The 55,627-nt window shown below is 70.9% G+C and carries 53 protein-coding genes and 2 pseudogenes (2 of these 55 only partly in view); 25 read left to right on the top strand and 30 right to left on the bottom strand.

Annotation, left to right across the window (positions count from 1 at the left end; genetic code table 11):
• Nucleotides 1-42, top strand: the end of a protein-coding gene (locus tag ACIQMV_RS32055; protein ID WP_225078456.1) for a roadblock/LC7 domain-containing protein. It extends 372 nt beyond the left edge of the window; only the last 42 of its 414 coding nucleotides appear in the window; its start codon lies beyond the left edge, outside the window; the stop codon is at nt 40-42.
• 127 nt (nt 43-169) lie between these two features.
• A complete protein-coding gene (locus ACIQMV_RS32060) occupies nt 170-1,180 on the top strand; it encodes a DUF6397 family protein (RefSeq protein ID WP_402596720.1) in 1,011 nt (336 codons plus the stop codon).
• Nucleotides 1,181-1,311: 131 nt separating this feature from the next.
• On the opposite strand, the gene ACIQMV_RS32065 is transcribed toward ACIQMV_RS32060, so the two are convergent.
• Nucleotides 1,312-2,178: an acyl-CoA thioesterase gene (locus ACIQMV_RS32065; protein ID WP_402596721.1), complete on the bottom strand. Its 867-nt coding sequence runs from the start codon at nt 2,176-2,178 to the stop codon at nt 1,312-1,314.
• A 40-nt stretch (nt 2,179-2,218) separates the two neighbouring features.
• Entirely contained in the window at nt 2,219-4,732 is a 2,514-nt protein-coding gene (locus ACIQMV_RS32070) for a DEAD/DEAH box helicase (protein WP_402596723.1), read from the bottom strand.
• Between the two features lie 145 nt (nt 4,733-4,877).
• On the opposite strand from ACIQMV_RS32070, the gene ACIQMV_RS32075 reads away from it, so the two are divergent.
• Nucleotides 4,878-5,672, top strand: coding sequence for a metal-dependent hydrolase (locus ACIQMV_RS32075; RefSeq protein ID WP_402596725.1), 795 nt, complete (start codon nt 4,878-4,880; stop codon nt 5,670-5,672).
• A 125-nt stretch (nt 5,673-5,797) separates the two neighbouring features.
• On the opposite strand, the gene ACIQMV_RS32080 is transcribed toward ACIQMV_RS32075, so the two are convergent.
• The 4 genes from ACIQMV_RS32080 to ACIQMV_RS32095 all read right to left on the bottom strand — a co-directional run bounded on the left by ACIQMV_RS32080 (nt 5,798) and on the right by ACIQMV_RS32095 (nt 11,055).
• Nucleotides 5,798-6,070, bottom strand: coding sequence for a type B 50S ribosomal protein L31 (locus tag ACIQMV_RS32080; RefSeq protein WP_361419147.1), 273 nt, complete (start codon nt 6,068-6,070; stop codon nt 5,798-5,800).
• Between the two features lie 66 nt (nt 6,071-6,136).
• Nucleotides 6,137-6,601, bottom strand: coding sequence for a DUF5709 domain-containing protein (locus tag ACIQMV_RS32085; protein ID WP_141363563.1), 465 nt, complete (start codon nt 6,599-6,601; stop codon nt 6,137-6,139).
• Nucleotides 6,602-7,375: 774 nt separating this feature from the next.
• Nucleotides 7,376-9,157, bottom strand: coding sequence for an ABC transporter ATP-binding protein (locus ACIQMV_RS32090; RefSeq protein ID WP_402596726.1), 1,782 nt, complete (start codon nt 9,155-9,157; stop codon nt 7,376-7,378).
• Nucleotides 9,154-11,055: an ABC transporter ATP-binding protein gene (locus tag ACIQMV_RS32095; protein ID WP_402596727.1), complete on the bottom strand. Its 1,902-nt coding sequence runs from the start codon at nt 11,053-11,055 to the stop codon at nt 9,154-9,156. The genes ACIQMV_RS32090 and ACIQMV_RS32095 overlap by 4 nt, the downstream gene beginning before the upstream one ends.
• A 490-nt stretch (nt 11,056-11,545) precedes the next feature.
• On the opposite strand from ACIQMV_RS32095, the gene ACIQMV_RS32100 reads away from it, so the two are divergent.
• On the top strand, nt 11,546-12,100 hold the full coding sequence (locus tag ACIQMV_RS32100; protein ID WP_402596728.1) for a L,D-transpeptidase family protein: 555 nt from the start codon (nt 11,546-11,548) through the stop codon (nt 12,098-12,100).
• 105 nt (nt 12,101-12,205) lie between these two features.
• On the opposite strand, the gene ACIQMV_RS32105 is transcribed toward ACIQMV_RS32100, so the two are convergent.
• Nucleotides 12,206-12,661 carry a MarR family winged helix-turn-helix transcriptional regulator gene (locus ACIQMV_RS32105; RefSeq protein ID WP_401781969.1) on the bottom strand — a complete coding sequence of 152 codons (456 nt, stop codon included), beginning with the start codon at nt 12,659-12,661 and terminating at the stop codon, nt 12,206-12,208.
• Between the two features lie 117 nt (nt 12,662-12,778).
• Between ACIQMV_RS32105 and ACIQMV_RS32110 the strand changes: the two genes are divergently transcribed.
• The gene (locus ACIQMV_RS32110) at nt 12,779-14,581 is read left to right on the top strand and encodes an ABC transporter ATP-binding protein (RefSeq protein WP_402596729.1); all 1,803 of its coding nucleotides are present in this window, start codon (nt 12,779-12,781) and stop codon (nt 14,579-14,581) included.
• 43 nt (nt 14,582-14,624) lie between these two features.
• Nucleotides 14,625-15,470, top strand: coding sequence for an endolytic transglycosylase MltG (gene mltG / locus ACIQMV_RS32115; protein WP_402596730.1), 846 nt, complete (start codon nt 14,625-14,627; stop codon nt 15,468-15,470).
• 111 nt (nt 15,471-15,581) lie between these two features.
• Here the strand turns inward: mltG and ACIQMV_RS32120 are convergent, their stop codons facing one another.
• The gene (locus tag ACIQMV_RS32120; protein WP_402596731.1) at nt 15,582-16,661 is read right to left on the bottom strand and encodes an NAD(P)-binding domain-containing protein; all 1,080 of its coding nucleotides are present in this window, start codon (nt 16,659-16,661) and stop codon (nt 15,582-15,584) included.
• A 60-nt stretch (nt 16,662-16,721) separates the two neighbouring features.
• On the opposite strand from ACIQMV_RS32120, the gene ACIQMV_RS32125 reads away from it, so the two are divergent.
• Together ACIQMV_RS32125 and ACIQMV_RS32130 are read left to right on the top strand one after the other, a co-directional pair.
• Entirely contained in the window at nt 16,722-17,144 is a 423-nt protein-coding gene (locus ACIQMV_RS32125) for a secondary thiamine-phosphate synthase enzyme YjbQ (RefSeq protein ID WP_376408251.1), read from the top strand.
• Nucleotides 17,145-17,284: 140 nt separating this feature from the next.
• Nucleotides 17,285-18,874 carry an SMI1/KNR4 family protein gene (locus ACIQMV_RS32130; RefSeq protein WP_402596732.1) on the top strand — a complete coding sequence of 530 codons (1,590 nt, stop codon included), beginning with the start codon at nt 17,285-17,287 and terminating at the stop codon, nt 18,872-18,874.
• Between the two features lie 43 nt (nt 18,875-18,917).
• Here the strand turns inward: ACIQMV_RS32130 and ACIQMV_RS32135 are convergent, their stop codons facing one another.
• On the bottom strand, nt 18,918-19,658 hold the full coding sequence (locus ACIQMV_RS32135) for a class I SAM-dependent DNA methyltransferase (protein WP_402596733.1): 741 nt from the start codon (nt 19,656-19,658) through the stop codon (nt 18,918-18,920).
• A gap of 69 nt (nt 19,659-19,727) precedes the next feature.
• Nucleotides 19,728-20,138, bottom strand: a complete 411-nt coding sequence (locus ACIQMV_RS32140; RefSeq protein WP_402596734.1) for a DUF5997 family protein — start codon at nt 20,136-20,138, stop codon at nt 19,728-19,730.
• Between the two features lie 58 nt (nt 20,139-20,196).
• Here ACIQMV_RS32140 and ACIQMV_RS32145 point away from each other — a divergent pair, with 58 nt between their 5' ends.
• On the top strand, nt 20,197-21,069 hold the full coding sequence (locus tag ACIQMV_RS32145; protein WP_402596735.1) for a LysR family substrate-binding domain-containing protein: 873 nt from the start codon (nt 20,197-20,199) through the stop codon (nt 21,067-21,069).
• Between the two features lie 10 nt (nt 21,070-21,079).
• Here the strand turns inward: ACIQMV_RS32145 and ACIQMV_RS32150 are convergent, their stop codons facing one another.
• Nucleotides 21,080-21,556, bottom strand: a complete 477-nt coding sequence (locus ACIQMV_RS32150) for an Lrp/AsnC family transcriptional regulator (protein WP_402596736.1) — start codon at nt 21,554-21,556, stop codon at nt 21,080-21,082.
• Between the two features lie 284 nt (nt 21,557-21,840).
• On the opposite strand from ACIQMV_RS32150, the gene ACIQMV_RS32155 reads away from it, so the two are divergent.
• A complete protein-coding gene (locus tag ACIQMV_RS32155) occupies nt 21,841-23,382 on the top strand; it encodes an FUSC family protein (RefSeq protein WP_402596737.1) in 1,542 nt (513 codons plus the stop codon).
• A gap of 100 nt (nt 23,383-23,482) precedes the next feature.
• Nucleotides 23,483-24,517 carry a lactonase family protein gene (locus tag ACIQMV_RS32160; protein ID WP_402596774.1) on the top strand — a complete coding sequence of 345 codons (1,035 nt, stop codon included), beginning with the start codon at nt 23,483-23,485 and terminating at the stop codon, nt 24,515-24,517.
• 150 nt (nt 24,518-24,667) lie between these two features.
• Here ACIQMV_RS32160 and ACIQMV_RS32165 read toward each other — a convergent pair whose 3' ends face one another.
• The gene (locus tag ACIQMV_RS32165) at nt 24,668-25,591 is read right to left on the bottom strand and encodes a sirohydrochlorin chelatase (protein WP_402596739.1); all 924 of its coding nucleotides are present in this window, start codon (nt 25,589-25,591) and stop codon (nt 24,668-24,670) included.
• A 186-nt stretch (nt 25,592-25,777) separates the two neighbouring features.
• On the bottom strand, nt 25,778-26,770 hold the full coding sequence (locus tag ACIQMV_RS32170) for an N-acetylglucosamine kinase (RefSeq protein WP_402596740.1): 993 nt from the start codon (nt 26,768-26,770) through the stop codon (nt 25,778-25,780).
• 246 nt (nt 26,771-27,016) lie between these two features.
• On the opposite strand from ACIQMV_RS32170, the gene ACIQMV_RS32175 reads away from it, so the two are divergent.
• Both ACIQMV_RS32175 and ACIQMV_RS32180 read left to right on the top strand, forming a co-directional pair.
• The gene (locus tag ACIQMV_RS32175) at nt 27,017-27,694 is read left to right on the top strand and encodes a uracil-DNA glycosylase (protein WP_402596741.1); all 678 of its coding nucleotides are present in this window, start codon (nt 27,017-27,019) and stop codon (nt 27,692-27,694) included.
• 350 nt (nt 27,695-28,044) lie between these two features.
• A complete protein-coding gene (locus tag ACIQMV_RS32180; protein WP_401778885.1) occupies nt 28,045-28,848 on the top strand; it encodes an SAM-dependent methyltransferase in 804 nt (267 codons plus the stop codon).
• 9 nt (nt 28,849-28,857) lie between these two features.
• On the opposite strand, the gene ACIQMV_RS32185 is transcribed toward ACIQMV_RS32180, so the two are convergent.
• Nucleotides 28,858-29,943, bottom strand: a complete 1,086-nt coding sequence (locus tag ACIQMV_RS32185) for a WD40/YVTN/BNR-like repeat-containing protein (protein WP_402596742.1) — start codon at nt 29,941-29,943, stop codon at nt 28,858-28,860.
• 284 nt (nt 29,944-30,227) lie between these two features.
• Between ACIQMV_RS32185 and ACIQMV_RS32190 the strand changes: the two genes are divergently transcribed.
• Nucleotides 30,228-30,815: a hypothetical protein gene (locus ACIQMV_RS32190; protein WP_402596743.1), complete on the top strand. Its 588-nt coding sequence runs from the start codon at nt 30,228-30,230 to the stop codon at nt 30,813-30,815.
• A 49-nt stretch (nt 30,816-30,864) separates the two neighbouring features.
• Here ACIQMV_RS32190 and ACIQMV_RS32195 read toward each other — a convergent pair whose 3' ends face one another.
• Nucleotides 30,865-32,622 carry an acyl-CoA dehydrogenase family protein gene (locus ACIQMV_RS32195; protein ID WP_402596744.1) on the bottom strand — a complete coding sequence of 586 codons (1,758 nt, stop codon included), beginning with the start codon at nt 32,620-32,622 and terminating at the stop codon, nt 30,865-30,867.
• Between the two features lie 74 nt (nt 32,623-32,696).
• Between ACIQMV_RS32195 and ACIQMV_RS32200 the strand changes: the two genes are divergently transcribed.
• Nucleotides 32,697-33,446, top strand: coding sequence for a PaaX family transcriptional regulator C-terminal domain-containing protein (locus ACIQMV_RS32200; protein ID WP_402596745.1), 750 nt, complete (start codon nt 32,697-32,699; stop codon nt 33,444-33,446).
• 864 nt (nt 33,447-34,310) lie between these two features.
• On the opposite strand, the gene ACIQMV_RS32205 is transcribed toward ACIQMV_RS32200, so the two are convergent.
• From ACIQMV_RS32205 to ACIQMV_RS32220, 4 genes are all read right to left on the bottom strand, one after another.
• The gene (locus tag ACIQMV_RS32205) at nt 34,311-35,636 is read right to left on the bottom strand and encodes an MFS transporter (RefSeq protein ID WP_402596746.1); all 1,326 of its coding nucleotides are present in this window, start codon (nt 35,634-35,636) and stop codon (nt 34,311-34,313) included.
• A 197-nt stretch (nt 35,637-35,833) separates the two neighbouring features.
• Complete coding sequence (locus ACIQMV_RS32210) at nt 35,834-37,078, bottom strand: NAD(P)/FAD-dependent oxidoreductase (RefSeq protein ID WP_402596747.1); 1,245 nt, start codon at nt 37,076-37,078, stop codon at nt 35,834-35,836.
• Between the two features lie 7 nt (nt 37,079-37,085).
• Nucleotides 37,086-37,409 (bottom strand): 2Fe-2S iron-sulfur cluster-binding protein, encoded by a 324-nt coding sequence (locus ACIQMV_RS32215; RefSeq protein WP_402596749.1) that lies wholly within the window; start codon nt 37,407-37,409, stop codon nt 37,086-37,088.
• A gap of 36 nt (nt 37,410-37,445) precedes the next feature.
• Nucleotides 37,446-38,225, bottom strand: a complete 780-nt coding sequence (locus ACIQMV_RS32220; RefSeq protein ID WP_402596775.1) for a cytochrome P450 — start codon at nt 38,223-38,225, stop codon at nt 37,446-37,448.
• Here ACIQMV_RS32220 and ACIQMV_RS32225 point away from each other — a divergent pair.
• Nucleotides 38,113-38,439 (top strand): hypothetical protein, encoded by a 327-nt coding sequence (locus tag ACIQMV_RS32225; protein ID WP_402596776.1) that lies wholly within the window; start codon nt 38,113-38,115, stop codon nt 38,437-38,439. The two genes, ACIQMV_RS32220 and ACIQMV_RS32225, sit on opposite strands and share 113 nt — an antisense overlap.
• 292 nt (nt 38,440-38,731) lie before the next feature.
• On the opposite strand, the gene ACIQMV_RS32230 is transcribed toward ACIQMV_RS32225, so the two are convergent.
• Nucleotides 38,732-39,646, bottom strand: coding sequence for an SDR family oxidoreductase (locus tag ACIQMV_RS32230; RefSeq protein ID WP_402596750.1), 915 nt, complete (start codon nt 39,644-39,646; stop codon nt 38,732-38,734).
• Nucleotides 39,647-39,725: 79 nt separating this feature from the next.
• On the opposite strand from ACIQMV_RS32230, the gene ACIQMV_RS32235 reads away from it, so the two are divergent.
• The 4 genes from ACIQMV_RS32235 (at nt 39,726) to ACIQMV_RS32250 (ending at nt 43,765) form a co-directional block, all read left to right on the top strand.
• The gene (locus ACIQMV_RS32235; protein ID WP_402596751.1) at nt 39,726-40,154 is read left to right on the top strand and encodes an HtaA domain-containing protein; all 429 of its coding nucleotides are present in this window, start codon (nt 39,726-39,728) and stop codon (nt 40,152-40,154) included.
• A complete protein-coding gene (locus ACIQMV_RS32240) occupies nt 40,147-41,076 on the top strand; it encodes a LysR family transcriptional regulator (RefSeq protein ID WP_402596752.1) in 930 nt (309 codons plus the stop codon). The genes ACIQMV_RS32235 and ACIQMV_RS32240 overlap by 8 nt, the downstream gene beginning before the upstream one ends.
• A 341-nt stretch (nt 41,077-41,417) precedes the next feature.
• Nucleotides 41,418-42,374, top strand: coding sequence for an oxaloacetate decarboxylase (locus tag ACIQMV_RS32245; RefSeq protein ID WP_402596753.1), 957 nt, complete (start codon nt 41,418-41,420; stop codon nt 42,372-42,374).
• A gap of 5 nt (nt 42,375-42,379) precedes the next feature.
• Nucleotides 42,380-43,765: an MFS transporter gene (locus tag ACIQMV_RS32250; RefSeq protein WP_402596754.1), complete on the top strand. Its 1,386-nt coding sequence runs from the start codon at nt 42,380-42,382 to the stop codon at nt 43,763-43,765.
• 420 nt (nt 43,766-44,185) lie between these two features.
• Here ACIQMV_RS32250 and ACIQMV_RS32255 read toward each other — a convergent pair.
• The 4 genes and pseudogenes from ACIQMV_RS32255 to ACIQMV_RS32270 all read right to left on the bottom strand — a co-directional run.
• A pseudogene (locus tag ACIQMV_RS32255) lies at nt 44,186-44,407 on the bottom strand (GIY-YIG nuclease family protein); the annotation flags it as partial.
• A gap of 142 nt (nt 44,408-44,549) precedes the next feature.
• Nucleotides 44,550-45,215, bottom strand: a complete 666-nt coding sequence (locus ACIQMV_RS32260) for a DUF4352 domain-containing protein (RefSeq protein ID WP_402596756.1) — start codon at nt 45,213-45,215, stop codon at nt 44,550-44,552.
• 742 nt (nt 45,216-45,957) lie between these two features.
• A complete protein-coding gene (locus ACIQMV_RS32265) occupies nt 45,958-46,293 on the bottom strand; it encodes a hypothetical protein (protein ID WP_402596757.1) in 336 nt (111 codons plus the stop codon).
• 232 nt (nt 46,294-46,525) lie between these two features.
• Nucleotides 46,526-46,831, bottom strand: coding sequence for an SH3 domain-containing protein (locus ACIQMV_RS32270; protein ID WP_402596758.1), 306 nt, complete (start codon nt 46,829-46,831; stop codon nt 46,526-46,528).
• A 937-nt stretch (nt 46,832-47,768) separates the two neighbouring features.
• Between ACIQMV_RS32270 and ACIQMV_RS32275 the strand changes: the two genes are divergently transcribed.
• Nucleotides 47,769-48,560, top strand: coding sequence for a peptidoglycan DD-metalloendopeptidase family protein (locus ACIQMV_RS32275; RefSeq protein ID WP_402596759.1), 792 nt, complete (start codon nt 47,769-47,771; stop codon nt 48,558-48,560).
• 52 nt (nt 48,561-48,612) lie between these two features.
• Here ACIQMV_RS32275 and ACIQMV_RS32280 read toward each other — a convergent pair whose 3' ends face one another.
• From ACIQMV_RS32280 to ACIQMV_RS32290, 3 genes are all read right to left on the bottom strand, one after another.
• On the bottom strand, nt 48,613-49,413 hold the full coding sequence (locus ACIQMV_RS32280; protein ID WP_402596761.1) for a serine/threonine protein kinase: 801 nt from the start codon (nt 49,411-49,413) through the stop codon (nt 48,613-48,615).
• 140 nt (nt 49,414-49,553) lie between these two features.
• A complete protein-coding gene (locus ACIQMV_RS32285) occupies nt 49,554-50,330 on the bottom strand; it encodes a hypothetical protein (protein ID WP_402596762.1) in 777 nt (258 codons plus the stop codon).
• Between the two features lie 39 nt (nt 50,331-50,369).
• Entirely contained in the window at nt 50,370-50,582 is a 213-nt protein-coding gene (locus ACIQMV_RS32290; RefSeq protein WP_402596763.1) for a hypothetical protein, read from the bottom strand.
• Between the two features lie 571 nt (nt 50,583-51,153).
• Between ACIQMV_RS32290 and ACIQMV_RS32295 the strand changes: the two genes are divergently transcribed.
• Together ACIQMV_RS32295 and ACIQMV_RS32300 are read left to right on the top strand one after the other, a co-directional pair.
• A complete protein-coding gene (locus ACIQMV_RS32295; protein WP_402596764.1) occupies nt 51,154-52,071 on the top strand; it encodes a hypothetical protein in 918 nt (305 codons plus the stop codon).
• A gap of 100 nt (nt 52,072-52,171) precedes the next feature.
• Nucleotides 52,172-52,594 carry a peptidase inhibitor family I36 protein gene (locus tag ACIQMV_RS32300; protein WP_402596765.1) on the top strand — a complete coding sequence of 141 codons (423 nt, stop codon included), beginning with the start codon at nt 52,172-52,174 and terminating at the stop codon, nt 52,592-52,594.
• 172 nt (nt 52,595-52,766) lie between these two features.
• Here the strand turns inward: ACIQMV_RS32300 and ACIQMV_RS32305 are convergent.
• Nucleotides 52,767-53,141: pseudogene (locus tag ACIQMV_RS32305) on the bottom strand (transposase); the annotation flags it as partial.
• 20 nt (nt 53,142-53,161) lie between these two features.
• On the opposite strand from ACIQMV_RS32305, the gene ACIQMV_RS32310 reads away from it, so the two are divergent.
• On the top strand, nt 53,162-53,338 hold the full coding sequence (locus tag ACIQMV_RS32310) for a hypothetical protein (RefSeq protein WP_402596766.1): 177 nt from the start codon (nt 53,162-53,164) through the stop codon (nt 53,336-53,338).
• Between the two features lie 26 nt (nt 53,339-53,364).
• Here ACIQMV_RS32310 and ACIQMV_RS32315 read toward each other — a convergent pair whose 3' ends face one another.
• Nucleotides 53,365-54,807 carry a serine/threonine-protein kinase gene (locus ACIQMV_RS32315; protein WP_402596767.1) on the bottom strand — a complete coding sequence of 481 codons (1,443 nt, stop codon included), beginning with the start codon at nt 54,805-54,807 and terminating at the stop codon, nt 53,365-53,367.
• Nucleotides 54,804-55,100 carry a hypothetical protein gene (locus ACIQMV_RS32320; RefSeq protein ID WP_402596769.1) on the bottom strand — a complete coding sequence of 99 codons (297 nt, stop codon included), beginning with the start codon at nt 55,098-55,100 and terminating at the stop codon, nt 54,804-54,806. The genes ACIQMV_RS32315 and ACIQMV_RS32320 overlap by 4 nt, the downstream gene beginning before the upstream one ends.
• A 185-nt stretch (nt 55,101-55,285) precedes the next feature.
• On the opposite strand from ACIQMV_RS32320, the gene ACIQMV_RS32325 reads away from it, so the two are divergent.
• Nucleotides 55,286-55,627, top strand: partial view of a hypothetical protein gene (locus ACIQMV_RS32325; RefSeq protein WP_402596770.1) — the 5' portion only. 15 nt of this gene lie beyond the right edge of the window; 342 of the gene's 357 nt are visible here — the first part of the coding sequence; its start codon is at nt 55,286-55,288; its stop codon lies off the right edge, out of view.

Genomic DNA, 55,627 nt, shown 5'->3' on the forward strand with positions numbered 1-55,627 from the left:
GATGCCCGCAGGCCTGAAGGGACGTCGTCGACAGACCTCTGACCTGCATCTTTCGTCATCCTTTGCGGAGTTGTCCACAGGCTCGCGCCGCCGATTCCCATCACCGGCTACCGTTTTTCGCAGGTGAGCGCAAACGGCGCAATCCCGACACTCCACGGGGGAGACGAGTATGTCCGGCAACACCGCCACACACGAGGTCACGCCCACCGCCCGGACGGCCGCCACCAGGGGCCGGGCGCCCTTCTCACAGAGCCGGGCGGCTCGCGAACTGGGACTCAAACGCGGCGAGTTCGACCTGGCCGTGCACCTCGGTCACATCCGCACCCGTCCCGCTGAGGCCGGAGGCGGCCGGTATGTCGACCGCGCCGAGGTCGAGCGGCTGCGCGGGCAGGAGGGCTTCCCGGGGGCACTGCGGCAGCGGGTGGCGACCGTGGGCACGAGGGAGGGCTCGGCGATCATGGAGGTGACCGCCGCCCGGTTCACCCGTCTGGCCAGACTGGGCCTCCTGGTTCCGGTCACGTTTCACCTCAACCGCTACCGGGCCGTGGTCTGGCGGTATCTGGCCGATGAACTAGTGGAGTTCGCCGCCGACGCGAAGAACGCCCCGCTGCTGAACCGGCCTCTGCCGGAGACACTGCGGTCCCAACTGGACACCGGCCTGGACCTGCGCCCCCGCAACTGGCGCGGACGGCACCTCGGCTTCCTGCTGCGTCAGGCCGCGGACCCATGGGAGGGAGCGGGCGTCGTGGCCTCGCTGCTCGACCCGGTCCAGATCTCCGAGATCGTCACGGATCCTTACGAGCGCTCCCATCTGAGCCGCTTCCGGCCGCCGCCACCCGTTCATGGCGCACCCGGCTCGCCGGCCGCCCACCTCACCGAGCGGATCACGACGGCGCAGGAACCCGACGAGATCGACCTGCTCCGTACGGACCTGGCACGGGCGGTGCGGGAGGCGCGAGCCCACCGGCCCGCGCCCCGCCCGGCCTCGCGGCACCCTGACCCGCACCCGGGCCAGGACCCACACCGGCAGCCGGACGCACACCCGCACCCGGTACGGCAGCGGCGTCCGCCCGCGCCCAGGCACTGCGACCGACCCCGGCCGTCCGAGAGCCCCCGGCCGTCCGAGAACCCGCGGCGGTCACACGGTCTGCTGAGCAGGCTCTTGCGCAGAGCCACCTGAGCCACGCACGCCGGCCCCGGACTGGTCGGACCCGCCGGACGGACCACCGCGGAGAACCCGGCGGACTACCGCGGAGAACCCGGCGGACCACCGCGGAGAACCCGACGGACCACGGCGGAGAGAGCGTCCGCCTACACCGCGCGGAACAGTCCTTCCTGGACGACCGACACGAGCAGGCGCCCCTGAAGGTCGTAGATGCGCCCGCGAGCCAGGCCGCGGCCGCCCGTCGCGATCGGCGACTCCTGGTCGTACAGGAACCACTCGTCCGCACGGAACGGCCGGTGGAACCACATGGCGTGGTCCAGCGACGCCATGTCGAAGCCCCGAGGCCCCCACAGCGGCTCGACCGGGATGCGCACCGCGTCGAGCAAGGTCATGTCACTGGCGTAGGTCAGCGCGCAGGTGTGCACGAGCGGGTCGTCACCGAGCGGCCCCACCGCACGCATCCACACGGCGCTGCGCGGTTCGGCCTCCTTGACGTCCTCGACGCTCCAGCGCAGCCGGTCCACATACCGGATGTCGAACGGCTGGCGCCGTGCCATGCGCTCCAACTGCTCCGGCAGTGTGCCCAGATGCTCCCGGATCTCGTCCGCGACCCTCGGCAGGGACTCCGGCTCCGGGATCTCGCGAGCCGACGGCAGCTGGTGCTCGAAGCTCCCTTGTTCAGGCTTGTGGAAGGAGGCGGTCAGATTGAAGATCGTCCGGCCCTGCTGCACCGCGGTGACCCGGCGGGTGGTGAAGGACCGCCCGTCGCGTACCCGCTCCACCTGGTACACGATCGGAACCCCCGGCCGGCCCGGCCGGAGGAAGTACGCGTGCAGCGAATGGACCGGGCGCTCGCCGTCCGTGGTGCGTCCGGCGGCGACCAGCGCCTGGCCGGCCACCTGGCCGCCGAAGACCCTCTGCAGGGATTCCTGCGGACTGCGGCCGCGGAAGATGTTGACTTCTATCTGCTCCAGGTCGAGCAGGTCGACGAGCCTTTCGGCCGGGTTCGTCATGGGTGGGAGACTCCTGGGTTCAGAACGGGTCGACGTCGGCTCACAACTGACCGACGTCGGTCACACGGACGACCGCGCGGCCCTCGGCGTCGGATGCGGCGAGATCGACTTCGGCGCTGATGCCCCAGTCGTGGTCGTCGGCGGGGTCGTCGAAGATCTGCCGCACGCGCCACAGCCCGTTCTGCGGCTCTTCCTTGATCACCAGCAGCTTGGGGCCGCGGGCGTCGGGACCGGTACCGAGGTCGTCGTACTCGTCCCAGTACTTGTCCATCGCCTCGCCCCAGGCCTCGGCGTCCCAGCCGGAATCGGCGTCCATCTCGCCCAGCTCCCCGACCTGGTCGAGGGCGGCGAGTTCGACGCGGCGGAACATGGCGTTGCGGACCAGGACACGGAACGCGCGCGCGTTGGCGGTGACCGGCTTGACCTGGTCGGCCTTCTCCTGGGCCTCCTCGGCGGTCATCTCCTCCGGGTTGGCCAGTTGCTCCCACTCGTCCAGCAGACTGGAGTCGACCTGGCGCACCATCTCGCCGAGCCAGGCGATCAGGTCCTGAAGGTCCTCGGACTTCAGGTCGTCCGGGACGGTGTGCTCCAGGGCCTTGTACGCGCTGGCCAGATAGCGCAGCACAATGCCCTCGGTGCGGGCCAGTTCGTAGTAGGACACCAACTCCGTGAACGACAGGGCCCGTTCGTACATGTCGCGGATCACGGACTTCGGCGACAGCGGGTGGTCGCCCACCCAGGGGTGGCTCTTGCGGTAGGTGTTGTACGCGTGGAAGAGCAGCTCTTCCAGCGGCTTGGGGTACGTGACCTCCTGGAGACGCTCCATGCGCTCCTCGTACTCGACACCGTCCGCCTTCATCGCGGCCACGGCCTCGCCACGCGCCTTGTTCTGCTGGGCGGCGAGGATCTGCCGCGGGTCGTCCAGCGTGGACTCCACGACGGACACCATGTCCAGCGCGTAGGACGGCGACTCGGGGTCCAGCAGCTCGAACGCGGCGAGCGCGAAGGTGGACAGCGGCTGGTTGAGCGCGAAGTCCTGCTGGAGATCGACCGTGAGCCGGACGATACGGCCCTCGGCGTCCGGCCGGTCGAGCTTCTCCACGATGCCGCCGTCCAGCAGCGAGCGGTAGATGGCGATCGCCCGCCGGATGTGCCTCAGCTGCTGCTTGCGCGGCTCGTGGTTGTCCTCCAACAGGCGCCGCATCGCCTCGAAGGCGTTGCCGGGCCGTGCGATCACCGACAGCAGCATCGTGTGCGTTACGCGGAAACGGGAGGTCAGTGGCTCCGGCTCGGAGTCGATGAGCTTGTCGAAGGTGTTGTCCGTCCAGCCGACGAAGCCCTCGGGTGCCTTCTTGCGGACGACCTTGCGGCGCTTCTTCGGGTCGTCGCCCGCTTTGGCGAGGGCCTTGTCGTTCTCGATGACGTGCTCGGGGGCCTGCGCGGCGACGAAGCCCTCGGTGTCGAAGCCCGCGCGGCCGGCCCGGCCGGCGATCTGGTGGAACTCACGGGCGCGCAGGGTGCGTACGCGGCTGCCGTCGTACTTGGTCAACGCGGTGAACAGCACCGTACGGATCGGCACGTTGACGCCCACGCCGAGCGTGTCCGTACCGCAGATCACCTTCAGCAGACCGGCCTGCGCCAGCTTCTCCACCAGACGCCGGTACTTGGGCAGCATGCCGGCGTGGTGGACGCCGATGCCGTGCCGGACGTAGCGGGAGAGGTTGCGGCCGAACTTGGTGGTGAAGCGGAAGTTGCCGATCAGCTCGGCGATCTGATCCTTCTCCTCCCGCGAGCACATGTTGATGCTCATCAGCGCCTGCGCCCGCTCCACGGCCTGGGCCTGGGTGAAGTGGACGATGTAGACCGGCGCCTGGCGAGTCTGCAGCAGGTCGGTGAGCGTCTCGGTGAGCGGTGTGCGCCGGTACTCGTAGGACAGGGGAACCGGGCGGGTCGCCGAACGGACCACCGCGGTGGGGCGCCCGGTGCGACGGGTGAGGTCCTTCTCGAAGAAGGAGACGTCGCCGAGCGTGGCCGACATCAGGACGAACTGTGCCTGCGGAAGTTCCAGCAGGGGAATCTGCCAGGCCCAGCCCCGGTCGGGCTCCGCGTAGAAGTGGAACTCGTCCATGACGACCTGGCCGACGTCGGCGGCCTTGCCGTCGCGCAGCGCGATCGACGCGAGGACCTCCGCCGTGCAGCAGATGACGGGCGCGTCGGCGTTCACGGAGGCGTCGCCGGTGAGCATACCGACATTCTCGGTGCCGAACAGTTTGCACAGCTCGAAGAACTTCTCCGACACCAGCGCTTTGATCGGCGCCGTGTAGAAGGTGACCTCGTCCCTGGCCAGCGCGGCGAAGTGAGCGCCCGCGGCGATCATGCTCTTGCCGGACCCGGTGGGCGTCGACACGATCACGTTGGCTCCGGAGACCGCCTCGATCAGCGCCTCCTCCTGGTGGGGATAGAGCGTGAGACCGCGCTCCTGCGCCCAGGATTCGAAGGCCTCGTACAGGGCGTCGGGGTCGGCGGTCGGCGGGAGCTGATCGATGAGGGTCACGCCCCCATCTTGCCTGGCACTCCGGCCGAGACGGGAATCGGATGCCGGACCGAAGATCACGACCGCTACGCTGTGTCGCCGACAGGACATCGGCAGACCGGGTCAACTGGACAGCGGCGCAAGAGGAATGGGGCGGGCAACGGCCATGATGGGACCAGCACACTCACTGTCGGGCGCGGCGGCCTGGCTCGGCGTCGGAGCCGCGGTCGCCGGGGCCGGGCACCCGATGCCCTGGCCGGTGCTGCTGGTCGGTGCGCTGATCTGCGCCGGGGCCGCGCTCGCTCCGGACCTGGACCACAAGGCCGCCACCATCTCGAGAGCCTTCGGACCGGTCTCGCACGCGCTGTGCGAGATCGTCGACAAGCTGTCCTACACCGTCTACAAGGCGACCCGGATGAAGGGCGACCCGCGCCGTTCCGGTGGGCACCGGACGCTGACGCACACCTGGCTGTGGGCGGTGCTGATCGGGGCGGGCACCTCCGTGCTGGCGATCACCGGGGGCCGCTGGGCGGTGTTGGCCATTCTCTTCGTGCACATGGTGCTGGCCATCGAGGGCCTGCTGTGGCGGGCGGCCCGCGGCTCCAGCAGCGCGGTCCTGGTCTGGCTGCTGGCCGCGACCAGCGCCTGGATACTGGCGGACATCCTCGACCAGCCCGGCAACGGATCGGACTGGCTGTTCACCGCTCCGGGCCAGGAGTACCTGTGGCTGGGCCTGCCGATCGTGCTGGGCGCGCTGATGCACGACATCGGCGACGCGCTGACCGTCTCCGGGTGCCCCATCCTGTGGCCGATACCGGTGGGCCGCAAGCGCTGGTACCCCATCGGTCCGCCGAAGGCGATGCGGTTCCGGGCGGGCAGCTGGGTCGAGCTCAAGGTGCTGATGCCGGCGTTCATGGTGCTCGGCGGAGTGGGCTGCGCGGTCGCGCTGAACTTCAACTGAGGGACCGGTTCGACAGCGCTCCCGGTCCACAGCACCCGGGGGCGCCGACAGGCTTCCGGTCCCGCCCGTCGCGCGGGTCCCGCGCGGCATCCGGCCGGGCAGCTCAGCCCACCGCCGGTCGCCGGTCAGGCGGCCCCGTCGCCTCCCGGGCCCTGCCCGCCACCGTAACGCCGCTCGAACCGGGCGACGCGGCCCTCCGAGTCCACCGTGCGGGCCTTGCCGGTGTAGAACGGGTGGCTCTCCGAGGAGATCTCCACGTCCACGACCGGGTAGGTCGCGCCGTCGTCCCACTCGATGGTCTGCTCACTGGTCGCGGTGGACCGGGTGAGGAAGGCGTAACCGGCGGCGCGGTCCCGGAAGACGACGGGGTGGTAGTCGGGGTGCTTGTCCTGCTGCATGGGTGCTCCTCGTGCGGCGGGGGAGGCGGGGGAGAGGGCGACGGCACGCGGGCGGCCGAGGCAGACCTACGGGGTCTCCTCGTCGACGACGTGCATCGCGGCCTCCTCGGCGGAGGCGGCCGCGCCGTCGATGCCCACGTCGGTGGCGACCAGGGCGCTCTCGTCGTCCTCGTGCGCTCCCTCGTCGGGGGCGACGAGACGGCCGGAGCGGGCGGTGCCGACCTCGTTGTCCAGGAGTTCCCCGTCGGTGTCCTCGCAGTCGCCCATGTCGTCGCCGTCCCAGGCGGGCGGTTCGGGCAGCTCCTCGGCGAGGCGCTGGTCCAGGGTTTCGCCCTGCCGGCGCTCCGCGGCGGTCACGCCGGTGTGCTCCACGGCCCACGGCCGCTCCGGAGGCGACCAGCCCCGGTCCAGGGGGTCGTCGACACCGTCGTACACCAGAGTGTCCTCCGGGTCGAGCACGCCTGTGTCCTCCCTGACCTCGGAGTCGTCGGGCTGGTAGACGTCGTCTCCCCATCCGTCGGCGCTGTCCACGGGTACCTCCAGGTGGTGGGGACGGGCCCGTTCTCTCCGCGGCCGGTGTGCGGCCGCCGGTGCGCGGGGCGCAGCCGGCACCCGGCACGAACCGCACGGTTCCCGGGCGCTCCCCGAGCCGTTTCCGCTTCCCAGCCTTCCACCGCTGTTCGGCACCGCGCAACGGCACCGGCCGTCACGTCCGGCCGATGCCCTGTCCACCACCGGTCCCGGCCCGGGCCCATCCCGGCCACCGGGCCCGCTACCACACGGGTCCTCGCGCCGAAGCCGGGCCCGGCGGCTGCATCGGTCCTCGCGCCGAAGCCGGTCCCGGCGACTGCGCCGGTCACCGTGTCCATCGCCGCATCGGTCACCGCGCCGAAGCCGGCCCCGGCGACCCAGCAGCTCCCGCCGCTCCAGCAGGTCCCCGGCGAGAACCTGCCGGTCCCGGCAACCGCGTCCGCCGCCGCGTCGGCCACCGCTTCCGTCGCCGCTCAGGCCACCGCGCTGGAGTCGGCCTCGCCGGCCCCTCCGCCCGTGCTGGCCCCACCTGCCTCGCCGGCCCCTCCGCCCGTGCTGGCCCCACCTGCCTCGCCGACCCCTCCGCCCCTGCTGGCCCCACAGGCTCCGCCAGCCCCGGCGCCCGCGCCCGACATTGCAGCCGTCCCCGCACCGCCCCCCGGACTCGTTACCCCCGACGGCAGAGCCTGCGGCCCGCAGGCCTTACGGCGAGGCGGCTCGCGTTCCTCGGCACGGGCCGGCCGCGGGGCTCGCGGGCGCGGAGGAACCGTGCCGTCACCCGTGCCAGGACCGCCACAGCGCAGCGTAGGCGCCGTTCGCGGTGACGAGTTCGTCGTGGCTGCCCAGCTCGCTGATACGGCCGTTCTCGACCACCGCGATGACATCGGCGTCGTGGGCCGTGTGGAGCCGGTGGGCGATGGCTACGACCGTGCGGCCGTCCAGGACGCGGGCCAGGGACCGCTCCAGATGCCGGGCCGCACGCGGGTCGAGCAGCGAGGTCGCCTCGTCCAGGACCAGTGTGTGCGGATCGGCCAGAACCAGCCGGGCCAGGGCGATCTGCTGGGCCTGGGCCGGGGTGAGGGCCAGACCGCCGGAGCCGACCTCGGTGTCCAGACCGTCGTCGAGGGCACGAGCCCAGCCGTCCGCGTCGACCGCGCCCAGCGCCGCCCACAGCTCCGCGTCGACGGCGTCCGTGCGGGCGAGCCGCAGGTTGTCGCGCAGGGAGCCCACGAAGACGTGGTGCTCCTGGTTGACGAGGGCGACGTGGGAGCGGACGCGTTCGGCGGGCATCCGGGACAGTTCGGCGCCGCCGAGCGCGATCCGGCCGTCCCGGGGCGCGTAGATCCCGGCGAGCAGCCGGCCCAGCGTGGACTTTCCGGCGCCGGACGGGCCGACCAGGGCCATCCGCGTGCCCGGGGCGACCTTCAGGGAGACCTCGCGCAGGACGTCGACGCCCTCCAGGTAGCCGAAGTGCACCCGGTCCGCGTCCACGTCCCGGCCGGTGGGGGCCAGGGAGTCGTCCCCGGCGTCCGGCTCGATGTCGCGCACCCCGACGAGCCGGGCCAGCGACACCTGAGCCACCTGCAACTCGTCGTACCAGCGCAGGATCAGCCCCACCGGGTCGACCAGCATTTGCGCGATGAGGGCGCCCGTCGTCAGCTGGCCGACCCCGATCCAGCCCCGCAGGACGAACACGCCACCGACCATGAGCACCGAGGCGAGCACGGTGACGTGGGTGACGTTGACGACCGGGAAGAGCACCGACCGCAGCCAGAGTGTGTAGCGTTCCCACGCGGTCCATTGCGTGATCCGGAGTTCCGACAGCGCGACGCGGCGTTCGCCGAGACGGTGCGCCTCGACGGTGCGCCCGGCGTCGACGGTCTCGGTGAGCGCGGCGGCCACGGCGGCGTAGCCCGCGGCCTCGGAGCGGTAGGCGGACGGCGCCCGCCGGAAGTACCAGCGGCAGCCGAGCACCAGCAGGGGCACGGCCAGCAGCACGGCCGCGGCGAGCGGCGGCGCGGTCAGGACCAGACCGCCGAGCAGCAGCGCCACCCACACGACCCCGATCGCCAACTGCGGCACGGCCTCGCGCATCGCGTTGGCGAGCCGGTCGATGTCGGTGGTGATACGGGAGAGCAGGTCGCCCGTGCCCGCCCGCTCCAGCACGCCCGGCGGCAGGCCCACCGACCGGACGAGGAAGTCCTCGCGCAGGTCGGCCAGCATCCGTTCGCCGAGCATCGCCCCGCGCAGCCGCACTTCCCGTACGAACACCGCCTGGACGAGCAACGCGAGCACGAACAGCGCGGCGGTGAGGGGCAGATGCAGCTCCCGGGTGTCGTCCGCCACCCGTTCGACCAGGTCGCCCAGCAGCCAGGGACCGGCCATGGAGGCCACCACGGCGACGGTGTTGACGGTGATGAGCAGGACGAAGGCCCGTCGGTGCCGGCGCAGCAGTTCGCTCACATAGGAGCGTACGGTCGCGGCGGAGCCGACGGGCAGGGTGTCGGCCGTGGTCGGGGCCGCCGGGTCGTAGGCAGGGGGCGCCACGCCGATCATGCCGTCTCCTCCATCTCTTCGAGGGCCCCGTCCAGGTCCTCTTCCAGGGCTTCTTCCGTGGCGTCCCGCGGAGCGGCCTCGTCGTCGAACGGCGCGTCGTTTCGCGAGCGGTCCGGTGCGGCCCGCAGCCTGCCGCCGCCGTCGAGCAGAACGTGCGCGGCGCGCTCCTCGTCCGTCTCCCGGGTCACCACCGCGCGGTACCGGGGTTCGGTGTGCACCAGGTCCCGGTGCACACCGACCGCGGCGACCGTGCCCTCATGGACCAGCACCACCCGGTCGGCACGGTCCAGGAGGAGCGGCGAGGAGGTGAACACCACCGTGGTGCGTCCGGCCCGCAGATCGCGCAGGCCCTGCGCGATCCGTGCCTCGGTGTGCGAGTCGACGGCGGAGGTCGGTTCGTCCAGGACGAGCACCTCGGGGTCGGTGATCAGCGAACGGGCCAGAGCCAGACGCTGGCGCTGGCCGCCCGAGAGGGACCGGCCGCGCTCGGTGATCCGGACGTCCATCGGGTCCTCGGCGGACGGCGACGATTGCGCGAGCGCGTCCAGGACGTCGTCGCACTGGGCGGCGGTGAGCGCCTCCCGGGCGGCGACCTTCCCCGAAGCGGGCACGTTGAGCAGTGCGCGCAGCGATCCGGACAGCAGCACCGGGTCCTTGTCCTGGACCAGGACGGCTGTGCGCGCGGAGTCGAGCGGCAACTCGTCCAGCGGTACGCCCCCGAGCAGAGCCGAGGTGCCCGGCTCGGTGGGGTGGCCGCCCAGCCGTTCCGCCAGCCGGCCCGCGGCGTCCGGGTCGCCGCAGACCACGGCGGTGAGTTGTCCGGCCGGTGCGCGAAGGCCGGTCGCCGGGTCGTGCAGTTCACCTGACGGCACGACGGGTGCCCGTGTCCCGGCCCCGTCGGTGGCCCGTTCCAGGGACAGCACCCGGGCGGCCCGGGCGGCCGACGGGCGGGAGAAGGAGTACGCCATGGCGATCTCGACGAAGTGCCGCAGCGGATAGGTGAGGACCATGACGGAGCTGTAGACGGTGACGAGTTCGCCCACGCTGATCCGGCCCGCGCGGGCCAGGTGCACGCCGTACCAGACGACCCCGATCAGCAGCAGGCCCGGCAGCAGGACCTGGATCGCGGCGATCAGGGACCACATGCGGGCACTGCGGACGGCCGCGTGCCGCACCTCCTGGGAGGCACTCCGGTAGCGGTCGAGGAACAACTCCTCCCCGCCGATGCCGCGCAGCACCCGCAGTCCGGCGACGGTGTCCGAGGCGAGTTCGGTGGCGCGGCCCGCCTTCTCGCGCTGCACGTCGGCACGCCGGGTCGCGCGGGGCAGCAGCGGCAGCACCGCGAGAGCCAGCGCCGGCAGGCCCACGGCGACGACCACGCCCAGCGCGGGCTGGTAGACGAGCAGAGCGACACAGACCAGCACGATGGTGAGGGCCGCCGCGGTGAACCGGGAGACGGCCTCCACGAACCAGCCGATTTTCTCGACATCACCGGTGGACACGGCGACCACCTCGCCGGCGGCCACCCGCCGGGTCAGCGCCGAGCCCAGCGCGGCGGCCTTGCGGGCGAGCAGTTGCTGGACGCGGGCGGCGGCGCTGATCCAGTTGGTGACCGCGGCGCGGTGCAGGTAGGTGTCGCCGAGCGCGTTGCCGGCACAAGCCACCGTCAGCAGCCCGCCGGCGAAGGCCAGCCGCGCACCCGAACGGTCGACGACCGCCTGGATGGCGAGGCCGACGCAGAACGGGAGGGCGGATACGGAGGCGAAGTGCAGCAGTCCCCACGCCAGTGCCTTCATCTGCCCGCCCAGCTGGTTCCGCCCCAGCCACCACAGGAGTCGGGGACCCGAGCGTGCGTCAGGCACGCCCGGATCGGGATACGGAAGGTCTTGAATCTGCATGACGTCCCAGTGGCTCGTGTCAGGGGCGGAAGGCTGCCGCCGGGGCGGCGGGCGAGCCGTGACAGCCTGGCCGCGCAAAGTGGTCGAAAGCAAGCGGTTTTCCGTACCGGGGGACCGCGATTGGCCGCTTCGCTCCCGACCCGTCGGATGCCGGGACCCACCGCGTTCCGGCCCACGTGCCAGGGGCCTCTGACCAGGAGTCGAACAGTGGAATGTCTCAATGGGGAGAAGATAAGGCTATTTGGGCCAATCTCGACTAGATCACGTCGTGTCCCCTGGTCAAGATGAGGACATGCAGACTCGCGGTGCAAGGCGTGCGACGGTCGCTGCGGCGACCTGCGGTTTCCTTCTGGCGGCGCTGGCCGCGTGCGGCGGAACGTCCAACGGGGTCCGCCATTACGGCGACATACCCAGGCCGGGCGGGCCGACGGGGACCGCCCGGCCCAGGCCACCCGTGGTGCAGTCCCGGGTTCCGGGAATCGGGGACCGCATGTGGCAGCAGATCCCCATCGGCACCCGACAGATCGTGGCGGTCTTCGGCGACCACGAGACCTCCCCCGACTCCACGCTCGTTCTCTACGAGAAGTACGGCACCGAGTGGGAGCCGCAAGGGAGTTGGCCGGCCCACAACGGCAAGCGCGGCTGGGCGGTCGACCACTGGGAGAACGACGAGCGCAGCCCGGTGGGAGTGTTCACGCTCTCCGACGCCGGCGGCGTCCTCGACGACCCCGGCGCCCGGCTCCCGTACACCCAGGACGAGAACGCCTTCATCTCCCCCTTCTCCTGGGACGAAGCGCACTGGCACGACTTCGACTACGTCATCGCCATCGACTACAACCGCCTGCGCGGCACTCGTCCGGACGATCCGACCCGTCCGATGGGCCAGAGCAAGGGCGGCGGTATCTGGCTGCACCTGGACCACGGTGACGGCACGCTGGGCTGCGTGAGTGTTCCGGAGTCCGCGATGGAGCACCTGCTCCGCAGGCTCGATCCGAAGGACAAGCCCGTCATCGTCATGGGGGACAAGGCCAACCTGCGGCTGTAGCTGGCCGGTGAAAGGGCACCGTGTGCGCAAGCCGCCCCGCGCCCTCTTCGCTCCTGGCGTCAACGTGCCGTGCTTGGAACGGCGTTGACGCGCCGAAGGTGCGGTTCAGCAGCCGCGCCCCTGGGTGGGCACCCTGCCCACCAGCGTATCCAGCAGTCCGTCGAGCGTCTCGCGCTGCTCACCCGTCAGGGGCGCCAGGATCTCCTCCGCGGCGGCCCGCCGGGCGCGGCGCAGCTCCCCCAGGGCCTTGCGCCCGTCGTCGGTGAGCTCGATACGGATGACCCTGCGGTTGGCCGGATCGGGGGCCCGGCGCACCTTGCCGCTCGCCTCGAGGCCGTCCACGAGTGTGGTCACCGCGCGGGGCACGACCTCCAGGGACTCGGCGAGATCCGCCATGCGGGGCGGCTCGCCGAAGTGTGCCAGGGTGCGCAGCAGCCGGGACTGGGCCGGCGTGATGCCCAGGGCGTGCTGTTCGAGGTGCCGCTTCTGGATGCGGTGCACCCGGCGGGTGAGCCGCAGCAGCTGCTCGGCGAGAAGACCGTCGGCGTCGGGGGTGGTCATGCGGGAACAATACCAGGACCTCGTTCATTGTGAGTATAGGTAACAGTGAGCTAGGATCGGGTGGTCGACGTCGGCCGCACCTGCGGGCCGGCACCCACCCACCCCCCGTAGGAGCCCATGCATCCCGACCATCAACCCATCTGGACCCCACCCGCCGACGCCGGGGAGCAGCCGCGGCAGGTCCGCCGGATCCTGCGTCTCTTCCGGCCCTACCGGGGGCGTCTCGCGATCGTCGGCCTGCTGGTGGGAGCCGCCTCGCTGGTCTCCGTCGCCACGCCGTTCCTGCTGAAGGAGACCCTCGACGTCGCGATCCCGCAGGGCCGCACCGGCCTGCTGAGCCTGCTCGCCCTCGGCATGATCCTCAGCGCCGTCCTCACGAGCGTCTTCGGCGTGCTGCAGACACTGATCTCCACGACCGTCGGCCAGCGGGTCATGCACGACCTGCGCACCGCCGTCTACGGGCGGCTGCAGCGCATGTCCCTGGCCTTCTTCACCCGGACCCGTACCGGCGAGGTGCAGTCCCGCATCGCCAACGACATCGGCGGCATGCAGGCCACCGTCACCTCCACCGCCACCTCGCTCGTCTCCAACGTCACCAGCGTGGTCGCCACGATCGTCGCGATGGTCGCCCTCGACTGGAGGCTCACCGTCGTCTCGCTGCTGCTGCTCCCAGTGTTCGTGTGGATCAGTCGCCGCGTCGGCAACGAGCGCAAGAAGATCACCACCCAGCGGCAGAAGCAGATGGCCGCGATCGCCGCCACGGTCACGGAATCCCTCTCCGTCAGCGGCATCCTGCTCGGCCGCACGATGGGCCGCTCGGCCTCGTTGACCGACTCCTTCAGTGTGGAGTCGGAAGGCCTGGTCGACCTCGAGGTGAGGTCGAACATGGCCGGGCGCTGGCGCATGGCCGTCATCACGATCGTCATGGCTGCCCTGCCCGCCGTCATCTACTGGACCGCGGGAGTGGCCCTTCAGTTCGGCGGACCCCAGGTCTCCATCGGCACGATCGTCGCCTTCGTCTCGCTCCAGCAGGGACTGTTCCGGCCGACCGTCAGCCTGCTGTCCACCGGTGTGCAGATCCAGACCTCGCTCGCGCTGTTCCAGCGCATCTTCGAGTACCTGGACCTGCCGATCGACATCACCGAGCGCGAGCGCCCGATCCACCTCGACCGCGTCAAGGGAGAGGTCCGCTTCGAGGACGTCGACTTCCGCTACGACGACAAGAGCGGCCCGATCCTGGAGGGCATCGACGTCACCGTGCCCGCCGGCAGCAGCCTCGCGATCGTCGGCCCGACCGGCGCCGGCAAGTCCACCCTCGGCTACCTGGTGCCCCGGCTCTACGACGTCACGGGCGGCCGCGTCACCATCGACGGCGTCGACGTGCGCGACCTCGACTTCGACACCCTCGCCCGCGCGGTCGGCGTCGTCTCCCAGGAGACGTACCTCTTCCACGCCTCGGTCGCCGAGAACCTCCGCTTCGCCAAGCCGGACGCCACCGACGACGAACTGCGGGCGGCGGCGAAGGCGGCGCAGATCCACGACCACATCGCGGCCCTGCCCGACGGCTACGACACGGTCGTCGGCGAGCGTGGCCACCGGTTCTCCGGCGGCGAGAAGCAGCGCCTGGCGATCGCCCGGACCATCCTGCGCGACCCGCCGGTCCTCATCCTCGACGAGGCCACCAGTGCCCTGGACACCCGTACGGAGGCCGCTGTGCAGGAGGCCATCGACGCCCTGTCCGCCAACCGGACGACCTTGACCATCGCGCACCGCCTGTCCACCGTGCGCGGGGCCGACCAGATCGTGGTCCTCGACTCCGGGCGGCCGGCCGAACGCGGTACGCACCAGGAGCTGCTGGAGCTCGACGGACGCTACGCGGCCCTGGTCCGCCGGGACGCGCAACTGGAACCGACAAGCTGACGATATGCCGGGTTTGCGGCTCTTTGAGGGTTACCGTGCCCGCATGCAGAGGAACAATCCGTCACGGAGAACGACCCGACTGACACGCAGGGGCCGTGTGGTCCTGGTCCTGACCGGGGCCGTCCTGGCCGGCACCGCCGTGGCGGTGCCGCTGCTGACGCTCCGCCACGACACCCTGGCGAGCCCCCGCTCGCTGGTGATCCCCGAGGGCTGGCGGTCCGGCCAGATCTACGCCGCCATCGACAAGGCCCTCGCCCTGGCCCCCGGCACCACGAAGCAGTCGCTCGCCGACGCCCAGCTGAACCTGCCGAACGCCGCCGAGGGAAACCCCGAGGGCTACCTCTTCCCGGCGACGTATCCCATCGACGACAAGACCACCCCGCAGTCCCTGCTGACCCACATGGTCGACACCGCGAACAAGCGGTTCACCGCGGCCCCGGTCGCCGCCGGCCCGGAGCGCAACTCCATGAACCTGTACCAGGCGATCACCATCGCGAGCATCGTCCAGGCCGAGGCCGCCTCGAAGGCCGACATGAACAAGGTGGCACGGGTCGTCTTCAACCGGCTGGAGCACGGCATGCCGCTTCAGATGGACTCGACCCTCAACTACGCCCTCAACCGCAGCACGGTCCGCATGAGCATGGAGGACACCCGGCTGGAGAGCCCCTACAACTCCTACCAGCGCATGGGACTGCCACCGACGCCCATCGACAGTCCGGGCGAGGACGCCATGCGCGCGGCGACCAACCCTGCGCAGGGCGACTGGCTGTACTTCGTCACCGTCAAGCCGGGCGACACGCGCTTCACCGCCGACTACAGCGAGCACCAGCGCAATGTGGCGGAGTTCAACGCCCACCTGAATGGCAGCAGTCCACAGCCAACGAAGTGAGCCGTGCCCGGCCGCGGCGGTCCAAGGTGTGCCCGGCCGCGGCGGCCCACGGCGGCCCACGCCGGTCACGCCGCGGATGCTCAGGCCGTCGCGCCGCGGGAGCTGCCACCGTCACGCCGCGGCGGCCGGCTCCTCCTCCAGCAGGCGCCTGATGTCCCGGACGGCCGCGCGTCCGGCCCGGTTGGCGCCGATCGTGCTGGCGGAAGGGCCGTAGCCGACCAGGTGGATCCGGGGATCGGCGACCGCCCGGGTGCCGTCCACGCGGATGCCGCCGCCCGGTTCGCGCAGCCCGAGCGGCGTCAGATGGCGCAGCGAGGGCCGGAACCCGGTCGCCCAGAGGATGACATCGGCCGCCACATGCCGTCCGTCCGCCCACAGCACCCCGTCCGGGGTGATCCGGTCGAACATCGGCTGCCGGTCCAGGACCCCGTCCTTCAGCCCCTGCCGGATGGCGTCGTTCAGCGGAAGTCCCGTCACCGAGACGACGCTCCTGGGCGGCAGCCCCTGGCGTACCCGCTCCTCGACCAGCGCCACCGCCGCACGCCCCGCGTTCTCGTCGAACGGGCCGTCCCGGAAGACCGGCGGCCGTCGTGTCACCCACGTGGTGGCGGCCGCGTACGGGGCGATCTCCAGCAGGTGCTGGGTGCCGGAGGCGCCGCCGCCCACCACGATCACGCGCTGCCCGGTGAACTCCTCGGGTCCCGCGTACCGCGCCGTGTGCAACTGCCGCCCGCGGAAGGTCTCCTGACCCGGGTACCGCGGCAGGAACGGCTGGTCCCAGGTACCGGTCGCGTTGATCAGCGCGCGTGTCGCCCAGGTGCCGTCGGAAGTTTCCACGAGCAGTCGCCCGCCGGGGCCCTCCGTGACGGCGGTGACCTCCACCGGCCGCCGCACGCGCAGGTCGAAGGCGCGTTCGTAGTCGGCGAAGTACGCGGCGACGACCTCCGACGACGGCCGCGCGGGATCGGCGCCGGTCAGCTCCATCCCCGGCAGCGCGTGCATCCCGTGCACCTTGCCGTACGTCAGCGAAGGCCACCGGAACTGCCAGGCACCGCCCGGACCGGCGGGGCGGTCGAGCACGACGAAGTCGCGGTCCGGCTCGAATCCTGTGCGCCGCAGGTGATAGGCGCTGGACAGACCCGCCTGACCAGCGCCCACGACGACCACGTCGACCTCGCGTTCGGTGTTCACCTTCCTCCCAACCGTGCCGCGGGCGCCGATCTTCCCCGGTGATCGAGGAGGATGGGGACCATGTCACGTGCCTTCACCACCCGAGTGCTGAACGTGGCCTCCGGTTCCCGGGAGACGGTCGTCGACCTGACCCGTGACTGCGAGGCCTTCCTCCAGGAGACCGCGGCCGGCCGGGACGGTCTGCTGAACCTGTTCGTGCCGCACGCCACCGCCGGCATCGCGATCATCGAGACCGGCGCCGGAAGTGACGACGACCTGCTCGCCGCCCTGCACACCCTGCTGCCCGCCGACGACCGCTGGCAGCACCGGCACGGCAGCCCCGGTCACGGCCGCGACCACGTGCTGCCCGCCATCGTGCCCCCGCACGCGACCATCCCGGTCCTCGGCGGCCGGCTGGAACTGGGCACTTGGCAGTCGGTGTGCCTGGTGGACACCAACCGGGACAACCCCAACCGCCAGGTCCGTCTGTCGTTCCTCGGATAGTTCCGGCGCTCCGCATCGCCGTCGCTCCCGCCTGACGCCCCGCATCGCCGCCGTCCCCGGCCGGCGCCCCGCCGTAGTCGGTACCAGGGGCGCTGTGTGCCCGCAGCCGCCCGTTGTCAGTGGCCCCTGCCAGGATGGCGGTGTATTCCACAGAACGGGAGCAGCAGCGCATGGTCGAGCAGACGGCCCGCCGCATGGCCGAACAGATCGTCGGGAACGCGCCGGAGGGATGGACCCGGGCCGTGCTCTCCGGCCACGCGGGCCGCGGCGGTACCGGGATCACGGGCGGCTACATCGTCCCCGGGCCGCGTACTCCCATGGGGCTGCCCCGGATGCACTCCCGGCTGGCGGAACTCGCGGAGGCGGTGCGCGACGACCGCGACTGGGATCCCGTCAGCTGGGAGATGGACTGCCGGCCCTCCGGCGAGTACCGGCTCGTCGTGTTCAGGGACTCCGTCGGCCGCGTGTCCGGACCGGGAGGCGGTTACGAGATAGTCCTGGACCCCGACCACCGCCTGCCACAGCCGGGCACGCGTCAGCAGGCGGGCACGGCCGCACCCGCGGGCGATCCGGAACTGGCAGCGGCGACGTTCCGCGCCTACCTCGAGCGGCGTGCCGCCGTCCTCGGACACGTCGAGGAACTGCCCCCGTCCGTCACCGAGGCCGCGCTCGACGACGCCGAACGCCGTATCGGCCGCCCGCTGCCCGCCGACCTGCGCGCGCTGTACCTGATCGCCGACGGGGACGGCATCGGGTACCGGCACCGCTACCTGATCGAGAACTACGCCTGGCTGCCGCTGGCGAGCCTGGTCGGCGAGTACACCGACTCACGCGAGTGGCAGGACCGTCCCTGGTTCGGCTGGGACCTGGAATGGGACGCCGTGGTGTTCGACACCGCCCCCGCCGAGACCGTCCGCCGCTGCGGAGGCCACCCCGGCTGGATCCGCTTCGCCAGCGGCGAGGACGGCAACTACCTCGCCGCGGACATGTCCCCCGCCCGTGACGGCCGGCCCGGCCAGGTCATAGCCACAGGCCGCGACTACGACGACGGCCCCGTGTACGTCGCCGACTCCCTCACCTCCCTGCTCCGGCAGCACCTGGAACTGCTGGAGCAGGGCTCCTACGAGACGGACGGCGACCACATCTCCCTGCGCCGGCCCGGCTGCGACAACGTCACCCGGCAGATCATCGGCGGTATCCCTGAAGAGGTTCCGCCCACCCTCCAGGCCATCCACGTCAACGACGTCACCGGCACCGTCGACCTCGGCCCGCTCACCGCCGCCCCCGGTCTGCGCCGCCTGCACCTCAACCGCTCCACCACCGCCGACCTGACGCCCCTGCGCGACCTGCCGGTCGAGTCCGTCCGCGTCAGCCTCGCCGGCGGCGACCTCATCGCGCTGGCGGGTCACCCCCACCTCGCGTCACTCGACCTGAACACCGCCGCCCCGGCCGACCTCACGCCCCTGCGCAGCGCCCCCCACCTGCACGGCCTGGACCTCTCCGGCGCCGGGAAAGCCGACCTGACCGTCCTCGCCGACCTCGCGAACCTGCGCTACCTCGCGCTTGGCCGCCGCCAGTGGACCACGCTGCTCGACCACGGCAAGGTCCCGCCCGCGCTGGCCGCCGTCCGCCTTGCCGGAGACGACGTCACCTTCGACGACGCCCTCGCCCTGGCCTCCCGTGTCGGCCTGGACACCGGCGACGCGCTCCGCGTCGCCGGCAGCCTCTGAACAGTCGCGGGAGGCGGGACCAGGAAGACGGGGCAGGGGTATCTCAGGAGGGCTTGCGCCACACGGAGATGTGCTTCGGGGAGTCCTCGGCGAACGGTGCCCCGTCCCAGTCGGCGACGCGCCGTTCCGGTTCGAGCCCCGCGATCCGCGCCATGAGGTCGAGTTCCGCCGGCCACGCGTACCGGTGCCGGGAGCCGGTGCGGCGGTAACGGCCGTCCTCGCCGTCACGGCTGAAGTGGTGCGAGACGAGGATCTGCTCGACGAGGTCGAAGGTGTCGAAGCCGAGGTGCCGGTCGGAGACGTCGAACGGCACCGCGATCTGCCCGGGCGGCAGGAACCGCAGCGGCGGCACGCCCAGCTCGATGACGAAGCGGCCGCCGGGCGACAGATGGCGTGCGGCGTTGCGGAAGCACTCGACCTGCTCGTCCTGGGTGAGCAGGTTCGTGATCGTGTTGTAGACGAGGTAGACCAGGCTGAACTCGCCGGGGACGGTGGTCGTGGCCATGTCCCCGAGGGCGACCGGGAGCCTGTCCTCGTCGATCTTGCGCCGCAGGACCGCCGCCATGTGCCCGGACAGCTCGATGCCCACCACGGGCACGCCGCGTTCCCGGAGCGGGACGCCGACCCGCCCGGTCCCGATGGCGAACTCCAACGCCCGCCCGTCACCGGCGAGTTCGGCGAGGAAGTCGAGAGTCGGCCCGAGGAAGGCGGCCGAGGACCTCTCGGCCTCCCCGGCGTCGTAGCGTTCGGCGGTTTCGCGGCTCCACAGTTCGCTGCTCGTCACGGGGCCACTTTGCCGGGCGGGGCGGGACGCCGTCCACGCATTTCCCCGCCACCGGCCCCCGTCGGCAGGTCAGTTGCCCGGCGCCTGCTCCGCGTCCTCCTCGGCGCGTTCGGTGGCGCGCTGCTTCAGGCGTGCCGTCTCCTTGCGCACCTCGGCCTGCGTGGCGCGCTCCTTCTCCAGCCACTCGGGCTGCTCCTGCTTCAGCGCCTCGATCTGCTCGGTGGTCAGGGCCTCGGTGACCCCGCCGCGCGCGAGACCGGAGATGGACACCCCCAGCTTGGCCGCGACCACCGGGCGCGGGTGGGGGCCGTCGCGTCGCAGCTCCCGCAGCCACTCGGGCGGATCGGCCTGGAGCTCGTTGAGCTCGGCACGCGAGACGACGCCCTCCTGGAACTCGGCGGGCGTGGCGGGTAGGTACACACCCAGCTTCTTCGCCGCGGTGGCGGGCTTCATCGTCTGGGCGGTCTGGTGCGACTTCATGGTGTCCAGACTATCGACCGCGGACGAGGGGGCCGACCACGCCGGGTAACCTGGCGGCGTGACCGGCTCGGATGCATCTGCCTCGTTCCGGCTCGCGTACGTCCCCGGGGCGACGCCCGCCAAGTGGGTGCGCATCTGGAACGAGCGCCTGCCGGACGTCCCCCTCGACCTCGTCCAGGTTCCGGCCGCCGAGGCGGCCGAGGTGCTGCGCGGTGGCGCGGCGGACGCGGGGATCGTACGCCTGCCGGTGGACCGTACGTACTTCAGCGCCATCCCCCTCTACAGCGAGACCACGGTGGTGATCGTCCCCAAGGACCACTTGGTGACCGCCGTGGACGAGGTGTCCGTGGCGGACCTGGCCGACGAGGTCGTCCTCCACCCGCTCGACGACGTCCTCGGCTGGGAACGGCCACCTGGCGAGGAGGCCTTCGAGCGCCCCGCCACCACGGGTGACGCCGTGGAGCTGGTGGCGGCCGGAATCGGGCTGCTCGTCGTCCCCCAGTCGCTGGCCCGCCTCCACCACCGCAGGGACCTCACCTACCGGCCGGTGACCGATGCCCCGCAGTCGAGCATCGCGCTGTGCTGGCCGGAGGAGGCGCACACCGACCTGGTGGAGCACTTCATCGGGATCGTCCGCGGCCGGACCGTGAACAGCACCCGGGGCCGCACCCAGGCCCAGCCCGAGGAGCAGTCCCGGAGCAAGGACCGCCGTGCAGGGGCGGCGGAAACCCGCCGCAAGCCCGCTGCCGGCGGAAAGCCCGGCGGAAAGACGGGCGGCAAGGCGGACGGCCGTACGGGCCAGGCGTCGGGCCACTCCGGCCGGGCGACCGGCCGTGCGGGCGGCTCCGCGGCCCGCAACCGGCGCGGCGGCTCCGGCGGCTCGGGCGGCGGCAGGAGCGGCGGACGGGGCAGGCCGGGCCGCGGGGCGTAGCCGCCCCGCGTCACTTCCGCGCGCTGCGGCCGATCGACTCCACCAGCGGCAGCAGCCGGTACGGGACACGCTCGCGCAACGCCACCTCCGTGCGGGTGCGGACCACGCCCGGCAGGCTGATGAGCTTCTGGATGACGTCCTCCAGATGGGCGTTGTCGCGTGCCACGACACGGGTGAGCAGGTCGCCTCCGCCCGTGATCGAGAACGCCTCGACGATCTCCGGTACGGCGGCCAGCGCGTCCCCGACGTCGTCCAGGTGCCCCTGGGTGACCTCGATGTGTACGAACGCCAGGACCGGGTGGCCGAGCGCGACGGGGGAGAGGGCGGGACCCGTGCCGGTGATCACGCCGTCCCGTTCGAGGCGGTCGAGGCGGGCCTGGAGCGTGCCCCGGGCGACACCGAGCACGCGGGCGCACTCCCGCACGCTGGCGCGCGGCTGCTCCAGAAGCAGTCGCAGGATGCGGGTGTCGAGTTCGTCCACGGCCATGGCGACGCGGGTCTCCTCCCAAGTCGGTGATCGCTCCTGACTGTACCAATGGCTCACCGGGAAGCCGTCCGGATGGGCCAGGCGCCGTAGTCCATTGGCTCTCCGCCTGCACGTCGACGAGATGTCCGAATGTGCCAATGGCCCAGCGCTGTCCGGTTCGCTTGAGCCAGGGGCGCCGGTGATGCTCTCATGGACACGTCGATGGCGCTGCGGATCTCCGCGGCGCCTTTCTCATGCCGGTGTCGCCCGGCGATCCAGGTGTCTTCCACGGGGGGCGGTAAGCAGTGCTGAAGAGGGTGTTCGTGGCTCCGGACCCGGGGCGGACACGGCTGCGTTTCGCCGCCAGGGCCGTGCTCGGTATCGGCCTGGCGGTCGCCGTCTGCGGGGCGGCGGGGCACTCCCTTCCGGGCGCCGTCGCCGGCGGGCTCGCCGCGCTGCTCGCCCTGTTCACCGTCACCGACCCCACGGTGCGCGGACAATTCGTCACCACTGTGCTGCTGCCGGTCGCCGGACTGCCCGTGCTCGCCGTCGCGGCCGGACTGCACGACCACCCCGTGGCACGCGACCTCGCCTTCCTCGCCGTGGTCGGTGCCGGCGTGTACGCGCGCCGCTGGGGGCCGCGCGGTCACAGTCTCGGCGTGTTCGCGTTCATGACCTTCTTCGTGGCGCAGTTCCTGCACACCACGACCGGGCGGCTGGCCGAGGTGTCCGCCGCCGTCCTGCTGTCCGTGCTCACCGCGGCGGTGGTGCGCTTCGGAGTGTGGTGCTACGAACGCCGGCTGCCCGCCGCCGCCGCTCCCGCCGTCCTCGGCGGCGGCGGACTGGAGCGGGTGACCACCCGGCAGGCCGTGCAGGCGACGGCGGGCGCCGGCTTCGCCCTCGTCGTGGGTCAGATGGTGTCCGGGGAGCGCTGGTACTGGGCCGTCGGCGCCACCTGGTGGGTGTTCGTGAACACGGCCTCGCGGGGCGAGACCCTGGTCCGCGGCTTCCGCCGGGTCCTCGGCACGGTGCTCGGCATCGCTCTGGCCGCCCTGGTCGTCGTCCCGCTGCACGGGGCCGCGTTCCCCACCGCCGTCCTGGTCGCCGTCAGCGTCTTCGGCATCTTCTACACGGCCGCCGTGTCCTACACCTGGATGATGCTCTGGGTCACGCTGCTCGCCACGGCGCTCTACGGCCTTCTCGGCGTCCTCGTTTCCGGGGGTCCCGGAGTTCTTGAGGTCCCGGGGGTTCCCGGACTGCTCGCCCTGCGGATCGGGGAGACGGCCGTCGGCGCGCTCGGCGCCTGGCTGGCCGTGCTGTTCGTGCTGCCCGTCACCACCCACGCGGTCACGGACGCCTGGATCCAGCGGGCCCTGCGCTGTGTCCACACGTGCACGGCCGAGGCCGCGGCCCGGCTGGCCGGCACCGCCGGCGCCGACCCGGCGCCCCGCGTGGCCGAACTCGAACAGCTGCTCGGCCGGGTGCGGCTCTCCGTCGCCCCGCTCGTGCACCCGCTGAACCCGATGCGCGGCCGCAGGCGGCGCGCCCGGCAGGTGCTCGCCCTGCTCGACGACTGCGCCCGCGAGGTCCGCGGCCTCGTCGCCGTCGCCGCCGACCCGGAGGCCTCCCACGACGAGCGGCTGGCCGCCGCGTGCCGCCGCGTGGAACTCGCGGTGGAAGCCCTCGTCGACGACGGCGCGGACGCCGCTCCGCGGGTCGCCCCCGCCCACCCCCGGCCCACGGCCGCGGAAGCCGCCCTCACGCACCTCCACGCCCTGGAACACGCCCTGGCGGAACTGGCCACGCCCCTGCGGGCGCCGTCGGGTTCGCCGCTGGTCGGTGCGTGACGCCGACGGCACGTCGCGAGCCACGTCTCCACTTGGTCTAGACCTAGAGGAGGTGACTGCTACCGTCGCTCGGACGGCACGACGGAGAGGGGAACCAGTGGTGGCACACGGCGGCAGGCGGCGGGCGTTCATCGGGTCGTTCACGGCGGCGGGAGGGCCCGGGGTCGTCACCGCGGCGGTGTCCGAGGACGGCGGGGCGCTGACCGTCCTCAGTGGCGTCGACGGCGTCCTCGACCCCTCGTACCTGGCCCTGTCCCGCGACGGCGGCACGCTCTACGCGGTGAGCGAGACGGCCGAGGGCGCCGTGGCGGCCTACCGCGTGAAGGGCGAGACGGTCGAGCTGACCGGCCCGCCGGTGAGCGTCGGCGGCAGCGGACCCACCCACCTGAGCCTGCTCGACGGGCACGTCCTGACGGCCAACTACGGTTCCGGCAGCGTCAGCGCCGTTCCCGTCCACGCCGACGGGCGCCTCGCCCCGGCCGCCTCGGACGTGCTGCGGCACACCGGCTCGGGCCCGCACGAGCGCCGCCAGCGCGGTCCGCACGCCCACCAGGTCCAGCCGGACCCGAGCGGCCGCTGGGCCGTCAGCGTGGACCTCGGCACCGACTCGGTCCGCGTGTGCACGCTGACGGAGGGGCGGCTCGCCGTACACCGGGAGATCGCGCTGCGGCCCGGCTCCGGGCCCCGCCACCTGGCGTTCCACCCGGACGGCGCGTACGCCTACGTCGTCAACGAACTGACGCCCACCGTCACGGTCTGCCGCTGGGACGCCGCCGAGGGCTCGCTCAAGCCTCTGACCGAGAACCAGGTCCTGCCCGACACCCCGGCCGGCGACGCCTACCCCTCGGGGATCGCGGTCGCGCCGGACGGCCGGTTCCTGTGGACCGCGACGCGCGGCGAGGACGTCCTGTCCGCGTTCGCGGTCGACGCAGACGGGGAGCGGCTGCGGCTGGTCGGCAGCGTGCCGTGCGGCGGCCACTGGCCCCGGGCGCTGGCCTTGTCCGACGGCTTCCTGTACGTCGCCAACGAACGCTCCGGGAACGTCACCTGGTTCGCCGTGGACGAGGCGACGGGGCTGCCCGCGCGAGCCGGCGCGGTCGAGGTGGCGGCGGCGTCCTGCGTGGTCTTCGGCTGAATACGCGCACGGGCGCCGGGCGCCCCCGACGGCACGAACGACACCGACGGCCCTGATGGTCCGGCCTGCGGCGTGATCGGCATGGCGAAGGGCCCGCTCCTCGGCTGGTGAGGAGCGGGCCCCTGGTCGTACGGGGTAGGACTGCGGGCGTCAGCGGGCCGGCGTGCTCTGCGGCTGCTGCGGGGCGATGCCCAGAGCCGTCGTGTAGTTGGCCAGGGCGAGCTTGCCGATCGCCGGGTACGGGCCGAGCGCCTCGGCGGCGGCGCAGCCCGCCTCCTCGGCGGCGGCCTGGATCAGCTCCGCTTCGATCTCCGGGCCGATCAGGTACGGCGCCAGGGCGAGCTGCTGGGAGCCGGCGTTCCGCAGTTGCTCGGCGACGGAGGCGATCGAGCCGTCCTGGTCGAGGGCGGCCGCCATCACCGGCACGGCGAGGCGGGCGGCGAGCAGCATGCCGGTGATCCCGGCCGCCTGCACGGCCTCCTCACCGCCCACGGAGGCCAGGATGATCCCGTCGGCCGCGGTGGCCACGGTGAACAGGCGGGCGCGGTCGGCACGGGCCAGACCCGCCTCCGACAGCCGGACGTGCAGTGCCTCGGCGAGCAGCGGGTGCGGGCCGAGCACATCGGTCAGCTCGGCGGCGACCCGGCTGTCCATGACGGCCTGGCGGATCCGGCGCAGCAGCGCGTTGTCCGGACCGGCCAGCAGCGGCACGACGACCGCGACCGGACCGTCGGGCTCCTTGACGTCCGCGCCGGCGGCGACGGCCTGCTCGTAGCGGGCGGTCCGCTCCTCGGCCGCACGGGTGAGGACGGACTGCACGGTGGGGTGGTCCGCGTCGTCCCCGTCCAGGTAGCCGATCCGGGCGTCGAGTCCGGGCAGCTCGGAGCGGGCGATGCTCACGACCTCCTCGGCGAGGCCCCGCGTGGCGTCGCCAGGGGTGCCCGGCACCGCGAGGACGAGCGCGGGCGCGCCCTCGGGCGCCGCCAGCGGTTCGGGTCGGCGGTGCCGTCCGGGCTGGCGGGGGCGCGGCATTCGTACTGGTAGGCCGGGCGCGGGCCCAGTGGGGGAGCTCATGGCGCCGCATGTTACTGGCTTCCGGGGCGCCCCTGTTCGGGGAGGGTGCAGGTGAGCGGTATCCGTCCGGTTTTGTCTGATGAGTTACGTACGGATGTCAAGCGCCGGTGTGGCCCCATCGGACCGGATGGGGACAACTCGGCCGGTCCATCGGCGTACTTGTCCGGCAGATGCGGATGTGGGGGATCAATCCCTTTGTGGGGGTGGTACGTACAGCAACTTCTCATCACCCGGCAGGGCGAGGACGTCTCTGGCCAGGTCGGTCGCGATGCGCACGCAGCCGTGCAGCGGATCGCCCTCGGCGCGCACCCGCCGTGCGTGCGGGAGCCGCTCGGAGAGTTCCCTCTCCAGCGGTACGAGGAGGGGGTCGCCCAGCTTGAACAGGCCGCCGGTGAGGGCGAGCAGCGGCTCTCCCGCGGGCGGGCAGACGGCCGCGGCGGACTCGGCCATGTGCCGGGCGGCCGCGCGCAGCACACCGGCCGCGACGGGGTCGCCGTCCGCGCAGGCGGCCACCCCGGGTGCGAAGGAGGCCAGGACGGCGGCGCGGTCGGAGCGCGGGTAGAGCTTGCCGGGCAGTTCCGCCATCGGCCCGAACGCCTCCTCGGCGCGGGCCAGCAGCCGCGCCGAGCCGCCGTCCCGGCCGTCGTGGGCGCGCAGCGCGGCCTCCAGGCCGGCCCGTCCGATCCAGGCTCCGCTGCCGCAGTCGCCGAGCAGATGCCCCCAGCCGTCCGCGCGCCGCCAGCCCGTGAGGTCGGTGCCGATCGCGATCAGTCCGGTCCCGGCGGCGACGACGGCGCCGGGACGGGGGCCCAGCGCGCCGGTGTAGGCGGTGACCGCGTCGGCGGCCAGCGCGACCCGGCGCACGCCGAGGTGCCGTGCCAGCGCGGCGGGCAGTTCGGCGCGCAGCGCGTCGCCCAGGGTGGCGAGCCCGGCTGCCCCCAGTACGGCGGTCTCCAGCCGCCCCACTCCGGCCTCGGTGGCCAACGCCCGGGCCATGGGCACCAGTTGCTCCAGGAGGTGTCCGGGGTCGATGCCCCGCGGGCCGGTGCGCACCGGCTCACCGGACTCCCCTCGCGCCAGCGGCCCGCGCCCGGGCACACCGACGACGGCCCGGAGCCCGGAGCCGCCCGAGTCCACGGCGAGGAATCCGGCCGTACCGGCCTGTGCGTCCCCGGTCACGGCAGCACCCCGTCCCCGACGGGCTCCGCCGACGCGGGGGAGGGGGACGGGGAGGCACGGCGCTCGCGAAGGAGCGGCTCGGTCACTGGACGCACCGGGCTCCCCTCCCCCCGACGGCCGGCTGCGCGATGCGCCCGACCGGCTCGATGACGTTGGTGAGGAGGAAGACTAGCGCCGCGGACGCCGCCCCGCAGCGGCCGGTCCGCGGGCACGGGCTGTCGGTGTGGGCCGCTAGAGTGACGCGGCGTGGCACCACGACCGTTGCATGAACTAGTAGAGGCCGGCTGGGCGAAGGCCCTGGAACCGGTGGCCGGGCGTATCGCGGGCATGGGTGACTTCCTGCGCTCCGAGGTCGCGGCCGGCCGGACCTATCTCCCGGCGGGGGCGAACGTCCTGCGGGCGTTCCAGCAACCCTTCGACGACGTAAGGGTCCTGATCGTCGGCCAGGACCCCTATCCGACGCCGGGAATGGCGATCGGCCTGAGTTTCGCGGTCTCGCCGCAGGTGCGGTCGCTGCCGGGCAGCCTGGAGAACATCTACCGGGAGATGAACACGGATCTGGGCCTGCCCAGGCCCTCCAACGGCGATCTGACCCCGTGGACCCAGCAGGGCGTACTGCTGCTCAACAGGGCGCTCACCACGGCCCCGCGCAAGCCGGGTGCCCACCGGGGCAAGGGCTGGGAGGAGGCCACCGAGCAGGCCATCCGTGCCCTCGTCGCGCGGGAGCGGCCGCTGGTGTCGATCCTGTGGGGGCGGGACGCGCGCAACCTGCGCCCCCTGCTCGGCGAGTATCCGGCGATCGAGTCGGCGCACCCTTCGCCGATGTCCGCGGACCGGGGCTTCTTCGGCTCGCGCCCGTTCAGCCGGGCCAACGATCTCCTCCAACGGCAGGGGGCCGAGCCGGTGGACTGGCGGCTGCCCTAGGGTCTCTCGTTTGGGTCATGCCGGGCTCGCGGGGTCTGGCACCGTTCCCCCAAGCTCTTCGAGCAGGGGGTACCCCCAGCCGCGTTGTCGTCGGTCGGCAGGGCTCCGCCCTGCCGCCCTCCTCCGCCGTGCGATGCACGGCACCGGACCCCGCTCCCTGATCCGGCCTGATCCAAACGAAAGACCCTGGTCCCGGGTCCTGGCCGCCCGCGAGGTGTGAGGAGCCCGGCCGTAGTCAACGGTCCGGCCTGGAAAGGCCGGTTCGCGGCCGCGGGCCGGGCCTGCTGGCAACGATGGCCGCCGGCGCAGAAGTTGATCATGACGGCGGCCCCGTGTGCGATGCTCTCCCCATGACTGATCGAAGCGACTGGGAAAGCAGACTGCAGACGGATCGACCCCACTCTGCCCGCGTGTGGAACTACCTGCTCGGCGGCAAGGACCACTACCCGGTGGACAGCGAGACCGGCGACGTGATCCTGCGGATGTTCCCCGAGATCGCGGCCGTCGCACGTCAGCAACGGAGCTTCCTGGCGCGGGCGGTGCGGTACCTGGCGGGCGAGGCGGGGATCCGCCAGTTCCTGGACATCGGCACCGGGCTGCCCACCGCGAACAACACGCACGAGGTCGCCCAGAGCATCGCACCCGACAGCAAGATCGTCTACGTCGACAACGACCCCGTCGTCCTCGTCCACGCCGACGCGTTGCTGCGCGGCACGCCTGAGGGCGAGTGCGCCTACCTGGACGCCGATGTGCGCGATCCGCGGAAGATCCTCGCCCGGGCGGCGCAGACGCTGGACTTCGACCGGCCCATCGGCCTGATCCTGCTCGGCATCATCGGGCAGCTCCCGGACGAGGAGGAGCCCGAGCGGATCGTGGCCGAGCTGATCGACGCGCTGCCCCGCGGCAGTTACGTGGCCTTCAGCGACGGCACGGATACCAGCGACAGGCTCAACTCGGCCATCACGGCCTACAACGCCCAGTCCGCCAACTCGTACCACCTGCGCTCGCCGGAGCACATCGGACGCTTGCTGCGGGGGCTGAGTCTGGTCGAGCCCGGCCTGGTCAGGTCCGCCGACTGGCGCCCGGACCCCGGTACGGCGGACATCACCCGCGATCAGGGCCACGCCGTCGCGGCGGTGGGCCTGAAGGAGTAGGAGCCCCTCTCAACCGATGACCGCCGCGCGCACGCAGAGCACGTCGGGCAGGTGCGAGGCCAGTTGCCGCCAGGTGTCGCCGTCGTCCGCCGACGCGTACACCTCCCCGTTGCGATTGCCGAAGTAGACGCCGGCCGGGTCCGCGTCGTCGGTGCACAACGCGTCCCGCAGCACCGTGCCGTAATGGTCCTCCGAGGGCAGGCCCGCCGCGAGCGGCTCCCAGCTCCGGCCCGCGTCCTCGGTGCGGAACACACGGCAGCGGTGGCCTGCGGGCACCCGGTCCGCGTCCGCGTTGATCGGGAAGACGTACGCGGTGTCGCCGCGGTGCGGATGGGCGGCCGCGGCGAAGCCGAACGTCGACGGCAGGCCCGCACCGATGTCCGTCCAGTGCGCACCCCCGTCGTCGCTGCGGTACACGCCCCAGTGGTTCTGCAGGTACAGCCGGTCGAGGTTCTCCGCGTCCTGCGCGACCTTGTGCACGCACTGGCCGAACTCCGGGTTCGGATCCGGCAGGAACACGGCGGACACCCCGGAGTTGGCCGGAGCCCAGCTCACTCCGCCGTCGGCCGTGCGGAACACCCCGGCGGTGGACACGGCGACCGTGACCGCCCGCGGATCGCGCCGGTCCGTCACCACGGTGTGCAGACCCTCACCGCCGCCGCCCGGCACCCACTTCGACCGGGTGGGGTGCTCCCACAGCGGGCGGACCAGGTCGAAGCTCTCTCCGCGGTCCTCCGAGCGGTACAGCGCGGCCGGTTCCGTGCCCGCGTAGACCACGTCGGGCTCGGCGGCGGCCGGGTGCAGTTGCCACACCCGCTCCAGCGAGGCGCCGGTGTCCTTGGGGAACTTCACCGCGGGGCGGGCCGGCTCGGTCCAGGTGCGGCCCAGGTCGTCGGAGTGGAACACCGAGGGGCCCCAGTGCGCGCTGTCCCCGCCGGCCAGCAGCCGCGGGACGGAGCCGCGGACGTCGATGGCGACCGAGTACACGGCCTGGGCGTTGAAGTGGGGACTGTCGTCGAACTCCCAGACGCCGTCCCGCCGCCGCCCGATGAACAAGCCCTTGCGCGTGCCCACGGCGAGCAGTACCTCGGTCATGCCGATCACCTCCGCGAGGTCTTCGTCCGGACGTCTTTGTCCTGGACACCGGCCAGTGTGCACCCCACCACTGACAGTCCTCTCCGTATCGGCGTCGTCCCAGGTCACAGCGGCATGGCTGGGAGACGGCACCCGATCGCGCCCGCCGTGGGAGCCGGGGACGGCCGGGTCGCGGCACCCATGGCGGGGCCGGGGCGGGGAACCCGGCGTGAGCATCGGGGAGCGCTCCGCCGTATGGGAGGGCGGTCCGGCAGGTCCGTGCGCTCGTGAGGAGGATGCCGTCGATGGCGTTCCGTGGTCCGAAGGTGTGGCTGTGGCGGTGGCGCCGCAATCCGCTCAAACGCCGCGCCGACATGGTGGAGGCCTGGGTCGTGCTCGGCACCTGGGTGCTCGCGGTTGTCGCCGGCGTGCTCGCCGGATGGACGGCGGCCCGGGGCGCGGAGCAGGCCATGGCCCTCGAACCCCTCGCGCGGACGTCCACGGTCGCGCGGGTGACCGAGCAGGTGCCCGGCTCGTCCGCCGGGACCGGCGGGACTCCCGGCACCACCCTCCGGGTGTGGGGAAAGGTGCGCTGGAGCACCCCGGACGGCACGGCGCGCACCGGCTGGGCCCGGGTGTGGCCCGGCAGCGCCGTCGGTACCCCGGTCACCGTGTGGACCGACTCCCGGGGCCGGCTGGTGACCGTACCGGCCACGCCCGCCCAGGCCCGCGCGCGGGCCTTGATGTCCGGCGGCCTGGTGGGAGTGGGCGCCGCCGCCGTCCCCTTCGTCACCGGCCGTGCCCTGCGCGCCTGCCTGGAACGCCGTCGCCTGGACCAGTGGGACACCGAGTGGGCCCGCTTCGGCCCGCTGTGGAGCCGCAAGACCTGGTGACCGGCCCCGCGGGTGGCGTGCCGGCGCCTGGAGACGCCCGGCGCGGTCCCTAACCCGGAAGCGACCGTTCCAGAATGGCGTCGACGTCCGCGCTGTCGGGCAGCGTGCCGAAGGAGTGGCCCCAGTCGCCGCCCAGCCGGGTCGCGCAGAAGGCGTCGGCGACGGCGGACGGGGCGTGCCGCACGAGCAGGGAGGCCTGCAAGGTCAGGGCCATGAGCTCGACCAGGCGGCGGGCGCCGGCCGGAGAGGCCTCGCCCAGACCCGCCTCGAGCCGGGTCACGGCCGCGTCCAGACGGGCGTCGGCGCCCCGGGCCAGGGCGAGTTCGGCGAACAGCGCCTCCGCGGTGCCGTGCTCCCGGCCGAGCGCGCGCAGGACGTCCAGGGCGTTGACGTTCCCCGAGCCCTCCCAGATCGACAGCAGCGGCGCCTCCCGGTAGTGCCGGGGCATGCCGGACTCCTCGACGTAGCCGTTGCCGCCCAGGCACTCCAGGGCCTCCGCCGTGAAGGCGGGCCCCCGCTTGGTGACCCAGAACTTGCCGACCGCGGTCGCGATCCTCCGGAACGCGGCCTCGTCACCCCCGCCGCCCGCGCGCACCGTCCGGTCGGCCGCACCGGCCAGCCGCAGCGTGAGCGTCGTCGCGGCCTCGGACTCCAGGGCCAGGTCGGCCAGCACGTTCCGCATCAGCGGCTGGTCGATGAGCAGCGCGCCGAAGGCGCCACGGTGCCGCACGTGGTGGCCCGCCTCGACGAGTGTCTTGCGCATGAGCGCCGCCGACATCATCACGCAGTCCAGGCGCGTGCAGTTGACCATCTCGATGATCGTCTTGACGCCCCGCCCCTCGGGCCCGACCAGCCAGGCCACCGTCCCGTCGAACTCCGGCTCGGAGGAGGCGTTCGACCGGTTGCCCAGCTTGTCCTTGAGCCGCTGGATGCGGAAGGTGTTGCGGCTGCCGTCGGGCAGGACGCGCGGCACCAGGAAGCACGACAGTCCGCCCGGAGCCTGGGCCAGCACCAGGAAGAGGTCGCACATGGGCGCCGAGGTGAACCACTTGTGCCCGCGCAGGGTGTACACCCCGGGCTCCGCGGTCGGCGTGGCCGCCGTGGTGTTCGTCCGTACGTCCGAGCCGCCCTGCTTCTCGGTCATTCCCATGCCCGCCAGCAGGCCCCGCTTCTCGGCCGGCACCCGCAGCCCGGGCTCGTACACCCGGGCGGCCAGCAGCGGTTCGTACACGGCGGCCAGTTCCGGCTGGGCGCGCAGGGCGGGTACGGCGGCGTACGTCATGGACGTCGGACAGCCGTGTCCGGCGTCCGTGTGCCCCCACACGAGGCCACCGGCGCTGCGGGCCACGTGCGCGCCGGGCCGCTCGTCCGCCCAGGGGGCGCCGGCCAGGCCTTCGGTGACCGCCGTCCGCATCAGGTGGTGCCAGGCGGGGTGGAAGTCGACCTCGTCGATCCGGGTGCCGTAGCGGTCGTGGGTGCGCAGTTCGGGCTCGTGCCGGTTGGCCTGGTCGGCCCACTCCTGCGCCTGAGCACTTCCGGCCAGCGCCCCGAGCCGCCGAACGTCCTCCTCGGCCCAGCCCGCGCCCTCCCGGCGCAGACCCTCCAGCAGCGCCGCGTCGTCGGACGCGTCGTAGGGCGCCAGGGGAGGGGCCTGGTTGGTGACGGCGTGCGTGGCGTCCTGTCCGTGCGGCCCGGGCGGCGGGTCGAGCTGCGCCTCTCCGTCCGGCCGCACCGCCGGTCCCCGCCGCACCTGCCGTGACCGCTGTGCCTGGCGTTCCTGCTGCTCGTGCGCGAGTGTCGAGGCCATGGCACCCATGTTGCACTGTTACTGCGGCCGCAGCAATAGTGCAACACGCTCGGATGTCCGTACAGTACGTGACCATGAACGCCTCCCCGGAGCCCGCCGGAGCCGGGCTGCGCCCGCTGTCCGCGCGGTCGGTCGTCCTGAGCCTGCTGCTGGGCACACACCCGCCCGAACTGCCGGTCAAGGACCTCGTAAGGGCGGTCGAACCCTTCGGGATCGGCGGATCCACCCTGCGCGCGGCCCTGAGCCGGATGGTGGCCGCCGGAGACCTGCGACGCTCCGACACCGTCCACGGCCTCAGCGACCGGCTGCTGGAGCGCCAGCGGCGCCAGGACGCGGCCGTGCACCCCGAGACGTGCCCCTGGGACGGCGAGTGGGAGATGGCCGTCGTGACGGCGACCGGCCGCGAACCGGCCGAACGCGCCGAACTGCGCGCCCGGTTGACAGCTCTCCGGCTCGCCGAACTCCGCGAGGGCGTCTGGCTGCGCCCCGCCAACCTGCGCCGACCCTGGCCTGACGGACTGTCCCCGGTGGTCCGGCGATTCACCGCCCGGCCCGAGGAGCCCGCCGCCGGCCTGGCCGCGCGCCTGTGGCCGGTCGACGACTGGGCGGCGACCGCCCGCACGCTGCTCGATCTTGTCGCGCGCACGGACCGGCCCGCCGACCGCTTCACCGCCCTCGCGGCCGTCGTACGGCACCTGCTGGCCGACCCCGTGCTGCCCGCGCCCCTGCTGCCCGCGCACTGGCCGGGCCCGGCGCTGCGCAGCGCGTACACCGGCTGCCGGCGGGAGCTGACCGAGGAGATGCTCGGACGTGCGAGGCGGTGAGCGTACGGCGGTCGCGCGCGGCGCCCTCGGGCACGCCGCGCGCGACCGCGCTCTCACCGCGCCGGCATCACTTGTACGTGATGTCGGACGCCGCGTACTTGCAGCTCGCCAGAGCGTTGCCCCGGATTTCCCTGAGCGTCCCCGTTTTCCTCGTCTGTGCAGGTCAGCAGGTATGGGGGTGTCCGGGCCGTGATGATCATTCACGGGGTTTCACTGTCCTTCCGGACCCATCTGGGACCCATAAGGGCCCCGCCGACGGGTTGTCCCGGCCGCAGCCGGGCGGGCCTCCAGCTCAACGCCGGGGGCGAAAGCGCCTCCAGCGCACGGCCGTTGCGACGCAAAGAGGCCCTACCCCGCTGGGGGTAGGGCCTCCGACCGTCTGCGCGACCACTCTTCCTCGGCTGCTGAGGACAGGCAGCGGCTCTGGCGCTCGATCGCCTGACAGTAGAGACAAACGACCTGGGCATTGGGCCCGTAGCGCACCGTCAGGCCCTGGCAGCGTACGTGGTGATCGACCGTCCGTGGGAGCAGTACGCATGAGCGAGGACCCTGGCCCCCGCGCTGTCCGGTGTCGACCTGGCCCGGGTGGCGCTGCAGGTCGCTCGGGCTGCAGCGAAGACCCGGTTGGCTGACGCGGCAGGAGGCGGTGCCGTCACCCGGCGCGTGAGGTCGTCGCGGTGCACCGGCGGACGTGATTCGATCACCGGTCGCCCCGGAGGGCGACCGCCAGTTCCCAGGAATAGATCGTCTGGGGTCTGCCGCCGATTGTGACTGAGGGCGATAGATGGCCCGGATCGACAACTTCAATGCTCAGTTTTACGGCGGTGCTCAGGCACCGTGCCTCTTGGTGTTCTCCCGCAGCAGTTACTTATTCTCAGTAGGTATTGTCGGCGCAGGCGTGACAAGCGCGCTGGCGGCGTCATTTTCGGCCCCGTTGTCGTGACGCCCGTTCTTCCGGCCCATGGCGCGGAACACCAGGAGCAGTGCCGCGGACGCGAGGTAGCAGACAGTGCCGAGGATGCAGGCACCCAGGTAGGACCCCGTGGAATCGATGATCCAGGCGAAGGCGAAGGGAACGCCGATGCCACCCACCGCCGTAGCTGCCATGGCCAGGGCGAACAGGGTCGCGAAGTCCTTCTTTCCGTACTCGTCCAGAATGAAGTAGGCCGCGATATCGCCTTCCGCTCCTTGACTGAACGCGACCATGAGGGCGGCTGCGCCCACGACGATCAGCGGGAGCGCGGACACCTGGGTCAGGGCCAGGGCGCCGAGGCCGGAGATCGTGAGCACGCTGACGGCCACCGCGTACTTGTTGGTCAGGTCGAGCAACGCTCCGGCGCCGAGGCGACCGACGATGACGCCCACGGTGAAGAGGGTGGTGATCGAGGTCGCCACTACAGGGGTGAGTCCTCCGTCCAGAAGAATGGGCTGGACGTTGGAGAGGAATCCGTTCGCCCCGCCCACAGCCACTGTGCAGGAGACGACGAGAACCCAGAACCGCGCGGTCCGCAGAACGCTCGGCTGTGCGTGGCGCTTACCCCGCTGACGGGACTTGGCCTCGTCCCTGACGTGCGCGAGCGGGGGCTCCTTGATGCCGAACAAGACATTGGGCAAGGAGACGACGAGCGCGAAAGCTCCCAGGGCGATGTAGCCCATCCGCCATCCGTATGTGTAGATCACATAACTGACGACGGGGATGGCGACGAGCGGCATGACCGCACCGCCCGCTCCCACCAGGCCGAAGGCGGTTCCGGCGCTCTTGCTGAACCAGTTGGCGACGGCTCGGTTGAAGGTCACCGCATAGGCGAAGGACCCGAACAGTCCCATGCCGGCCGCGACCCCGTAGAAGGTGAGATGGTTCAGGGGCATGACCGCGAACAGGACGAGGAGCGCGCTGAATCCCAGCAATCCCAGGAGGGCGGTCGAGCGCACTCCTTTCCTGTTGAGTCTTCGGCTCACCAATGGTCCGCACAGTGCGAAAAGGCCGGAGAGCCATGGGGAGATCAGTACCTCACGCGTCGACCAGCCCGTTGCTTCGACCGTGGGTGCCACGAACACGCTCGCGGTGGTGAGGAACAGGACCGGCCCCGCTCCGTAGCCAATTGCCGCGGTGACGGCTGTTCGCCCTCCGGAGCGCCACTCCGATTCCTCGTTTATCACGCTCTTCGTAGGGGTTTCGATGTTCGACATTGAACCGCCTTTTTGTGATCGAGAAGTTGATCAATTGCAGTACGGCATCGCTGTGTCGGGTGACGACCAAGCATCACCGGGGCCGGCGGGTCTCGCGCTTCTTCAGCCCTGGCGGGTAGAGGCCGCCCGGTCGCTTCCCGCATCAGGCCGGAAACGGAATCCGCGACGAAGCGACGGGGCGGTAGTGATCGGATTGTTCAGGAGACGGCTGCCCGGCCGCGCTTGACCAGCGTGCTGAGTGGAGCCGAGGTGTCGGCGAACTCTTCCGCCGTCACGGCGCCGCTGGCTGCGAGCAGCGCCTTGACTATGCTGAAGTCGCGTGGTGCGTCGACGCAGTCGGCGGCGATCAGACGACCGTCCTTGAAGTACCCGACGACGAGCGATCCGTCGTCCTGGTGACGGGGCACTTCGTGGTCGAACCCGGTGAGGATCCCGGCGGTCTGCAGGCGCACGTCGTACTGGTTCGACCAGAACCAGGGCACCCCGCGCTGGGGTGGTTCGGCGCCGCTGAGGTCGGCGGCGACGACCCGGGCGTGCTCGGTGGTGTTCGGCACGGATTCGAGGCGCATGACGGTGTCACCGGCGAACTCGTTGGGCTGGGCCGCGATGTCGCCGATCGCGTGGACGTTCGGCAGGCTCGTACGGCAGCGTGCGTCGACGAGCACCCCGTTGCCGGTTGTGGCGCCCGCGGCGACGAGGGGGGCGACGAGGGGTTCGACCCCGATGCCGACGATGAGGATGTCCGTCGGAAGGGTCTGGCCGTCGGTCAGGGTGACCGATGTGACGACGCCGTCCGTGGTGCCGAGTTCGCTCACGCCGGTACCGAGGACGACGCGGACGCCGTGGTCTTCGTGCACACGACGCAGGTGTTCCGCGATCGTCGCGCCGGCGACGCGGGCGAGCAGTCTTTCCTGCAACTCGACAACGGTCACCTGCTTGCCGAGCTTGGCGAGTGTCGCCGCGGTCTCAAGCCCGATGTAGCCGCCGCCGATGAGTACCGCCCGCTGGGCGTCGGTCGCGAGTGCTCTCAGCCGCCGCGCGTCTTCGAGCGTGCGCACGGAGAGGACGTTCTCGGCGTCGGCACCCGGCATCGACAGCAGTCGCGCCGAGGCGCCGGTCGCCCAGACCAGGTGGGTGTAGCCGAACTTTTCGCCACTGTCCGTGGTCACCGTCCGCGCGCCGGGGTCCACCTGTGTGACGGTCGTGCCCGTCACCAACCGGGCGGTCCCCTTCGACCAGTAGTCCTCCCGCCGAAGCGGGAGGTCGTCGTCGCGCACCTCACCGAGCATGTATCCCTTGGACAGCGGGGGGCGCTCGTAAGGCGGGCAGTCCTGGCTGTCCAGGATGCCGACGCTGCCGTCGTAGCCGGACTTCGCCAACTGTCCCACGAGCGCCACACCCGCGTGCCCGGCACCGACGATGAGGACGTCGAAGTGCTGCATGACGACTTCAGGCTTCCTCGGTCGCGACGGTCACGGTGATGCCGTCGAGCTGGGAATCCAGCTTGAGCTGGCAGCCCAGCCGGCTTTCGGGTCGCCGGTCGTCGAGGATGTCGAGCATGGCCTCTTCGTCCCAGTCGACCTCGCCGAACTTGTCGCGTTCGCCTTCGCCAACCCAGACGTGGCAGGTGCCGCAGTTCATCTCGCCGCCGCACTCACCCTCGATACCGGGGATGTCGTTGTTGACGGCGGTGGTCATGATGTCGTCGCCGGGCGTGAACTCGACGACGTGTCGAGCGCCGTCGCGCGGGGTGATGTAGGTGATCTTCGGCATGGTTGTTCTTTCGTTCCGTGTGGTGCGGGTCGGGGTTCAGACGGCCGTCGGCGTCCGCGGTTCGAAGGCGATGGGCAGCGTGGAGAGCCCGGTCGTGTTGGTGGAGTGCACCCACTCGACGTCGCCGGCGAGGCGCATGTCGGGCAGGCGCTCGAACAGCCTCTGGAGAAGGATCTTGAGTTCGAGTCGCGCGACGTTGCGGCCCAGGCAGAGGTGCTCGCCGTCACCGAAGCCCAGGTGCGGGTTCGGGTCGCGGGTGATGTCGAACTGGTCGGCGGTGGGGCCGAACACCGTCTCATCGCGGTTCGCCGAGACGATCCAGCCGACCACCCAATCGCCCTGCTTGATCTCCTTGCCGCCGATCTCCAGGTCCTTGGTCGCGACACGGAGGCGGTTCTTCGACGGGGTCACCCAGCGGATGATCTCCTCGACCGCGGTCTTGGCGACGGCGTCGTCCTGGAGCAGGGCAGCCTGCTCGGGTCGCTTGATGAGCTCCATGATGGCGACCGCCGCGGCGTTGCGGGTGGTCTCCAGTCCGCCGGCGACGACGCTGAAGCCCATCCAGCCGGCCTCTCGCTCGCTCAGCAGTTCCCCGCGGTAGTCCTTGTTCGCGATGAGACTGGCGAAGTCGTCGGACGGGTTGCCGCGGCGCGACAGCACGTGCGCGGAAATGTAGTCGTACAGGCTGCCCATGGCATCGGCGATGACCGCGTTGAAGTCCGCCGCGTCCGGGGAGCCGAAGCGGGGGTCCTCGGGGTGGAGCATCTTCAGCGTGATCGCCCGCACCGTGTCCCAGTCCTTGTGCGGGATGGCCATCAGGTCCAGGAACAGGCGCACGGGCAGCAGCGCGGCGATGTCGCGCACGCCCTCCGCGGCGCCCTTGACCGCGATCTCGTCGATGATCTCGTCGACGATGCGTTCGCAGTCGCCGTGGAACTTCGCGACGGCGGGCACGCTGAAGTGCGGATTGAACGGGCGGCGCAGGACCGCGTGCTCCGGCGGGTCCTTGACGACCAGCTGCACGTCGTAACCCATCTTGTACCGCTCTTCGTCGGTGAGTTCACGACCCAGGGGCGGGATGTGCGTGCCGGCGGAGCTGCTGAAGTTCTCGGGCTCCTGCAGCAGCCGCAGGCAGTCCTCGTAGCGGGTGAGCGTCCAGAATCCGCGCCGGTAGCTGGATGCGTCCGTCCAGTGGACGGGGTCCTCGTGGCGCAACTGCTTGAGCGTCTCGTGGAAATCGGTCCCGGCGAAAAACGCGGGATCCACGAGCTTCTCGTCGATGTCGGCCGGCAGAGTCATGTTCTGTCCCTTTCTGCGTTGGTTCACAGGCCGCGGTAGCCGCGGATCCACAGGTTCTTGCGCTCTTCGAGCTGGTCGCCGGGCGCCGGGTGGGTGATGCAGTACGGGTCGTTGTGACGGATCGCCTCGACCACCTGCTTGCCCACGTTCTTTGGGCCCTTGGGCTGGTTGTGGAGGAAGTCGAACTTGCGCACCTGCTGGTAGGCGATCGCCGCGGTCAGGTCGTCGTCGGTCTGCTGACGGCGGACCGCCGTGCTGGTCTCGCCGATGTTCGTGGTGATCAGCCCCGGATACAGGACGGTGATGCCGAAGTCGTCGCCGTGGTCGACGAGTTCCTCGCGAAGGACGTCGCTGAGTCCGTCGACGGCGTGCTTCGACGCGGTGTAGGGGGCGTGACCGGGGCTGGTCGACAGGGTCGCCAGAGACGACGTGTTGACCATGTGCTTGTGACCGTCCTGTTCGCGCATCCGGGACAGGAAGGCGAAGACGCCGTGCACCACGCCGAAGTAGTTCACCTCGGTCATCCAGCGGAAGTCGGCCACGCTGGCGTTCCACACCGCGCGAAACGGCCGCCAGGTCACTCCGGCGTTGTTGCAGAGCACGTCGACGCGGCCGAACTCCGAGAACGCCTTGTCCGCGAGGGCTTCCACGCTCTCGTACTCGGTGACGTCGACCACCTGCGCACGGGCCGTCCCACCCGTCGCGACGATCTCTTCGGCGACCGACGCAGCGGCTTCGCCATTGATGTCGGCGACGAGCACCTGGGCGCCCAGCCGTCCGAACTCGAGGGCGATCGAGCGCCCGATACCGCTGCCCGCACCGGTGATCACCGTGCCTGCCCCGGTGAAGTCGAAGTCCGCCATGAGATCGCGTCCGTTCCCTCGTGCTGTCGTTTCCTCGTCGACGCCGGCTTCCAGCGGATCGAGGTTGCTCGGCACTGTAGGCAGGCTTACGCATTCTTCACTAGTATGTAAGATAAGATTTCGATGCACATACTGAATGGCGAGGAGTTCGGTCGTGAAACTGTGCTGGTCGATCCGACAGAGTTTCGAACGTTATGTACTCGCTGCCGGCGGCACGGTGAGCTGCGGGGACGGCGCCCGGCGTGAGGGTGACGTGTTCGTCTTCGACGGCGAACGCACGGCGGAGGGTTCCTACCGTTTCACCGGTAGCGTGCGCTTCGAAGCGCACGGGGGGTTCCTGGACGTCCTGATCGCCGATCCGATGGTCGAGTGCGCCGACGGGGACGCGCGAATGATGGTCGCGGTGTCCCCCGAGCCGGGCGGCCGCCGCGTTCATCTCGCCCGCGTCGTCGACCTCGCGGGAACCGAACCGGCCGTCGCGAACCTCCGGCTCACCGTCGAGGGGGCGCGACTGCTGGGCGACGTCTACTCACCAGGAGATCTTCTCGACCCGCTGCGCATCGAGGGCGGCGACGATGCTTGACTTCGTCAAGCTCCAGCAGTTCGTCGTGCTGGCCCGCCACGGCAGCTACACCACCGCCGCGGCGGCGCTCCACGTCTCGCAACCCACGCTGACACGCAGTGTCCAGAGCCTGGAGAAGACCCTCAACGCCCGGCTCCTCGACCGAGGGCGCAACGGCATCGAGTTGACGGCGATCGGCATGGAGTTCCTGCACCATGCCGAGGATCTGCTGCGCCACGCCAACAGCATCGAGGCCGACATCTCGATGCGTTCGCAAGGCATCCGCGGGCACGTGAACGTGGGTGCGGGGCCGGCGATCGGCGGGACCATCCTGCCCGGGGTCATCAGTGAGGTACTCGCCTCCGGACTGGAGATCTCGGTGCGTACCGTGCTGTCGCAGGCCCACACGATGTACTCGATGATGCTCGACGGGAGTCTGGACTTCTTCATCTCCCGGGAACCCAACCCGGGGTGGACCGACAAGCTGACCACGGTCGTGCTCGGTTATGCGCGGCCGGACTTCTTTGTGCGCCCCTCGCACCCCCTCCTAGCGCAGCCGTCCGTGGCGCTCACCGACCTGGCGCGGTTCCCGCGCATCTGCGGCACGGCTTGGAATGAAGTGCTCTCCACATTCGCCTCACCGGAACTGGCCCGCGACCTGTTCGCCTCGATCGAGGTCGACGACTTCGGCATCATGTCCCACCTGGCACATGAGGTCGACGCGGTCCTGATTGCGAACAGTGCGACCACGATCGCGGGGCTCGTGCGTCTCGACGTCGACCGGGGTGACGCGCTGCCGCACACGGCTGTGACGCTCAATCGGCCCGCCCACCGGACGCTTTCACCCGCGGTGCGATTCGTCATGCAACTCACCGTCGACCGTGCCCGTGAGTTGTACTCCGCCCACAACATGGGGACGGACTCCGTCGAAGGCTCGGGATGACCGGTTTCATGCATGACACGGATCGAAACAGGCTCAACATTGCATTGGCGTAATGAACGGCACCGCCCGTAGTGTCATCCACGAACCCATGCCGAGAAGGGGCGATCCCTCGCCGCATGGCGCGGCGCGCCCACCGGCGCGGCCGTCACGGGCGCGACCGACAGTCACGTGTTCAGGCCCTGGCCCCTGGAAGCAGCGGACGAGTTGCGCGGTCGCCGCTATTCATCGCCGGGCTCGCCATGCGTCGCGCGAACAAGCCACTGCTCAGTAGCTCGCTACCGAGGTGCGGCCCGCCGGCACCCCATGGCCGAGCATCCGGCCGAAAGGAGAACGCACCCATCATGCCCGCCACCGAGAAGAAGACGACCCGGCTGCGCGCCTTGTTCGAGAGTCCGCAGACGACGATCATGCCGTTCGGGACGCTGCCGATGCACGCCCAGATGGCGGAGCGGGCCGGATTCCCGGCGTTCGAGGTGTCCGGCGGTATGAGCACGTGGTGGGTCGGCGGCGTCGCCGACGTCGGCTGGCTCACCATGAGCGAAGTGGTCGCACACTGCAAGACCATCGCCGACTCGGTCGACATCCCGGTCTTCTGCGACGCGGACACCGGTTACGGCAGCGCCATCAACACCAGGCGCACCGTGCAGGAGTTCATCCGCGCGGGCGTCGCCGGCATCCACATCGAGGACCAGGAAGAGCCGAAGAAAGCGGGCGGCCAGGCCGGTATCAAGCTGGTTTCGGACGCCGAGGCCATCGGACGTTTCAACGCCGCCGTCGACGCCCGCGACGAGATGGACGAGGACTTCGTCATCGTCGCCCGCACCGACGGTTACGGTGCGGAGGGCGGCGGTCTGGAGGAGGCGATCCGGCGCGGCGTGCTCTACCGGCAGGAGACCGGCGTGGACGTCATCTTCTACGAGGGGCTGCGCTCCTGGGAGGAAGTGCGCATCGTCCTCGCCGAGACTCCCGGGCCCGCATACGCGATCGCTTCCCGGCACGCCGGCCCGACCCCGTCGATCGCGCAACTGAGCGAATGGGGGCAGGCGATCCAGATTGCCCCGTTCATCCTCCCAGGCGTGCTCGAGGTTTGGCGGCTCCTGCTGCGGCTGAGCGAAGCCGGTGAGCTTGCCCCGATCGACGAGTACAACTCCGCGGCGTTCTCGCTCGCCGGGCAGCCCGACTACGTCGGCTTCGGTGACGTGTTCATCAAGCCCAGCTACGAAGACGTGCGCCGGTGGGAGGAGAAGTACTACCCACCCGAGAAGCAGCGCGACTACGAGAACACGATCCACGACTGATAGCGGTGGCTACAAAGCCACAGCGCGGCGACCGCGCAGCGGTCGCCGCGCTCGTGTTCGGCTGCCTGAACGCCAGTCTTGTCCAGACCATCGCGTTCCCCATCCAGGCCGAGTTGCCTGACCTGCTCGCACAGCCACGCGAGGTCACGGCCTGGGTCGTCACCGCCACCGTCGCCTCGGCAAGCGCGTTCGCGCCCGTCAGCGGGCGACTGGGGGACCTCTGGGGTCGCAAGCGTGTTGCGCTTGTCCTGGTCGGTCTGCTCGCCGTCGGCTCGCTACTGGCCGGACTGGCCCCTGGCGTCGGGATACTCATCGCCGGCCGTGCTGTGCAAGGCATCGCGATCGGGCTCGTCCCGCTCAGCATGTCGATCATGAAGGAGATCCTCCCTGCGGACAGGCTCGGAACCGCGCTAGCACTCGCTTCCGCGACGATGGGTGTCGGTGCCGCATTCGGGATCCCGCTCGGAGCAGCGATGACCGAGTGGGCCGGATGGCGCTCGATCTTCTGGGTGAGCCTCGTGTTGTCGCTGGTCGCCGCGCCGTGGATCGCGGTCACCGTCCCGGTGGCAGAAGGTCGCGCAACTGGCACGTTCGATCTCGTGGGTGCGGCCACCAACATCGTTGGGTCAGCTGTGCTACTCATCGGCATCTCCGAGGCCCTCACGCTTGGATGGGACTCACCGGTCACCCTCACCCTCGTCATCGGCGGTGCCGCCTGTCTCGCGCTCGGCTGGCTCGCGATGGCACGCAACCCCTCGCCACTCATCGACGTGCGCGTCTCGGTGCGACCCCAGATCCTGCGTACCAACATGCTCTCGCTGCTCATCAACTTCGCGACCATGACGATCATGGTCGTCTTCCCGCAACTGCTCGTGCTGCCCGCCAGGTCCCCGGCCGGGTTCGGTCTCAGTCCTGTGGCCGCGAGTCTGATCATGATGGCGAACGGGGTCTCGCAGGCAATCGCCACTCCTTTCCTCGCCCGGATCTTGCGCCGGGTCGAGCCGCGAACGGCTGCTGCCGCGGGCGCCGCCATCGTCACCGTCGCCATCACTGCCGCGATCGTGCTGACAAGTCCGCAGAGTTTGCTCGCTGTCAACATCGTGGTCGGCGCTGCCTTCGGGGTCGTGTTCGCCGCGATCCCCCAGATCATCATGTCCGCGGTGCCCGCCGAGGACGCGGCGGCGGCCAATGGTCTCAACGCGCAGATCCGGATCTTCGGGACCGCCGGCGCCGCCACCGTCGCCGGCGCGCTCATCGCCGCCGAGTCGATCGGCGGTGTGCCGTCGGCATCGGGCTTTGCCCTCTCGCTGGGCATCGCGGCGGCCGCAAGCGGCCTCGCGACGCTGCTCAGCATGCTGATCCCTGCCCAGCGCGACCACCATAGCTCCTGAGTCGCTCCTGTACGGAGGCCGGATCCACGCTGTCGTCGCCCAGTTCTTCTGAGTTGTTGCTGTGGCTGCGAGCTGGGGTTTCTCAGTGGCCGTCTCCGTCTCTACGTCGTCCAGCAGTACAGGCGGTGGTCCCGCCCGCCGATGCCGCGAGCCAGCCGGGCCAGATCGCTCCCTCCACGCCAGCGTGTACTCGGCGACGGCACGCTCGTCCTGCCACCACCCTTCACCTGGCGGTGGCTTCGGTGTGGGCTCGGGGTTCCGGATCGGGGCGGGCAGAGTGCCGGCGATGTACGCGGCGGTCTCGTCGTTGTGCAGGGGGCGTTCTGTCCATACGGCCTCGCGTTCGGCGTGCCAGGCATGCGAACGTTCCAGGAACCAGTCCACGCGTCGCTCGGCGATCTGTGGCCACCATCCCCGGTGCTTCGTGCGGTGTTCCTTCCACCGGCGTGCGATATCCGAGGTGATGCCGACGTACAGCAACTGGCCAGAGGCGTCGTACAGCCGGTACAGGCAAGTGGGCTTGATGGCCAGGGCGGCCTGCTGCTGGCTGACCCACTCGCTGTGGCAGTGGTCGCATGCCGGGGTGGGGCCGTACGCCCCCCGGTGGCGTCCGTTGGGGCTGCTGCAGATAACGCAGTTCACGGAGGCATCGTGCCGGAAGGGTCTGACAATGCGGCGGCCCCGCCGCGACGGGGGAGGCGCGGCGGGACCTGGGTCCAGTGTGACAGGGCGGGACCGCCGTCACGGGATGGCGGGGCCAGAGAGTCGTGGCTCGGGCGAGAGGTCAGGACACGTCAGCGCGCATCGAGTCACCGAAGATGCCATCGGTGTACGTCACGTACTTTGCGGTGAAAGCACCCTTGCCGGTGATGGTGCCGGAGATGTTCTCGCCAGGCGCGAGCTTCACCGTGTCGATCTGCTTCTCGTCGGCTGCCAGTTCGGAGGTGTGCTTGGTCCCGTTGGTGTCGGTGATGGTGAAGTAGAGCGGGTTGACGTCGATTTCCTTGTCGCTGTTGTTGGTGACCGTGACGAGGACGCTGGTGTAGTTGGTGCCGTCGGCGAGGATGCTCTTGGAGAACGCCGTCTTCTTTGCGGTGATCTTCACGGGCGCGGCCGGCGCGGGCTTGGCCTTACTTGGGGCCTCGTTCTTCTTCGGCGTCTCGGCCGAGTTGCTGGCCGGGGTGCTGGTGCCCGTCTTGTCGTCGCTGCCGCCGCTGGTGGCGACGAGGCCGATGATGCCGAGCAGCACGAATAGCGCGATGACGCCGAGGCAGCTGAACCCGATGATCTTGCCCGTCTTGGACTTCTTCGGCGGCTGCGGCAGGAACTGCGGCTGGCCGTAGCCGGGCTGCGGTGCGCCCCATCCGGGCTGCTGCTGGCCGTTCCATCCGGGCTGCTGGGGCGGCTGCGGCTGCGGCTGCTGGGGCTGTGGGTGCTGCTGCTGGTTCATGGTCCCCCCTGGGACTTGCGTTGTGGCTTGCGGGTGTGTGACTAGTGAAGGAGATGTGTGGTTGCGTTCATCCGGTGTTATTCACCTGATCGTGATGAACTGTCCGGGAGCTGCGGGGCCGGGTCACCTCTTCGGCCTGCCGGGGATGGGCTTCTTCTCCGGCCGGACCCAGCCGCCGCGCGACGCCTGGCACGATCTCCTGCGTCGGGTCAGCGGGCGGTCGCGGCGGGCGGCCTCATTCACGGGCCCGTCGCCGAGCCAGACGCGCACGTTGGGCTCGACTCCGTGGTCGGCGCGGCAGTCCTCCGCGAGCGCGTCCGCGAACTCCTACGCGGCGCCCCGGTAGTTCGTGGTGCGGATCCGCAGGCCGGGCGCGGACTGGTAGGTGTACTGGGGCACGGGTGGCCCCTTGCGGCTGGTCGCAAGTCTTCTGCCCGGCAGGGACGCGCTTCAACGCGGCCGGGATCGTCACCAAAGCCTCGTAACGGCGGCTGTTCCCTGACAGGGGCACGGCTGGTCAGCCTTGACGCCAGGACGGCAATGACCGCCCCGGATACGAGCGAGCTGTTCATCAGTTCGATCAACTTGTCCATCCCCGCAGGCTGGACATGGACCGGCTTCGGCGTCCGGGCCGTTGCCCACCTGACGCACTGTCACCGGCTTCAGCGGAAGGAACCCGCGCCACGATGGCCGCCCGGTCGATCCGGGCGGCCATCGCCTGTTCGTCGGCAGGCAGTGCTGATCAGGCGTCGGTCTCGTGGGAGCCGTGGGAGAGGCCGTCGTCCAGGACGATGCGAATGGTCTCGCCTTGTCCGACGACGTCGGCGAGTTGGGCCGCGATGCGGTTGTAGGGGGTCACGGCCATTGCCCAGTCGCCCTCAAGCGGGGTGCCGGTAGGGCGGGTGTTCCACAGCTCGATCAGCAGGGCGATGAGGGAGCGTCCGGACAGGACGGTCCGGACGCGGCCTTCCTTGAAGTCCTCCACAGCAGGCGGGGTGCGGAAGTGGCTGTGGTCGACGGCCAGCGCGGCGAGCCACTCCCAGGTGTCTCGGTGCGCGATCAGTTCCGCGGAGGCCACGCCGGCGGCCTTCAGCAGAAGGACGCCGTGGGCGACTTGCGGGTTCTCCGTGCTGGCGGATGCTGGACCGGAAGTCGGTACCTCCGCATGGACGGGAGGTATCGGTTTCTTTTGCCAAAGCGGAGCAACTCCAGGGAGTCCCTGCTCCTGTGCAGGAGACACCCAGCGATCACCGGATCGAGAACCCGTTCAATCGGCAAGTTCCTTGATCGGTACGACAATGACGTCCAGGTCAGAAGCCGCAGTACCGGGTGGCGCCGTTGTAAGGCAGCAGGGAGTCCTTCACCCACCCCAGCACATCGTCGGTCTGGTTGTAGAGATACGTCCAGGTCCCGCCCTCGCCCGATGTGTAGCAGGCGTAGACCAGGGTGTCCTGTTTGTCAGCCCACCCCTTGACGGCGCAGCTTGTGTGTGACCCGCTGCGTATGTTGGCGCTGACGCCCGCCGTCATCTTGACGGTCCTCTCATAGCCGCCCGAGGCCACCGCTGTGCCGCAGGGTGCGTTCGCCGACGCCGTCCCCGCCGTGCCAACAACCAAGCCCGTCGGCACAGTGAGGACCCCGACCACCAGTGCCGCCAACTTTACCCGTCGCGTCTTCCGCATAACTCGCCCCTTCATGCGCTCGGCCCACTCAGCCGCAAACACGGGCGATCATATGAAGTTGACAGTTCCCTGTCAGGAAAACCTGAAATCGAGGTTGGCTGATTCATATCTGCCGGATCGACTGACTCTGCCCAACCTTGCCCTCACTGCTCTCACCGACCAGCCAGAACCTCTCAAGACTTTCCGACACACAAAGGACCACCGACTTGGCCGACCCACCCACAACCGGCCCGATGACCGAAACCCGTCCCACCAATCGCGACCCAACCAGTTGCCCTCTACAAAGAGGTGCTCCTACCCACTGCTGGAGCACATCGCGAACCGGGACAGCATGAAGACCGCCACCAACCCGGCATCCCGCTGGCTCTTGCTCGGCCGCCGGGCGGGCCACGGCCAAGGTCGCCGACGACCCGCGCGCCGAACGGCGCCGCAGGCTGGCCGAGCCGGATCTGAGTTATGCCGAGTACTGCGACCGCAGCGGAACGCCCTGGCACTCCACGCGATAGGGGGAACTTGCGTGGACTGCGTACCAGGCCGAGCGTCGACGGCGTGGGGAAACCGACGAGGACCCCTGCGAGGCGTACAACCCGTTTCGCCAAGGCCGCCACTGACCAGTGCGGTCGAAGCGTTCAGGAAACTGAACGCCTAGCTGTCACCCCTGCTCAGACACTCCCCGAACCCCGTGGATGTGGAAGGGGGCCAGGACTACTGCCCACCCCGCGCACCGTCTCTCCGTAAACTTCCGGGTGCCCCGAGTACCGCTCACGCGTCTAGCGTCCGTGGTCCGGCCGGTCGCCTCATGGCGGGCGGGGGCCGGGTCCACCACGCCCTACGGCTTGTCGGAAGCCGTTGTCTCATGGGAGGAACCCACGTGCGTCTTGGTCTGCGTGGCATGAACCTGCGGGCCGGTCTGCTGGCCGTAGCGGCCCTCTTACTGCCCCTCGCTGCGGCCAGCCCCGGCCATGCGACGACGAACGGCTCCACCGCCGCCACCGCCTACGCCGGCTCCTGTCCGGCCGCTGGCGTGGTCACCCAGGGCTACAGCAGCACCCACGACGGTGTCGACATCGCGAACTCGCTGGGCACCCCGATCTACGCGGTCGGCGCAGGCGAGGTCATCAACTCCGGCCCCGCACAGGGCTACGGTCAGTGGATCCGCATCCTGCACGCCGACGGCACCGTGACCGAGTACGGTCACATGTACCAGCGGTACGTCTCCGTCGGCCAGCAGGTGTCGGCCGGTCAGCGCATCGCCCTGATGGGCTCCGAGGGCGACTCCACCGGCGTCCATCTGCATCTGAGGGTGCGGGTCGGCACTTCCACGTCGTTCCGCGGCATCGACCCGGTCCCGTACCTGCGCGACCGTGGCGTCGGGCTGCCGTGCACGCCCGGTGGGGGCGGGGGTGGTTCCACGACGGTGACGGCGTGGGCCGAGGCCAACGTCCGTTCCTGCGCGTCCACTACGTGCGCCGTCGTGAGCAAGGTGTACGCGGGCCAGTCCTACCCGGCCCAGTGCTGGGTGACCGGCCAGACCGTGACCGCCGAGGGCATCACCAACAACAAATGGGTCCGCCTCCCGCTGAACGCGGGCGGAGTCGGTTACGTCAGCGGGATCTACCTCAGGGGCGACGAGACCGGCGGCGTCACCAAGCAGTGCTCCTGAAGTACGGCTGCGGCGGCCCGGCCCACCCCGGGGCCGGGCCGCCACGGCCGGCTCACCGGTGACCCCCGGACTGTGCCGGTTCCCGGAACTGAAGGCCCGGGTTGCGGGGCGGCAACAGCGCCAAGTGCTCCTCGCGGACCAGACCGAAGCGCAGCGCGACGCCGACCACGGCCTCGCGCTTGCCGGTACGCCGCGCACCGCTGCCTGGGTCGGCGCAGTGCTGCGGTGTGCGCACCCGCAGTTTCTGCTCCGCCAGGTAGTCGATGTGGGCGCTCACCGCCCGCGCGGTCAACTGCGTCAGCGCCGGGTGGGTGCGGATGCGTTCCACGACCTGCGGGGTGGTCGGCACGGAGACGGCCGACGCTTCGCGCAGCCGAGGTTCACAGAGCGCCACCAGGACGAGGAAGTATGTGGCGGTCTTATCCAGGGAGTAGGCGTTGAGCGTGCGGGTGCCCCAGGCGCCAGCGGGGTTGTCCGCGTCGAGGTAGACATGGTCGGGCGCGAACACTTGGAAGCTCACCGTGGAGCCCCGGGTGGGCAGCACGACCCGGGCGAACTCGAACGGAATCGGCGCCCCCGACCGGCGCGGCGAGATCCGCAGGTACTCCCCGGCGCCTTCAGGGTTCTCGACCAGGTAACTCTGGGTGGTGGAGTAGTTGGTGAGCTGCCAGTGGTCCTCCGTCGCCCGGATCTCCCCGGCGAGCCGGGAGACGGCCGGATCCGGCAGCAGCAGTTCGACCGCATGCGCCGTGCTGCCACGGCCGAAGCGAGCCGCCTCCCCCGGTCCCAGGCGCAGGGTTGTCGCCGGCTTCGTGAGGTGGGCCGACGGTAAATGGATCAGTATGCCGCTCATTGACAGGTACCCCCCTGTTCCCAGCCGGACCTCGGCCGCCAGGGATTGTAGACCCAGGAGTACCCCGTGCGGGCCCGCTCGCGCGCGTCGGCTGGATGACACCGGTGGGCGGGACCGGCCGGTCCCGCCCGGGCCGCCCGTTACGAGGCGCAGTCGGGCACGCCGGGAAGCCGGTTCTCCGGCGAGCTGATGTAGATGTTGGTCATGTAGCCGCCGTACTGCGGAAGATAGGCCCACCATGCGTTGGTGTAAGGCGGAACGCTGACCGCCTCACCCAGCTTCTGGCAGCTCACCAGGACATCCACGCCGGCTGGCAGCGTCGTCAGCCGAGCGGAGTCGACGGTGGCCGGACGCAGGCGCACATTCACCCCCGAGCCCCAGGCGCCGAACCAGGTTCCCGACGGGCGGAAGGCACCCGGCACGTCCAGGGACCGGGTGAGGCGGTTGACGGCCGTGTGCGCGGCGCCGTACGGGGTGCCGTCGGGGCGCAGGGTGAACACGGCCACGATGGTGCGATCGCCGGCCCCCACGGTGCCGGTGGTGTGCAGGGCCTCCCGTGTCAGGTCCACCCCGGCCGCGGCAAGCGGCGCTGACCGCTGCGCCGCGGCGACAGGGACGGTCATCGAGGGTTTGGGGGTGCAGCCGCCGGAGCTTCCGAAGCCGGACCAGCCCTGCTTGACCGCCCACGGCCGCTCGAAGGAGCCGGCGATGCCGAAGTGCTGGTCGAACCCGTCAGTGCCGCAGCGCGTCGACTGCCGCAGGTTGCCCATCACATAGTCACGCACCGGCGCGGAGGCGGTATCCAGGACGTACCGGTAGATCCGCACCGTGTCGGCGGCTGACAGGGACACGTATCCCCAGTAACTCTCGTACCCGGCCGGTGGGTTGGCGGTATCGGTCAGGCCGAGCTGCGCCACCGTCCGGTCGATGACCGCCGTCCGCCCGTTGAGGTCCCACTAGTAGCCGGCCGCGCCGTCGTCGCTGCTGCGCAGCATCGAGTCGAGCCGGGTCCGGTCGGCGGAGGGCAGGGTGCGGGGGTCGTGGGTGCGCAGGTAGTCGAGGGCGATGAGCAGTTTCACCACCGAGGCCGAGCGGAACCGCATGTTCTCGTTGAGCCGATCGGTGAAGGTCCCGGTCGTACGGTCGAAGACGGCCACGCCGGCGGTCACGTCCGCCGGCACCTCGGCCCGGGTGGCATGGGCTGGTGCCGCGGCGGCCCGCGGCGTCCCGACAGGCCCAGCACCGTCGCCGCCAGCGCGAGCACGGCGGCGACGGCACCGAGTCCCCGCAGGCGGCTCCTGCGCCGGTTCGCCGGTCGGTCGGCGGCGGATCCGCCGCGGCGGATGGTCGGACTGTTCACAGCACGTTCCCCTTTTCGTTCGGGCCACCGCGGCGCCCTGGTGGCGGTGGCCCCCAGGTGTGCGGGGACGCCCCTCGGAGCCGTGATCCGCCCACGGGTCGCGGGCGGCGGGAGCACGCTACGGCGCTCACCATGCATGCGGCACCCGGAAGGTGACGGGGTGTCCGGACCGGCACGCTGATTGCCGGGAGTCGTCCGCTACCAGGCCGCCCCGGCCCTACCTCACGGCTCTCGCAGGCGTCACCCCGCAATCTTCCGGATGACGCGCCCGACCACGCTCCGGATACGTTCCGCAGCGTCCGGCCACGCCTTCCACGTTCGGTCGGCGCGACCGTTCCGTACCGGTCCGAGGACCGCCACCGACGACACGAGGAGTTCCGATGAGCGGAAAGGCTCTGCTCCGGACGCTCGCCGTGACGGGCCTGCTGCTCGTTACGGCCTGCTCCGCCGCCGGCTGGCCGACCGAGGACGCCGGCGGCCGGCTGCGCACCGGGCTGACCGATGCGGAGCGCGAGCTCCTCGGCGAGGCCGAGCAACAGCTGATCACCAGCTGCATGCGGGACCAGGGCTTCCAGTACGGGCTCGACCCGGACGGGCCGCGCAGCGAGGCACCCGAACGCCGCTTCGGCCTGGACGACGTCGCCTGGGCACGCCGGCACGGTTACGGTCTGGCCGAGGCGGCCGGGGCCGACGGCCAGGGCGGGAAGGCCGCGGCCGAGCGCGGTCCCCAGGCGCGCTACCTCGCCTCCCTCCCACAGCAGCGGCAGGCTGAGTTCGACCGTGCCCTGAACGGCACCGACCGCGCCGCGATCGTCGTGTCGGTGCCCGGCCGCGGAGAGATCTTCACCAGCGCCGACGGCTGCCAGGCCGATGCCCGACGACACCTCTACGGCGATCTGCGCAAGTGGACCGAGGCCAAGGTGGCCGTGGTGAACCTGGAGTACGTCACCTACGACGACGTGGTGGCGGAACCGCGGTACACCGAGGCGCTGGCCGACTGGCAGACCTGCATGAAGTCACGAGGACTGGCCTATCCGAGCTCTTCCGAGGCCATCGGCGCCGTGGCGAAGGAGAACCGCTCGCGCACCGCCGAGAAGGCGTGGAAGCGCGAGGTGACCGTCGCCGTCGCCGACGCCGAGTGCAATCGCGAGGCCGGAGTGGCCAGGATCGGCGCCCGCCTGCAACGGGAGCATGTGCGGGACACCGCGCGTCACGAGTTCGCACACCAGACCCGCTACTACACCCAGGCGGTCACGACCGCGCTCGGCCGGGCCCGCTCCGTCGTCGGCTCCGGCTGAGGCCGCACCTCCCCACCGAACCCGCGCGCCCGGCCCCTGTCGGCCCGGGCGTGGGCCCCCGGCGTCTGCCGGAGGGAATCCACCAGAAGGAGAACACGCCATGCGCACCACCAAGCGCGCCCTGCTGGGGCTGGCTCTGGCCGCCGCCATGATCCCGTTCGCCGCGACCAGCGCCCAGGCCGGAGGCACGAACCCCACCTACAAAACGGCGAAGCCCGGCAACTGTCCGAGTGCGTACCTGTGCGTCTACAAGGACATCAACTACGGCACCGGCGGCATCGGCATCGGCTTGTTCAAGTTCGACAACAAGGTCTGGTCGAACACGGACCAGGCGTTCATCGTCGGCAAGGACTCATCCTGGTACAACAACGGCACCGGCACCTCGTACACCTCCGTGATTGTCTACATGGGCAACGATTACACCGGCAACTCCTTCTGCCTGGACAAGGGCTGGGGCAACACCTGGGACTCGGTGGCGAACGACAAGGGCCGTGGCAACAGGTGGATCTCCGGCAGCTGCTGACCGGTCCTCTCCGCTGATCCGTCGCCGCCGCTCGCGCCGGCCCACCACCGGCGCGAGCGGCGGGGTGTCGTGCGGCGCGCGGCCTGCGGCCGTCTCCGAGGGGAGTGTCCAATCAACGGCCCTGTCTCACTTTCGGCTCTGTCCCGTAATCGGTGGTAGCGCTGTGTAGTGATCACTGGAGGAGGATGCGGTGGCGGGGCAGGGGGAGGCCGGTGCGGCCGTGCATCTGCCTCGTGATCCGCTTGGTTCGCGTGTTGACGCCCTCGGTGCGTCCGTTGTGGTACGGGGGTGTGAGTCCGGCGTCGACGGCGGCGCGGTCGAGTTCGAGGCCGTTCGCGAAGGAGTGCAGGCGGGGCAGATCGGCGGCGCTGACCGTGGTGATCCAGTCGCTGAGATTGGCGTCGTTGCCCTCCGCTGGGGTGAGTAGCTGAGCGAACTCGCCGGTGAGGCACGCGAGTTCGCTCAGCTCGGGGCAGGCCTCGGCGAGTTCCCGCAGTAGCGCGGTGTCCTTGTCGTGCAGGTTCTCGGGGCGGGTGAGCAGGAGGCGGTTGCATTCGAGCAGGCCGCGTGGGCGGCCAGGCCGTCCAGCAGCGTGCCCTTACCATCAAGCTCACCGGTGTCCTGGAGGCCCCGATGCTGCTGTACCTCTCCATGCCCGCCCCGGCCGAACGGACCGCCCCGGGCCCCGACCACGCCCTGGCCAGCACCTGGCAGGCCCTCGTCGAACGCCTGGCCGGGAAGTGACCGGACCCGCACCCGGCACGGACCGCTCAGCGGCTTCCGCCTCCCGCCTCGGCGTGCTTTTCACACATGGGCAGTGAGGTGGGCTCGTGTCTGGTGCGGACGGCCGGGAACCAGGCGTATCCGGACGGCTCCTCGGTGACCCGCACCCGGTACCAGCGCGCGGTGCCTACGCCAGTCTCGTCGGCGACCCAGTCCCCGTCGTACACCACGCACTCGGCCTGCAATACATCCCCGTGCCATATCCGCCGCTCGGAGACATTGCCTGCCTGGTACTTCTTGTGCGGGTCCAGGGCCAGGCCCAGGCTGCAGGCGCGCAGCCGCTCGGTCTGCTTCCGGCACGGCGCCTCGATGTTGTAGATGGTGATCCGCGCCGTGGTGTCGGCGTTCGCGGGGTTGCCTCCGCCCTCTCCAAAGAACCACCACCAGCCTCCGGCGGTTCCGGCGGCCAGGACGGCGGTGGCCGCCCCCGCGAAGACGGCACGCCGCCAGGGCCGAGTCCTTCGACGCCGGGTGTCTGCGTCGCACAACTTGCGGGCCAGAACCAGCAGTTGGTCGGCGGTGGCTAAGGAACGGTCCGCGTGGTCGCGAGCAAGGCAACGGGTGACGAAGTCTCGCCCGGCCGCGTCGAGGGCAGGGTGCAGGCGCAGGGGGGCTCTTCCGCTGGCGTACTCCTGGGCCGCGGCCATGCGGGCCCCAGCGGTGGACCCGGGTAAGGGGAGGGCTCCCCCAGTGAGGATCTGGTGCACGGTGACGCCCAGCGCCCAGATGTCGGCTGTGGAGCGTACCGGGACCCCGCGCTCGCCGAGCCCTTCCTGCCAGCGCTCCGGCGGCAGATAGTCCGGCGATCCGAAGGGGGGCGCGTAGCCGTGGGTGCCGTGCACCCGTGAGACCAAGCCGAAATCGGCGAGCCGGACAGAACCGTCGGGCATGATCAGCACGTTGGCGGGCTTGAGATCGCCGTGCACCCAGCCCTCCGCGTGAAGGTGGGCGAGGCCTTCGCAGATCTGGGCGATCACCCGGGTGGCGTCCGTGAGCGGCTCGGCATCCGTCGCCGCGTCGATCCGGTCCTGCAGACTGCCTGCGGCGCGTTCCATGACGAGGACCACGACGCCGTCCAGTTCGGGCCGCTCCTCGTCGGTCACCACTAAGGTCTCCAAGACCTGGACGAGCCGGCTGTGGTCGGCGTTGCGACTGAATTCGGCCTCGCGTCGAGCCAGTTCCTGCCACTGGCGGGAGCGGCCCGGTCCCAGTGCGTTCGTGGCCACGAACTTCAGGGCCACCTCGGCCGGTGGCGACCCGGCCGTCCCGCCACCGGGCTCGGCGTCGGAGGCCCGTCGTCCGGCGTAGACGCTGCCCCAGTTGCCCGACGCCAAGGGGGAGACCACTTCCCAGGGCCCCACCCGGTAGCCTGTCGGTACCGCGACCGCCCAGTCGTAGCCTGCTCCGGTGTTGCGCAGCCCGGCGGTCATGCGCGAACCTTCGCCGCGACGACCTGGGCGGTGGACGGGACTCCCGCCGTGGGGGCGACCCGCGGGGGCGAAGAGGGCAAGTGGGCCAGCATCGTCTCCAACCCATTCTCCGTTCGGTCCTGTTCCTTGCTCGTGCCCGGCGAGGTCAGAGCGGTCGATGCGGCAGGAGACGCAGCGGTTTCGCCCTTGGCCGCGTTGATGATTGTGTCGGTCTTCAGTTCACGGTCTCGGCAGACCACCAGGAAGCCATCGTGCTCACACGCTGCAATCCGATGGATGCTGCGGGTAGCCATCAGCTGTCCCGTCTCGCTGGCCGACTGCAGGGCGCGAGCGGTGGCGGCATGACACTCCACTGGTTGGGAAGTATGAGTTTCAACCTCTGTCCTCTGGCTGTAGCTGCTCCGCTCTCCAGACCACAGTTTCGGCGGATTCGGTTGCCCGGGATCCGGTGTCTCGTCGGTCAGGTGAGCAGTGCCACTTGACCGAGACCGCCGTGCGGAACTGGCAGGCCCAGGTCGACACCGGCCGGTCACGAAGCGACAACACCTCCGTGGACCAGGCCCACATTCCCGCCGACAACCCGGCCGACAACCGCCCGCACGCTCTGCCGCGCCTGCCCGCGAACTCGCAGGTCACCACGCTGGAATGGCCGTGGTTCGTGGCCGACATCCCCTCGACGCCCCCGAATCCGCGCCCCACAGCAGGAAGTAGAGAGAAGTTCGGTGGGGTGGGCAGGCTCTGGGCGGCGGGCGAGGGGAACGGGCGTCCCAGGGCGTCCTCGCGCGCGACGGCGGAGCCGCACGCGACGCCGGGACGGACA

It is taken from the genome of Streptomyces sp. NPDC091412 (genome assembly GCF_044756885.1).
GTDB lineage: Bacteria > Actinomycetota > Actinomycetes > Streptomycetales > Streptomycetaceae > Streptomyces.

Excerpts from the sequence above, each read along its gene's own strand:
- ACIQMV_RS32080 (WP_361419147.1), bottom strand. The coding sequence starts at position 6,070 with ATGCAGCAGGACAAGCACCCCGACTACCACCCCGTCGTCTTCCGGGAC.
- ACIQMV_RS32220 (WP_402596775.1), bottom strand. The coding sequence starts at position 38,225 with ATGGCCATCCCGCACAAGGACTGGGACACGGTGCGGGCGATCACGCTG.
- ACIQMV_RS32180 (WP_401778885.1), top strand. The coding sequence starts at position 28,045 with ATGACTGATCGAAGCGACTGGGAAAGCAGACTGCAGACGGATCGACCC.
- ACIQMV_RS32280 (WP_402596761.1), bottom strand. The coding sequence starts at position 49,413 with ATGAGCGGCATACTGATCCATTTACCGTCGGCCCACCTCACGAAGCCG.
- ACIQMV_RS32125 (WP_376408251.1), top strand. The coding sequence starts at position 16,722 with ATGTCACGTGCCTTCACCACCCGAGTGCTGAACGTGGCCTCCGGTTCC.
- ACIQMV_RS32100 (WP_402596728.1), top strand. The coding sequence starts at position 11,546 with ATGTGGCAGCAGATCCCCATCGGCACCCGACAGATCGTGGCGGTCTTC.
- ACIQMV_RS32190 (WP_402596743.1), top strand. The coding sequence starts at position 30,228 with ATGGCGTTCCGTGGTCCGAAGGTGTGGCTGTGGCGGTGGCGCCGCAAT.
- mltG (WP_402596730.1), top strand. The coding sequence starts at position 14,625 with ATGCAGAGGAACAATCCGTCACGGAGAACGACCCGACTGACACGCAGG.
- ACIQMV_RS32165 (WP_402596739.1), bottom strand. The coding sequence starts at position 25,591 with ATGAGCTCCCCCACTGGGCCCGCGCCCGGCCTACCAGTACGAATGCCG.
- ACIQMV_RS32075 (WP_402596725.1), top strand. The coding sequence starts at position 4,878 with ATGATGGGACCAGCACACTCACTGTCGGGCGCGGCGGCCTGGCTCGGC.
- ACIQMV_RS32215 (WP_402596749.1), bottom strand. The coding sequence starts at position 37,409 with ATGCCGAAGATCACCTACATCACCCCGCGCGACGGCGCTCGACACGTC.
- ACIQMV_RS32240 (WP_402596752.1), top strand. The coding sequence starts at position 40,147 with ATGCTTGACTTCGTCAAGCTCCAGCAGTTCGTCGTGCTGGCCCGCCAC.
- ACIQMV_RS32200 (WP_402596745.1), top strand. The coding sequence starts at position 32,697 with ATGAACGCCTCCCCGGAGCCCGCCGGAGCCGGGCTGCGCCCGCTGTCC.
- ACIQMV_RS32150 (WP_402596736.1), bottom strand. The coding sequence starts at position 21,556 with ATGGCCGTGGACGAACTCGACACCCGCATCCTGCGACTGCTTCTGGAG.
- ACIQMV_RS32105 (WP_401781969.1), bottom strand. The coding sequence starts at position 12,661 with ATGACCACCCCCGACGCCGACGGTCTTCTCGCCGAGCAGCTGCTGCGG.
- ACIQMV_RS32320 (WP_402596769.1), bottom strand. The coding sequence starts at position 55,100 with ATGGCTACCCGCAGCATCCATCGGATTGCAGCGTGTGAGCACGATGGC.
- ACIQMV_RS32060 (WP_402596720.1), top strand. The coding sequence starts at position 170 with ATGTCCGGCAACACCGCCACACACGAGGTCACGCCCACCGCCCGGACG.
- ACIQMV_RS32195 (WP_402596744.1), bottom strand. The coding sequence starts at position 32,622 with ATGGCCTCGACACTCGCGCACGAGCAGCAGGAACGCCAGGCACAGCGG.
- ACIQMV_RS32225 (WP_402596776.1), top strand. The coding sequence starts at position 38,113 with ATGACCGCGTTGAAGTCCGCCGCGTCCGGGGAGCCGAAGCGGGGGTCC.
- ACIQMV_RS32295 (WP_402596764.1), top strand. The coding sequence starts at position 51,154 with ATGAGCGGAAAGGCTCTGCTCCGGACGCTCGCCGTGACGGGCCTGCTG.
- ACIQMV_RS32315 (WP_402596767.1), bottom strand. The coding sequence starts at position 54,807 with ATGACCGCCGGGCTGCGCAACACCGGAGCAGGCTACGACTGGGCGGTC.
- ACIQMV_RS32095 (WP_402596727.1), bottom strand. The coding sequence starts at position 11,055 with ATGCAGATTCAAGACCTTCCGTATCCCGATCCGGGCGTGCCTGACGCA.
- ACIQMV_RS32110 (WP_402596729.1), top strand. The coding sequence starts at position 12,779 with ATGCATCCCGACCATCAACCCATCTGGACCCCACCCGCCGACGCCGGG.
- ACIQMV_RS32210 (WP_402596747.1), bottom strand. The coding sequence starts at position 37,078 with ATGCAGCACTTCGACGTCCTCATCGTCGGTGCCGGGCACGCGGGTGTG.
- ACIQMV_RS32300 (WP_402596765.1), top strand. The coding sequence starts at position 52,172 with ATGCGCACCACCAAGCGCGCCCTGCTGGGGCTGGCTCTGGCCGCCGCC.
- ACIQMV_RS32065 (WP_402596721.1), bottom strand. The coding sequence starts at position 2,178 with ATGACGAACCCGGCCGAAAGGCTCGTCGACCTGCTCGACCTGGAGCAG.
- ACIQMV_RS32205 (WP_402596746.1), bottom strand. The coding sequence starts at position 35,636 with ATGTCGAACATCGAAACCCCTACGAAGAGCGTGATAAACGAGGAATCG.
- ACIQMV_RS32140 (WP_402596734.1), bottom strand. The coding sequence starts at position 20,138 with ATGAAGTCGCACCAGACCGCCCAGACGATGAAGCCCGCCACCGCGGCG.
- ACIQMV_RS32090 (WP_402596726.1), bottom strand. The coding sequence starts at position 9,157 with ATGATCGGCGTGGCGCCCCCTGCCTACGACCCGGCGGCCCCGACCACG.
- ACIQMV_RS32260 (WP_402596756.1), bottom strand. The coding sequence starts at position 45,215 with ATGAACCAGCAGCAGCACCCACAGCCCCAGCAGCCGCAGCCGCAGCCG.
- ACIQMV_RS32185 (WP_402596742.1), bottom strand. The coding sequence starts at position 29,943 with ATGACCGAGGTACTGCTCGCCGTGGGCACGCGCAAGGGCTTGTTCATC.
- ACIQMV_RS32245 (WP_402596753.1), top strand. The coding sequence starts at position 41,418 with ATGCCCGCCACCGAGAAGAAGACGACCCGGCTGCGCGCCTTGTTCGAG.